The following is a 40,613-nucleotide window of genomic DNA, read 5'->3' on the forward strand; positions in this document are numbered from 1 at the left end:
GGGGCGGTGTGGTGATCGCCCCTTCCCCCCCCCCCCCCACCCCTCCCCCCCCCCCCCCCCCCCCCCCCCCCCCCCCCCCCCCCCCCCCCGGGTCCCACCGGCCAACCTTGATATCAGTCAATTTACTCCCGCGCGTTTAGCCGTAACCTCCACTGCATATTGTGTTTTCAGATAAATAAACATCTATATGTAGTGTTTGGGGGACTAATGCACAGTACGTTGAACAAGCGCGACGGCAGTCTGGCCGCTTTCGATGCCGACAAGATTCGCCAGGCGTTGATCGCCGCCGGCAAGGCCACCGGGGAGTACGCCGAAGCCGAGGCCGAAGGGTTGTTGGTGGCGGTGCTGGCGTACCTGGAGGGCTATTCGAAGCTGCATGTCGAGCAGATCCAGGACCGGGTCGAGCGGGTGTTGATGGACGCCGGGCATTTCCTCTCGCTACGTGCCTATATCGTCTACCGCGAGCAGCATGGGCGCTTGCGCCGCGACCGCAAGACCCTGGTCGAGGTAGCGACCTCGATGAACGAATACCTCAACCGCGAAGACTGGCGGGTACAAGCCAACGCCAACCAGGGATATTCCCTGGGCGGGCTGGTGCTCAATGTCGCCGGCAAGGTTACCGCCAACTACTGGCTCGATGAGGTCTACAGCGAAGCCATCGGCCGTGCCCACCGTGAGGCCGACCTGCATGTACATGACCTGGACATGCTCGCCGGTTACTGCGCCGGCTGGTCGCTGCGCACGCTGTTGCACGAAGGCCTCAACGGTGTGCCGGGACGGGTCGAGGCCGGACCGCCGAAGCACCTGAGCAGCGCCCTGGGGCAGATGGTCAATTTCCTTGGCACGTTGCAGAACGAATGGGCCGGGGCCCAGGCCTTCAGTTCCTTCGACACTTACCTGGCGCCTTACATACGCAAGGACAACCTCAGCTACGAAGACGTACGCCAGGCCATTCAGGAATTCATCTACAACCTCAACGTGCCGTCACGCTGGGGCACGCAAACGCCGTTTACCAACCTGACCTTTGACTGGGTCTGTCCTGAGGACCTGCGCGAGCAGATCCCGGTGATCGGCGGTGAGGAGATGCCCTTTGCCTACGGTGAGCTGCAGGCCGAAATGGACCTGCTCAACCGCGCCTATATCGAAGTGATGCAGGCCGGCGATGCCAAGGGCCGGGTATTCACCTTTCCGATCCCGACCTACAACATCACCCACGATTTCCCCTGGGACAGCGACAACGCCGAGCGCCTGTTCGAGATGACCGCGCGCTACGGCCTGCCGTATTTCCAGAACTTCCTCAACTCCGACATGCTGCCCAACCAGGTGCGGTCGATGTGCTGCCGCTTGCAGCTGGACGTGCGTGAACTGCTCAAGCGCGGCGGTGGTCTGTTCGGTTCGGCAGAGCAGACCGGCTCGCTGGGCGTGGTGACCATCAACTGCGCACGCCTGGGTTATCTGTTCAAAGGCGATATCAGTGGCCTGTTGCAGCGCCTGGATACGCTGATGGAACTGGCCATGGAAAGCCTGGAGGTCAAGCGCAAGGTGATCCAGCACCATATGGACGCCGGCTTGTATCCCTACACCAAGCGCTACCTGGGCACCTTGCGTAATCACTTCTCCACCATTGGCGTTAACGGCCTGCACGAGATGCTGCGCAATTTCAGCGACGACCAGATGGGCCTGCACACCGAGCAGGGGCGGCGCTTTGCCTTGAACCTGCTGGACCATGTGCGGGCCACCCTGGTGCGTTTCCAGGAAGAGAGCGGACACCTTTACAACCTCGAAGCGACACCGGCCGAAGGCACTACGTACCGCTTCGCCAAGGAAGACCTCAAGCGCTATCCCGACATTCTCCAGGCCGGTTGTGCGCAAGCGCCGTACTACACCAATTCGTCGCAGCTGCCGGTGGGCTACACCGATGACCCGTTCGAGGCGCTGGAGCTGCAGGATGAACTGCAGTGCAAGTACACCGGCGGTACGGTTCTGCACCTGTACATGGCCGAACGGATTTCTTCGGCCCAGGCCTGCAAGCAACTGGTGCGCAAGGCCTTGGGGCGCTTCCGTCTGCCTTACCTGACCATCACCCCGACGTTCTCCATCTGCCCGGTGCATGGCTATCTCGATGGCGAACACGAGTTCTGCCCGAAATGCGACGAAGCCCTGTTGCTGGCGCAGCAGGCGGGCACTGTTCACTGATTTCGTTTACCCAACCGCAAGGAGCTTCATCATGACTGCACTGCAAACCCTGCCTGTGGCGCAACGCCAACGCTGCGAAGTCTGGACCCGGGTGATGGGCTATCACCGGCCGGTGTCGGCGTTCAACCCGGGCAAACAGTCCGAGCACCGCGAGCGCCAGCATTTCACCGAGGGCGCGGCAACGGCCGGGCATCCATGAGTCGAACACTACGGGTCGGGGGCATGGTGCCCCTGACCACCCTCGACTATCCGGGCAAACTGGCCTGCGTGTTGTTTTGCCAGGGTTGTGCCTGGCGTTGTCGTTACTGCCATAACCCGCAACTGATACCACCACGCGGTAGCCAGGAACTGCCCTGGAGCCAGGTGCTGGGATTCCTCCAGCGCCGCCAGGGCTTGCTTGACGCGGTGGTATTCAGCGGCGGCGAAGCGACCTTGCAGGACAGCCTGCCCGAGGCCATGGCCGAAGTCCGGCAACTGGGCTTTAGCGTCGGCCTGCACAGTGCCGGGATCAAGCCGCAGGCCTTCGCCCGGGCACTGCCGGGGGCCGACTGGGTCGGTTTCGACGTCAAGGCCCTGGCCGAGGAGTGTGCGCTGATTACCCGGGTCAAGGGTAGCGGGGTGGCCAACTGGCACAGCCTGGATTTGCTGCTGGATAGTGGCGTGGACTATGAGTGCCGGACCACCGTGCATTGGCAACTGATCGACCCGGCACGGCTGTTGACCCTGGCCGGGCGTTTGCGCGAACGTGGGGTTGAACACTTTGTCGTACAGCCGGTGCGCACCGCGCAGATGCTCGATGCCAACCTGGCAAAGGTGTCGGCGCAACCTGCCTTGTCTGCGCTATGGGACACCCTCGGCAGCCTGTTTCCAGTGTTTGAAGTGCGCGGTTAGAACACCGCGCCCTTTAACCGCTAGAGCCAACCCCAGAACTGCAACCACCAGCCATAACCCACCGCCGCGATGCTTGCCAGCAGGCACAGGCTGGCGGCGCTGCGCCGGAGCAGGCCAGCCTCCTGGCGCGCCAGCAGTTTCCAGCCGAGCCAGGCACTCCAGGCCATGGCTGCGATCAAGAGTGCGGCCCTGGCCGGTTGTACCCATTCCAGCAACAGCCCTTCATAACGCAGCAGCTTCACCGTGGTGGCCGACAAGCCGAGAAACAGCCCGGCCCCGCCCAACGGTGTAAGGGTCAGACTCAGGGCGCCATAGAGGTCAGGATTACCCGCCAGGCGTGCTGAAAGTCGCACCAGAAGCAGCAAACCGCCACCCAGGATCAGGGCATAAGCGCTCAAGTACAGGACGATACTGAAACCGTCGAGCCAGCTGAAACTGTCGTTGAGTTGCGGATAATGAGTCAGCAGCCACCAGGGCGCGTTGTCCTGTAAAGGCCAGAGCACATCGTGCTGCACCAGCCACTGCGCCAGTTGTTGCTTGAGGGCGATGAACCAGGGGCTGACGGTCCACTGGAACGCCCCCATGGCCAGGCCGATGACGCCGAACAGCAGCAGGCGGCTATCCCAGGGGGAGGGCGTGCGGATGCCCGCATGGAGGATCTCTTCGTTGCTGGAGCGGGCAATCAGCTGCACGGCGCCCCGTTGCCCGCTGCAGCGGCCACAGGCATGACAGTCGCTGGCGCCCTGCAGGCGGCGGATGTCCAGGAGCGGTGCACAGTTGGGCGGCGGTAGACGTGGAGCGGCGTTGTCCTTCCAGCGCTGTTCATCGACTTGAAAGTGCACCGGCGCGAGGCGGGCGAGCAGGGCAAAGACACCGCTGACCGGGCACAGGTAGCGACACCAGACGCGCTTGCCGCGGGCGAACAGCAAGCCGATGGCAACCGCCGCCAACGTCGAACCGCCAAGAATCAGCAATGCTGCCTGGGCGTAGTCGTAGACGCTGATCAGCTGGCCATAAAGCGTGGTCAGGCAGAACGCCAGGGTGGGCCAGCCACCCCAACGCATCCAGCGCGGTACGCCCATGCCCTTGCCATACTGGCTGGCCCATTCGCTCAGCGATCCTTCCGGGCACAGTACGCCACACCAGAGCCGGCCAAACAGCACGATCGAGAGCAACACGAACGGCCACCAGATACCCCAGAACAGGAACTGCGCGAACAGCGTCAGGTTGTCCAGCATCCGCGCCTGGCTGGCGGGTACCGGCAGCAGGGCCGGCAGCACCAGCAGCAGGGCGTAGAACAGCACGATCATCCACTGCAGGGCTCGAATCGCCCCGGCATGCCGGCGCATGCCGTCACCGAAGCGTTGCAACCAGCGATTGTGCAGACTCAGGCTGGACATGCGGCGCCGCCTGTTCTGCGCTGCAGCAGCCAGTAACCGACGCTCAGCCAGTAGCCACTGAGCACCAGCAAGGTCAGGGCGCTGGGTGTCGCCCGGTAGCCGGCGAAACCGGCGAGAAAAGCGCCCAGGCCCTGGCTGTCGCTGAGCAGCCAGCTGCTGTCCCAGAGTGCGTCGCCGACCAGGGTATAGGCCATTTCCGGCAGGTCCATGGCGAGCAACTGGCCACCGACCCGTTCTGTCGCACTGACCAGCAAAGCTGCTGCGAGCAGCAGCAAGACCGCCTCACTGAGGGCAAAGAAGTGTCGCCATGAAATGAACCGGCGGCTGCCGTGCAACAGGGCGATGGTCAGGGCCGAGAGCAACAGCCCGGCAACGCCGCCGAGGGCAAACTGCAGTAGTTGCGCGCCGTGCAGACGGGCACCGGCGCCGTAGAGAAAGACCACGGTTTCGCTGCCTTCGCGACTTACTGCCAGCATCGCCAGCAGTAACAGGCCGAGGCCGCCCTGGCGCGCCAGTTGCTGGTCGGCGTGGCGCCTCAGGTCATCCTTGAGCGTGCGCGCGTGACGGTGCATCCAGGCGACCATCTGCACCATCAGCACACTGGCTACCAACGCCAGGCCGGCCTGGAACCATTCGCTGGCGTCACCGCTCATGGCATCGCCGGCGAACAGGATCAACAGCGCCAGCACGCCCGAGAGCAGCAAGCCGAGGGCGACACCCGCCCACAGGAACTTGAGCAGGCGCTGGCCGCGCTGCTGCTGGCTGACCCAGGCCTGGAGGATACCGATCACCAGCAGCGCCTCGACGCTTTCGCGCCAGACGATAAACAGTGCTTGATTCATCAAGACTCCCTGCACATCCCGGCTACTGCGCGAGGATGGCGCCCTCGGGCAGTTGCGGATTGAATTCGTCGAAGAACGGGTAGCGGCCGGGTCTGAGCGGGTGAATGACGACAAAGGTCGTCACCCCTGGCGACAGCACTTTCTCCACCCGCAGCGGCGTGCTTTCGAACTCGGCCGGGCCTTCACCCTGGTTTTTCAGGACGATCTTGAAACGTTGGCCAGCCGGCACTTCCAGCACGGCGGGGGTGAAGTGCCCGTCACGCAGGATCAGTTCGTAGCTGGGCAAGGGGGCCGCGGTCAGAGAGGTGACTGCGCCCGCCAGAATCAACCCGGCCAGGCGCTGGTGAATGCGGGCGTTCATTCAATAGCCGCCTTTCTTGCCGATGCCGGCGTAGACGAACTCATAGTGCAGCTCGCAGCGCTCGAACCAGGGCTGCACGCCGGTTTCCTTGTCGGTGTGGCGTCCCAGCGAGCCATGCCCGCCTGGCGGCAGCAGGGTGAAGGTCAACTGGTATTTGCCCGGTCCCTGCAATTTGACGTTGTCGCCGTAGTGCGGACCGTCGTTGGCGACCATGGCATGGAAGTCACCGCTGATAGGAGTGTCGCTGCCTTGCTTTTGCAGGCTGAAGGCAACATGGAGGTAGGGCACGAAACTGCCTTCCTGAAAGCCCTGACGGTTGTCTTCGGTGGCGCGGATATCGGCTTCCAGATGGATATCGGAGTCGGCGGTGGCGCGCATCATGCCGGCGGGTGCCATTTCGATCGGCTGCAGGTACACCGCAGCGACTTCCAGGCCCGGGCACAGTTGCGGTTCGCCGATGGGGTATTCCTTGGCCTGGGCCAGCGGTGTGATCAGGAGCAAGGCGAGTGACAGCGAGAAGGGGGTACGCATGACGACTTCCTGGGTACTGACGAGTGGGAGCCCGAGTCTAGGAAGCTTGTGCGTGAATAATAATGATTATTATCAATTTTCCCGGCAATCCGCCTGGCACCGGCAAATGCTTGGACGATTGTTGATCTGCATCAAGGGCAAAGCCGTAGCGAGGTCATAACGTGGAAGCTCACCCATAGCCTGCCTGGGGAATTTCATGGCCAAGCCCTTTCCCGTCAGCCCGAAACACCCCGAACGTATTTGCTGGGGTTGCGACCGTTACTGCGCGGCGAACGCCCTGGCGTGCGGCAATGGCGCCGACCGCACCATGCATCCGGTGGAAATGTTCGGTGAGGACTGGAATGTGCCGGGGGACTATGGTCTGGGGTTGCCTGACAGCCAGGATAGCGCTCAGAAACAAGGGGCCGCATAAGCGACCCCGCGATTGACCCACCTGGTCAGAACAGATGCTGATGCTTGTCCAGCTGCTGATCGACCAGCCATTTGCCATGGGCAAGTGATACATGCTGGGCCTTTTCAAGGTCTGCCAGGAACGCCATGTTTACCGGCAGCGACAAGCGTCGACTGGTGTGGCCCTCGGGATCGGTAATCAGGCAGCCGCCGGCAAACGGGGTAAGGATGCCGTCATGGGTTTCGATGCTGGCGGTAATGGTGTGATTGCGATGCACGCATTGAAGGGTTTTCATCGTCCTGACCTCGCTGCTGGGGAATCGGTAGCTCGCCGTTTTCAAAAGCTCCTCGTTCAGGTGCTCTTTCGGGTATACCACAGCAGTGGCCCGGGGGGACCCGGGCCGACGAACGTTATGCGCTTGCGATAGACTGCTTAGAACTCGGTAGGCTGGATGATTTCAACCCAGTAATCGTCCGGGTCCTTGATGAACGCCAGGTGCTTCATGCGCCCGTCGCTCAGGCGCTTCTGGAAGGTTACGCCCAGTTGCTCGAAGCGCTCGCAGGCGGCGCGAATATCCGGCACCGAGATGCAGATATGACCGAAGCCGCGTGGATCGGTGTTGCCATTGTGGTAGGCAAACTCAGGATCGTTTTCGCTACCGTGGTTGTGGGTCAGTTCGAGGATGCCCGGAATCGACTTCATCCACTCGGTACGCTTGGCGGCGTCGGCAGGAATCTGCGCCTTGTCGACCAGGGCGAGGAAATACAGGCTGAACTCGGCCTCTGGGAAGTCACGTTTTTCCACCAGGCTGAAACCCAGTACGCGGGTGTAGAAGTCCAGGGACTTGGCAACGTCCTTGACGCGCAGCATGGTGTGGTTGAAGACGAAATTCTGGGTCGCGGCATCCGGTTGCGCGGTGACACCAGGAAGGGTGTCGAGATGGTTCAGGCTCATGGGCACTCCGCTTGAAGAGGCTGGTACACGCAGTACCAGCAAAACAGTCAGGGCAACATGATACGGAACTGAAGGGATTGCGCAAACGAATTGCGCCCCGCCTGGGAAGGGCGGGGCGCAAGAATTAGAAGCCCGCCGAGGCGGGCGTATGGGGCGCTAGTCCGTTAGCAGTCTTCATCCTGAGCGAGTGCATGTGAAAAAAGTGTGAAGAACTTCTTCACGAACGCAACCAGCTGTCGACGGTTTTCGCCCCGTATTGTTCTTTCCAGGCTTTCAGCCCACGGTGGTTACCACCCTTGGTTTCGATGCGCTCGCCGGTATGCGGGTTTTCATACACTTTGACCACCCGTGCACGGCGAGTTTTAGGGGCTGCTACCGCACCTTTGGCCACGGCTTTGGGGTCAAGAATGGAAATGATATCGCGCAGGTTCTTGCCGTAGCTGTTCATCAGGTCGACAAGTTTGCGTTCGAACTCGATTTCGCGCTTGAGGCCGGCATCCTTTTTCAGCGCCTCCAGTTGCGCCATCTGTTCTTGAAGCGCTTTTTCGGCAGCACGAAACTCTGCAAGTCTGGACACTGTCATCACTCCTTTATGTCTGCAGTGGCCCGGCATGCGGAAAAACGAGGACTAACCTCAATTACGCAGCCAGCACTGGGTTGGGAACAACACCACACTAATAAAGAGTGTAGTAGTCCCGAGGCAGCGGGTAAACAAGGGAATTTTAACTTCCCTGTAATGGAACTTTCTTACTTGACCGCGCGTTAATACGAAATAACTAGTCGGGTGCCCGTCGCGTGCCTTAGACAAAGGTCCAATGGCCCGATCTAGAGCGGTTTCGAGATAATTTTAGGTCAGCCTCGAGCTTTATTGGCGCTGCATGCGTTACCGCTGCCTGGAAGGCTGCCGGTTGTTTTTTGTCATTCTTTTGGATTGTGCTTCTGATGTTTGCCCCATTTCCCCCAGCCCCCGGGCGCGGCCTTGCCGGCGTGCTTGCGATGTTGACTGCCGCCTCGACTCAGGCGAGCGGTTTTCTTGAAGACAGCAGTGCCAAAGTCGAAGCACGCAATGTCTATTTCAATCGCGACTTTCGCGATGGTCATGTCAGTTCCAGCCAGGGCGCTTCGAAACGCGAAGAATGGGCACAGGGATTCATTCTCAATGTACAGTCCGGTTATACCCAGGGCCCTGTCGGCTTTGGTGTTGATGCATTGGGCATGCTCGGCATCAAACTCGACTCAAGCCCCGCTGACAGCAACAGCGGCTTGATGCCGTCCAGTGGCCAGGATCCGCGCGAGTCGGTGGATCAGTACGCGAAACTGGGCGTGACCGGGAAAATGCGCTATTCGAAGACCGTCCTCAAGTACGGCTCGATGCTGCCGGACATGCCATTGCTCAAGTACAACGATGGCCGCTTGTTGCCGACAATGTTCCAGGGCGCGATGCTCACCTCCGAGGAAATCAACAACCTCAAGTTCAGCGTTGCCCGTCTGGACAAGTACACCGCTCGTGACTCCACCGATCGCCAGGACATTCGCGTTCACTGCAAGAACAAGCGCTATGCCTGCAATATCACCGCCGATCATTTCGACATGGCCGGTGTCGATTACAAATTCAATGACCGCCTGAGCGCCCAGTATCAGGTGGCCAAGCTGGAGAACATCTACCGCCAGCACTTCCTCGGTGTAGTGGCCAGTCAGCCGCTCAGTGTCGGCAGCCTGTCGGCCGACCTGCGCTTGATCAAGAGTGATGACATCGGCAATGCCCGTGCCGGTGACATCGACCATCGCGCATTCAGCGGCCTGCTCGGCTACAGCCTTGGTGGGCACAAGGTCAGCGCCGGCTGGCAGCGCATGTACGGTGAAAACGCCATGCCGTACCTCGATGGCAGCAACCCGTATCTGGTCAACTACGCCCAGGTCAACGACTTCGCCGCCGCCCAGGAGCGCTCCTGGCAGTTGCGCTATGACTATGATTTCAAGGCGCTTGGCGTGCCTGGCCTGAGCTTCTTTACCCGCTACATCAACGGCGACCATATCAAGGTGCCGGGCAGTCTGGCCGAGGGTAAGGAGTGGGAGCGCGACAGCGAGCTCAAATATCAGGTGCAGAGCGGCACCTTCAAGGATGTCAGCGTGCGCTTGCGCAACTCCACCTACCGCAGCAACTATGAAAAATGGGCGCGGGACATGGATGAAACGCGGGTGATCGTCAGCTACAACTTCTCGATCTGGTAAGCAGTACATTGCCACTGCCCCTCGGTCGGTCGACAATGGCGACTGGCCGAGCCATGGAATGAACTGTGATGAAACAGCTGCTGTTGATCGGAATCGGGCCGGGCAATCCGCGCCAGATCACCCTTGAGGCCGTGGATGCACTCAACCGTGCCCAGGTGTTCTTCGTTCTTGATAAAGGCACGGTCAAGGACGAGCTGCTGCAGTTGCGCAAGGACATCCTTGAGCGTTACATCCAGCACGCGGATTACCGCCTGGTGCAGGTCGAAGACCCGCAACGTGATGGGGCTGCCAGCGACTACGTCGGTGCGGTGCATGACTGGCACCACAAGCGCGCCACGCTCTATGCGCAATTGATCGAAAGCGAACTGGCCGACGGCGAGTGCGGGGCGTTCCTGCTCTGGGGCGAGCCGACCCTGTACGACAGCACCTTGCGCATCCTCGATCTGGTGCAGGCCGGTGGTGTCGGCATCGCGCTTGAAGTCATCCCCGGTATCAGCAGCGTCCAGGCTCTGGCCGCCCGTCACAGAATTCCCCTGAACCGTATTGGTGAGCCGCTGACTGTCTTGCCAGGGCGACGTCTGTGCGAGCAAACGCAGATCGACAACCTGGTGGTGATGCTCGACGGTCAGTGTGCATTCGCCACGCTGGACGATCCCGGGCTGATGATTTACTGGGGCGCCTACCTCGGTACGGCTGACGAGATGCTCATCGCCGGGCCGTTGCACGCGGTGCGCGAACAGATTCTTGCGCAGCGCGAGCAGGCCCGCGCGCGCAAGGGCTGGATCATGGACACTTATCTGCTGCGTCGGCCGCTGTAGCCAGGCGGTTCTTCGCCTCGATCCATTGCGCCATGTACTGCGTGCTTTTGTGCTGGTGGTGGCGCAGCATCGCTCCGGTGAAATTGAACAGACGGTGCTGGTCCAGATCACTCAGGGCGTAGTCGATGCGTTCGACCAGCGCGGCAGCGTGTTGGCGTTGGTCATAGCGGGCCTTGAGCAGCTGTAACCCCTGTTGCTGCGCGTGTTGCCAGCGCGATTGGTCGGTATACAACTGCACCGCAGCTTCGGCCAGCGCTTCGGCGGTGCTGGCCACTGCGCCTGGCCAGGGCAGGGCACCATGCATGGCCTCGGCACCGATCGGTGTGGTCACGCTGGGGGTGCCGCAGAGCATGGCGTCGGTCAGTTTGCCCTTGATCCCGGCACCGAAGCGCAGCGGCGCCAGGCAGATCCGCGCATTGCTCATCACCTCCAGGGCGTCTTCGGCCCAGTTCATGATGTGGAAACCTTCAACCGGTTTGTGCAGCGCCGTGGCCTTAGGCGGCGTGTAGGCTCCGTAGATGTGCAACTGGGCCTGGGGCAGGCGGCGGCGGATCATCGGCCACAGCGTGTTCTTCATCCACAGCACGGCATCCCAGTTGGGCGCGTGGCGGAAGTTGCCGATGCTGAGGAAGTCGGCGCGTTGCTCATAAGGCTTGAACGGCTCTACGGGCACATCGACCATCAGCGGACACCAGTGCAGCAGGTGTTCGGGAACGCCAAAACCATTGATCAGCAGGTCAATCTCGACATCGGAGATCATCAGGCTCAGGTCACTGCGGTAGATGGCCGCCAGTTCGCGCAGGGTCAGGTCGGCGCTGGCCATCTGTCGATACAGCTCGGGGCCGGAGGTGTCGAACAGCGCGCGGAAGTCGTTGGGGTCGAGCCCTTCGATCAGGCGTCGACGCAGCAGTTGCTGGCGGGCGTCACGCAGGCTTTGCAGGTCTGAGGTTTCCAGCACGCGCAAGGCGTTGGGGCAGTGTTTCTCCACGCGCCAGCCGAACTGCTCCTCCATCATGAAGCGGTCGAACAGCACGACATCCGGGGCCAGTTCGCTGACAAAGTGGTCGAAGCTGCTGTCGTTGAGGGTGATCGCCTGTTCGCTGATGCCCAGCTCGGCGAGGTCTGCCTTGTGTTCGCCGACGCTCGCCGGACTACTGAAGGTCACGCGCCAGCCTCGCTGCACGAAGCTTTCGAGGATCTGCATCATGTGCCCGCCAGCGGCCGAGGAGCGCGGTTCGGGCCAGACATAACCGATGACCAGGACGTTGAGTGCGGGCTTGAGCATGAGCGGAAGAGGCCTTGGCAAAAGCGCCTATTCTACAGCAAGAATGCTTTGTACCTTGTCGCGCAATTGATCGATGCTGAACGGCTTGCCGATCAGGTGCATGCCCGCTGGCACCTCGATACTTTCGCCAAAGCCACTGGCAAACAGGATCGGCAGCGCAGGCCGGGCTTCCCGGGCCTCGATCGCCAGTGCCTTGCCATCCATGTCCGGCAGGCCGATATCGGTCATCATCAGGGTCAGTGGTTGCCCAGGATTGCGCAGGATCTGCAAGGCGCTCTCGGCGTCCTTGGCCTCGACGACCGAATAGCCCAGCGCTTCAAGCACTTCGACGATCAGCATGCGCACGATGGCGTCATCCTCAACGACCAGAAGGGGTGGGGCAGGTGAGGGCATGGGGTGGGTCCTGTACAAAAGTCTATTACTACTCTGGAAGTCAGCTGTCGTCAGAAGTTCCCTGCATGTTTTGCATTTGCAGCGATGCAGGGAACGATTGGCGGTTGGACGTCTCAAATGCTGGCTAAATGCCCTGCCGAAATTGGCAAAGCTGTTTAGACTTAGGGTAGAAAGTAGAACAATTACTCGAATAATCCGCCACACTCTTTCGTTTGATCCACTTGCTCGGACCTTTTGAGATGATTCAACCAGCCTCGATAGATCAGCAAAGCTTTCGCAAGTTGCTGAGCCGTAACATCGGCCTGCCTCTGGGGGTCGGTCTGCTCAGCGCCGTGGTGTTCGTGGCGATGATCAGTTATCTGCTGTCGGCTATCCAGTGGTTGCAGCACACCGATCGGGTGATCAACAACGCCAATGAAACGATCAAACTGTCCATCGATATGGAAACCGGCATGCGCGGTTTTCTCATCACCGGAGAGGAACGTTTTCTAGACCCCTATGAGGTGGCCAAGCCACAAGTGTTGTCGGCGCTCAGGGACTTGCAGCAACTGGTGCGGGACAACCCGCAGCAAGTGGACCGGCTGGACCGGATAAAAGCGCTGCAGCAAAACTGGAATACCTTTGCCGGCGAGATGATCAGCCTGCGCCGCCAGGTAGCGGACTATAGCGAGCCGATTCGCAGCGGCCGCGGCAAGCGTATCACTGATGAAATCCGCAAGGAGTTCGACGCCTTTATCGGCATGGAGCAGCAGCTGCGCGTCGCCCGCAGCGAACAAGTCAGCACCCTCACCGTGGTGGCGATTTCTGTCTACCTGGTCTTCATCATCCTGCTCAGTGCACTGCTGGCCTTTCTGGGCCGACGTGACCTGTTGGCGCTGTCAGCGAGCTACACCAGCAGCCTGCAAACCCAGCAGCGCTCGACCCAGCGCCTGGAACAGCAGGCCTGGTTACGTACCGGCCAGACGAAACTGGCCGAAGCGGTGCTTGGCCAGCTGACCTTGCCCATGCTGGGCAACAATATCCTGCGCTTTTTCGCCGGCTACCTCGGCAGTGTAGTGGCGGCGCTCTATGTGCGAGACGAGCATGGTGGCCTGCGGCGGGTCGCGACGTACGGTTTCTCCGCCGAACAGCAAGCCCGCGAGCAAGTGGTCGGCACGCACGAAGGTATCCTCGCTCAGGCAGTCACCCAGGGTCGCCTGTTGCGTCTTGACGATGTGCCCGAGGATTACTTCAAGGTCAGCTCCGGCCTGGGCGAAGGGTTGCCGCGCAGCGTGCTGGTGATGCCGGCCAGTAACGACGGGCAGATCAACGGTGTAGTCGAACTTGGCTTTTTGCGGCCGTTGACTGACCGTGACATCGAGCTCCTCGAGCTTATTGCTGACAACCTTGGCACTTCCATCGAGAGCGCGCGCTACCGCCAGCGCCTGCAGGAAGTGCTGGCCGAAACCCAGCAGCTTAACGAAGAGCTGCAAGTGCAACAGGAAGAACTGAAAACCGCTAACGAAGAGTTGGAGGAGCAGTCGCGGGTACTCAAAGAATCCCAGGCCCACCTTGAAACCCAGCAGGCGGAGCTTGAGCAGACCAACGAGCAGTTGGCCGAACGCACCGAGGCCCTGGCTGAGCAGCGCGATGCGCTGGACCGCAAGAATGGCGAGTTGAACCAGGCCCAGCTGGAACTGGAGGCGCGCGCCGAAGCGCTGCAGCGTTCCAGCAAGTACAAGTCCGAATTCCTTGCCAACATGTCCCATGAGTTGCGCACGCCGCTCAACAGTTCGCTGATTCTGGCCAAATTGTTGGCCGAGAATGCCCAGGAAAACCTCAGCGAAGACCAGGTCAAGTTTGCCGAGTCGATCTACTCGGCAGGCAACGATCTGCTCAACCTGATCAACGACATTCTCGACATCGCCAAGGTCGAGGCCGGCAAGCTAGAAGTACGCCCGGAGACCACTCAGGTGGCGCGCTTGACCGAAGGCCTGCAAGCCCTGTTCGAGCCGTTGGCCAACGACAAGCAGCTGAACTTCAGCGTGGTCATCGAACCCCAGGTGCCCGCTACCCTGTACACCGACCGCCAGCGTCTGGAGCAGATTCTCAAGAATCTGCTGTCCAATGCGGTGAAGTTCACCGAGGCCGGGCAGGTGAGCCTGACGGTTGGCTGCCAGCCGGGTATCGGCATCGTCTTCGCCGTGCGCGACAGCGGCATTGGCATCGCTGCCGACCAGCAACAGAGTGTCTTCGAAGCCTTCCACCAAGCTGATGGCACCACCAACCGACGCTATGGCGGCACTGGCCTTGGCTTGTCGATTTCCCGCGACCTGGCACAGTTGCTGGGTGGTCAGATCACGGTGGACAGCAGCGTTGGCAAGGGCAGCGTGTTCAGCCTGATCCTGCCGGAGCGCTACGAGCCGATCATCAATCAGGCGCCGGCGGTAGTGATCAATCAACCCCATGCATCGCTGGAGCCTGAGCCCCAAGCAGCGGTCAGCGCCGTAGTGGTTGCGCGTAATAAGCCGCCGTTTGCGGATGACCGCGAGCTGGCGCCGTTCAGCAACCGCTGCATTCTGGTGATCGAGGATGAGCCGAATTTCGCCCGTATTCTCTTTGACCTTGCCCATGAGCTGGGTTACAGCTGCCTGGTCGCCCAGGCCGCCGACGAAGGTTTCGAACTGGCCGCCGGGTTCATTCCCGACGCTATCCTGCTGGACATGCGCCTGCCGGATCACTCCGGTCTGACCGTGTTGCAACGGCTCAAGGAGCAGGCCAGCACCCGCCATATTCCGGTGCATATCATTTCCGTTGAAGACCGGGTGGAAGCCGCCATGCATATGGGTGCCGTTGGCTATGCGGTCAAACCGGCCAGCCGCGAGGAACTCAAAGCGGTATTCGCCCGCCTGGAAGCCAAGCTGACGCAGAAGCTCAAGCATATCCTCCTGGTCGAAGACGATGACCTGCAGCGCGAGAGTATCGCCCGGCTGATCGGCGACGATGACATCGAGATCACCGCGGTCGGCATGGCCCAGGAGGCCCTGGACCTGCTGCGCGAGAATATTTACGACTGCATGATCATCGACCTGAAGTTGCCGGACATGCTCGGCAACGAATTGCTCAAGCGCATGTCGGCCGAAGACATCCGCGCCTTCCCGCCGGTGATCGTCTATACCGGGCGCAACCTGACCCGTGATGAAGAAGCCGACCTGCTCAAGTACTCGCGCTCGATCATCATCAAGGGCGCGCGCTCGCCGGAGCGCCTGCTCGATGAAGTGACGCTGTTTTTGCACAAAGTCGAATCGACGCTGTCCCATGAACGTCAGCGCATGCTCAAGACTGCGCGCAGCCGCGACAAAGTCTTTGAAGGGCGAAAACTGCTGTTGGTGGACGACGATGTGCGGAACATTTTCGCCCTGACCAGCGCCCTGGAACACAAGGGGGCGATTGTCGAAATCGCCCGCAATGGACGCGAGGCCATCGAGCGGCTGGAACAAAACCCGGATGTCGATCTGGTGCTGATGGACGTGATGATGCCGGAGATGGATGGCTACGAAGCCACGCGGCTGATCCGCCAGCAGCCGCGTTGGCGCAAGCTGCCGATCATCGCCGTGACCGCCAAGGCCATGAAGGATGACCAGCATCGTTGCCTGGAGGCAGGCGCCAATGACTACCTGGCCAAGCCCATTGACCTTGACCGCCTGTTCTCGCTGATCCGTGTCTGGCTGCCGCAACTGGAGCGAATTTGAGTATTGAACGTAACACCGACATCGAGATACGGCTGCTGATCGAGGCCATCTACCTCAAGTACAGCTATGACTTTCGCGATTATTCCGGCGCCTCGATCAAACGCCGGATTCAGCATGCCTTGCGCCAGTTCGAGTGCAAGACGGTGTCTGCGCTGCAGGAGCGGGTGCTGCACGATCCGGGCATGTTCATGCAGTTGCTGCAGTTCCTGACCATTCCGGTCAGCGAGATGTTTCGTGACCCGGAGCATTTCCTCGCGCTACGCCAGGAGGTAGTGCCGCTACTGCGTACCTGGCCGTCGCTGAAGGTCTGGATCGCCGGTTGCAGTACCGGTGAGGAAGTCTATTCGATGGCGATCCTGCTGCGCGAAGAAGGCCTGCTCGATCGCACTATCATCTATGCCACCGATATCAATCCCAGCTCCCTGGAGAAGGCCAAGCAAGGTATCTACTCGATGCAGAGCATGCGCGAGTATGAACACAACTACCATAAAGCCGGTGGCCGCCGGGACTTCAGCGAGTACTACACCTGCGCCTACGGCAATGCCATCCTCGACAGCAGCCTGCGTGACAACGTGACGTTCGCCGACCACAGCCTGGCGACTGACAGCGTGTTCTCCGAAACTCAGTTGATCTCCTGTCGCAATGTGCTGATCTATTTCAACAAGACCTTGCAGGATCGTGCGTTCGGGCTGTTCCACGAGTCGCTATGTCACCGCGGTTTTCTGGTGCTGGGCAGCAAGGAAACCCTGGATTTTTCCGCCTATGCTGATCAGTTCCAGGCCTTGGTCAAACCCGAACGGATCTACCGTAAATCATGAACGGCATTCAGGCGATCACAGTCGGGGCCTCGGCCGGTGGGGTCAGTGCCTTGCTCAGCCTGTTCCATGCCTTGCCGTTGGATTTCCGGATCCCGATTGTGTGCGTGCTGCATTTGCCCGATAACCGACACAGCCAGCTCGCGCAAGTGTTCAAGCGCAGGCTCGGGCGTCCGGTGTGTGAAGCGCAGGACAAACAGACAGTGGCGCCGGGCATGATCTATTTCGCCGGCCCCGGGTATCACCTGTCGGTGGAGCTGGACCGCAGTTTCTCCTTGAGCCAGGAGGAGCGGGTGCACTTCTCCCGCCCTTCGATCGATATCCTGTTCGAGTCGGCCGCTGATGCCTACGGACCAGCGCTGGTCGGTGTACTGCTGACCGGTGCCAACGAAGATGGCGCCCGTGGCCTTGTCTGTATCAAGCAGGCGGGCGGTCATACTATTGTCCAGGAGCCGCGCGAAGCACATGTCGCCACCATGCCCAACGCAGCGATAGCCCTGCACCGACCTGACTACATATTGCCGCTCTGCGGCATCGGGCAAATGCTCGCCACGCTGGAACTTTCCGAATGCTAAGCCACATCCAAGCCAAGGTGCTGATCGTCGACGACCTGCCAGAAAATTTGCTGGCACTGGAGGCCCTGGTCAAGGGCAGCGACCGTGACGTCCATCAGGCCCACTCCGCCGACCAGGCGTTGTCGCTGCTGCTTGAACATGAGTTCGCCCTGGCCATTCTGGATGTACAGATGCCGGGCATGAACGGCTTCGAACTGGCCGAGCTGATGCGCGGAACGGAAAAGACCAAAAACATCCCGATTGTCTTTGTCAGCGCCGCCGGGCGTGAGATGAACTATGCCTTCAAAGGGTATGAAAGCGGGGCCGTGGACTTCTTGCACAAGCCGTTGGACAACCAGGCGGTGAAAAGCAAAGTCGCGGTGTTCGTCGATCTGTTTCGTCAGCGCAAGGCCCTCGGCCAGCAGTTGGAAGCACTTGAGCGCAGCCGTGCCGAGCAGGAGCAACTGCTTGCGCAGCTGCAGGTCACCCGCACTGAGCTGGAGCACGCCGTACGCATGCGCGACGATTTCATGTCTATTGTCTCCCATGAGCTGCGCACGCCACTCAATGGCCTGATCCTGGAAACCCAACTGCGCAAGTTGCACCTGGCCCGGGACAATGCCGACGCGTTTACCCTGGACAAGATGCGCGCCATGGTCGACCGCGACGAGCGCCAGATCAACAGCTTGATCCGCCTGATCGAAGACATGCTCGATGTGTCGCGGATCCGCACCGGCAAGCTGTCGATCCGGCCGAGCCAGTTCGACCTGACGCGGCTGGTGGGTGGCCTGATCGAAAACTTCGCCGCCCAGGCCGCGGCAGCGCATTCAACCATCGAGTTCAAGGTCGAGGCGTCGTTGATCGGGGTCTGGGATGAGTTTCGCATCGAACAGGTGGTTGCCAACCTGTTGACCAATGCGCTGCGTTACGGGGCAAAACACCCCGTGCAAGTGCGTGCCTTCGAACAGCAACAGTCGGCGTGTATCGAGGTGCGTGACCAGGGCATCGGCATCAGCGCACAAAATCAGCAACGTATTTTTCAGCAGTTCGAGCGGGTGGACTCGAACCAGGGTGCTGCTGGGCTGGGGCTGGGGTTGTACATCTCGGAACAGATTGTTCTGGCCCATGGTGGCAGCATTGAAGTAGAGAGTATCGAGGGGCATGGCGCGACCTTTACGTTGCGTCTGCCATTAACCGAGGCATTGGCAGCGGATACTTCCCGACAGTAGCGATTTTGCAGGCGTTCGCCTGGACGGTTCTTACGCAATCGGAAACCGACTGCTGATTTTCTGCCTCCCCGTTTGAAGGTGTGATGGCTCCCAGGTCAATAACCACAGGGAGTAGGCACATGTCTTTTATCGTGGATCAGGGAGACGTTGGTAGTTCACAGGCCAACAGTCGGCGTTCGAGCGTCACGCTTCACGTTGGGGTTTTCTTTGACGGCACGGGCAATAATCTCAGTAACAGCGAAGCCGCAGCTGACTGTATGGATCCCGTCAAGCTGGCCAGCTCTCCAGCGCTGCGCAAACAATGCGCAAGCTACGGTTATAACGGCCAGGGGAGTGTCCCGGCCGACAGTTATGGCACTGCTAAAAGCAACATTGCCAAGCTGTATGAACTGTATCGGGATCAGGCCGCTGAACGGCTACAAGACGATCAGAAACGCGTGAGCCTGAAAGTATATGCCGAGGGTATCGGCACCCAAGCGGGCAAAAAGGACTCGGATCTCAGCAAACTGACCGGCCGATACGCCTCTGGCGTCATTACCCGGGTGCAACAGGTACCTGCGGCCATCCTTGAGCAATTGGCGCGGTGGTCGCAGATAAATCCGGGGGTGCGGATTCAGCAGGTCGAGCTGGATATCTTCGGTTTCAGTCGGGGGGCCGCGGCGGCCCGACATTTTGCCAACGACATTGGCAGAGGTGCGGCCAGTCTTCTGGCGCAGCGCTGGCCAGCTTCGCTGCTGGCGGAGGGCTTTGACTGGCAGTCGTCGTCATCCCTGGCGATCAACTTCATCGGTCTGTTCGACTCCGTTGCGGCAGTGGTTTCCGTGTTCAATGGCAACTTCAGTCCGGCGAACGCCGATTACGGCGGTATCGAAATGAAGTTACCGCAGACGGCTGCCAAGAAGATCGTGCACCTGGTCGCTCGGGACGAACACCGCAAGAACTTTCCGCTGACGCAGTGTGAGGACGATAGCGTTGTGCCCGGTGCCCACTCTGATGTGGGCGGCGGTTACTTACCTCATGCCTGGGAGCATCTGGTGCTGACTCGCCCGGTCTCCAGCATCGAAGCGCACAATCGGGCGAATGAAAAAAGTCGGGCCTATCTACAGACCCAGGCGCAATTTCTTCGCAACCAGAAAACCTGGCAGCAACTGAACCTTGAGGTCGAACTGTGCTGCCTGGCGGAAGTTTATCAGCCAGCAAAACGGGATACTGCTGCAGAAAAGCGTGTTACCGCATTTGTACGCGGCAAGCGCGAGATGGTGGGTGATCTGGCGCTGGTTTATATGCGTATCATGCACAGGCTGGGTGTCGATCACAGTGTGCCTTTCGAGGCGCTGGATGAGCAACGCATGGCGCTACCGGCGTCCTTGCAGCCAATCGCGGCCAAGTTGATGGCCTATGTATCAGGCTCAACGCCGGCGCTGGCGTTGAGCGAGGAGGACGAGACACTGCTGTGCGGGCGTTATATTCATCTGTCCAGCCATTGGTCCACGCAGGGCACACCCAGGGAAGGGATCGATTCGAAGTACATCAATCGCCCCCATGAAAGTGGACAACGCAGTGTTTATCCCAACGCATAAATGTTCATACCATCGAGCTAAGGCTTTCACCGCGCAAGGTCCGCTCGATCCCGCCCAGTACCATGCTTTCCATCAAGGCCAGACTCTGGGCCTGTGGCAGCTGCGACGCCTGTAGCCAGCTGGGCACACTGTTGAGCAGGTTGGCGATCACATGGGCGGTAGCCACCAGCGCCTGGCCACGCAAGGTCGCCTTGGGCACGATCATGCGCAGCAGGGCGGCTTCGTACTGCTGGCGCAGTTGCCCGATGCGCGCCTGCTGGTCGGGGCTCAGGCAGCACTGGTCACGTTCGGCCAGGCGGAACTGCAAGGGGCGCTCGGCATGCAGCGCCCAGTGTGCGGCGATCACTTCAGTGAGGGTTTGCTGATGTGCGCGCCGCCCCTGGTTGAGGGTAGCCAGCAACTCTTCGTACAACTCTTCGATCAGGTCGTACAGCAGGTCCTGCTTGCTGGGGAAGTGGTGATACAACGACCCAGCAGTCAAACCCAGGTGGCTGGCCAGTTCACGCATGCTGACCTGACCAAAACCCTTCTCGGCGAAGAGCGTCAGGGCCCTGTCACGCCGCTCTTCGAAATTCGTACAGCGCAAAGCGGCGTCCATCGGTTTGCTCCTCAGTAGGTGAAGAATCCACGACCGCTCTTGCGACCCAGGTAGCCGGCGGCAACCATTTCCTTGAGCAGGGGGGCAGGACGGTACTTGCTGTCGTTGTAGCCTTCGTGGAAGGCCTCCATGATCGCCAGCAGGGTATCCAGGCCGATCAGGTCGCCCAGGGCCAGCGGGCCGATCGGCTGGTTGCAGCCAAGGCGCATGCCGGTGTCGATATCCTCGGCGCTGGCCAGGCCTTCCTGCAGCACGAAGATCGCTTCATTGATCATCGGCACCAGGATGCGATTGACCACAAAACCCGGGCGGTTGCCGGCACTGATCGGCGACTTGCCAACCTGCTCGGTCAGGGCCAGGGCCGTGGCGTAGGTCGCATCATTGGTTTGCAGACCGCGAATGATCTCGACCAGGGCCATCATCGGCACCGGGTTGAAGAAGTGCACGCCGATGAAGCGCTGAGGATGGCTGACCGCCGCCCCCAGCTGGGTGATCGACAGCGACGAAGTGTTGGTGGCAATCACGCATTCGGGACTGACGCTGGCGGCGATCTGCTGGAGGATGCGCAGTTTGAGCTCAAGGTTTTCCGTCGCCGCCTCGATCACCAGTTGCGCCTGCTGCAGCAGGGCGTAATCGGTGGTGGTGCGGATACGCGCCACTGCCGCTTCGGCGTCTGCAGCGGCCAGGGTCTGCTTGCTGACCTGGCGCTCCAGGTTCTTGCGCAAGGTGGCCAGGCCGCGCTCCAGCGCGGCGTCGGACACATCGATCAGGGTCACCTGGTAACCGGCCACCGCGCACACCTGGGCAATACCGTTGCCCATGGTGCCAGCGCCAATGACCGCAATGTTTTCAATACTCACCGGCAAAGCTCCTTGAGTCAGACGCGTTCGAAGACAACAGCGATGCCTTGGCCGCCACCGATGCACATGGTGGCCAGCGCGTAGCGGCCTTCAATGCGCTGCAGTTCATGGATGGCCTTGGTGGCGATGATCGCGCCGGTCGCGCCCACCGGGTGGCCGAGGGAAATGCCCGAACCGTTAGGGTTGACCTTCTCAGGGTCGAAGCCCAGTTCCGCGGCCACAGCGCACGCTTGGGCGGCAAAGGCTTCGTTGGATTCGATGACGTCCAGGTCAGCGACTTCCAGACCGGCTTTGGCCAGCGCCTTGCGGGTCGCCGGGACCGGGCCCAGGCCCATCAGCTCAGGCTCGACGCCAGCATGGGCGTAGGCCACCAGGCGAGCCAGCGGCTTGAGACCATGGCGCTTGACGAAGTCGCCGGTGGCCAGCACCAGCGCGCCGGCGCCGTCGTTCAGGCCGCTGGCGTTGCCGGCAGTGACGGTGCCGTCTTTCTTGAACGCGGCTTTCATGCCGCCCAGTTGTTCGGCGGTGACGCTGCCACGCACGTGCTCGTCGACTTCAAAACGTACGGTGCCTTTGCGGCCGGGGATATCGATTGGCACGATCTGGCTGTCGAAACGGCCTTCGGCAATGGCGCGGGCAGCGCGTTGCTGGCTGACCAGGGCCAGTTCATCCTGCATCTGGCGGGTGATGCCATTGCGCTCGGCAACGTTTTCGGCAGTGATGCCCATGTGGAAACCGGCGAACGGGTCATGCAGGGCGCCGAGCATATAGTCCACGCCTTGCAGATCGCCCATGCGCGCACCCCAGCGGGCCTGAGGCAGCAGGTACGGGCCACGGCTCATGGATTCGGCACCGGCGGCGACAACCACCTCGGCATCACCCAGCAGCAGGCTCTGGGCAGCAGAAACAATGGCCTGCAGGCCCGATCCGCACAGGCGGTTGACGTTGAACGCTGGGGTTTCCTTTGGAATACCGGCATTCATCGCGGCTACGCGGGACAGGTAGGCATCACGGGCTTCGGTGGGAATCACGTTGCCCATGACCATGTGGCCAATCTGCTCAGGCTGCACACCGGCGCGCTCGATGGCGGCGCGGGTCACCGCAGTGGCCAGATCCGCCAGAGGCAAGTCCTTGAGGGAACCACCAAATGTGCCGATGGCCGAACGGACGGCGCTGATTACGTAGATTTCCGGGGTATTCATGATCGACTCCAGTATGCGAAAGCATGGCGGGGCGGTGGCAGGCTCTGACAGAATGCACGCCTGGCCAGGTTCAGGTAGTCATCGAGTCTAGGCAAAGCCTTTCGCCGGGCCTATGCCATAACTGTTCACTGAAGCTGGTATTTTTTGCCATACCTTGCGGAATCCGCCATGCGGGAAAACGATACAGTCGCGGTTTACTTCGTCCATAGCATGTTGCACGCCCTGCGCGACCAGCCGCAGCGGGCGCAGGCGTTGTTGCGCGAGGCGGGTATCGATCCGGCGGTGCTCGATACGCCCGGTGTACGGGTCTCGGCCAGCGCCTTTACCCGGCTCTGGCTGATCCTGATCCAGGCCCTGGACGATGAATTCTTCAACCTCGACAGCCATGGCATGCCGATCGGCAGCTTTGCCCTGATCTGTCGTGGCCTGATCCAGGAACCGACCCTGGAAAAAGCCCTGCGCCAGTGCCTGGGCTATTTTGGTCTGTTCTTGCGTGATGTGCGTGCCAGCTTGTCGATCAAAGGCGCACGGGCGGTGATCAGCGTACAGTCGCGTATCGACGATCCGCTGACCCGGGTGTATGCCGACGAGACCTTTCTGGCGTTGGTGATCAGCCTGTTGTGCTGGCTGGGCGGTCAGCGCCTGGTGATCGATCGCACTGCACTGTCGGACCTGCGTCCGGCGCAGGACGACGATCCATTGCTTTGGGGCCCCAATCTGCAATTGGGCGCGGGGGTGAGTGAAATCGAGTTTGCCGCCGACTACCTGCGCCTGCCGGTGATCCAGGACCTGGCGGGGCTGAAGACGTTTCTGCGTAGCGCGCCGCAGTGGCTGGTGATTCGCTATCGCAATCAGAATGGCCAGGTGGCCCAGGTCTACCGTTACCTGCGTGAGCGTGATCAGGGCCAGTGGCCGACACTGGTGGCCATGGCCAAGCGCCAGGGCCTTAGCGCCAGCAGTTTCCGCCGGCAACTGGAGCGCGAAGGCCGCTCGTTCCAGCAGATCAAGGACGAAGTCCGTAGGGCTACGGCCTTCGAGTGCTTGCGCGAAACCGACATGAGTATCGCCGAGATCGCCGAGCGCACTGGGTTCCAGGAACCCAGCGCGTTCCACCGAGCGTTCAAGAAGTGGACAGGTGAAAGCCCGGGCAGTTATCGGTTACGCATGGCTACCCGGCGCTAGCAGCTCCTTGAGCAATGAGCGCAGGTGATCTTGTCCGGCCTGATTCAGGGCGAATACAGGCCGACGTGGTTCACCCACAGGCAGTCCATTGATGGCCAGGCCAGCTTTGACCGTCGCCGGCAGGCCTGCCTTTAGGATGAAGTCCAGCAAGGGCAACTGACGGTAGAACACCGCCTTGGCAGTCTTCAGGTCGTTGGCCACCACGGCTTTGTACAGCTGCTGGTTGAGCTCCGGAATCAGGTTCGCCGCCGCGGTGCACCAACCGCTGGCACCGGCGATGAACGCTTCCAGGGCCAACGGGTTGCAACCGTTGTAGAAAGGCACCTTGCCCTCACCGAGCAGTTGCAGCTTGTGCATGCGCTGGATGTCGCCGGTGCTCTCCTTGACCATGGTCACATTCTCCACTTCGCGGACAATGCGCAGGATCAACTCCACCGACATGTCGGTACCGCTGGTGGCCGGGTTGTTGTAGAGCATGATCGGCAGGTCGATGCTGGCGCCGATCGCCCGGTAGTGCTCGAAGATTTCCGCTTCGCTGAGCTTCCAGTAAGCCGTTGGCAACACCATTACCGCGTCGGCGCCGTGGGCCTGGGCAAAGCGCGCACGGCGGATGGCGCCGGCTGTGGTCAGGTCCGAGACACTGACGATAGTCGGCACCCGGCCAGCAATGTGCGCCAGGCTGAATTCGGTGGCCTGGTCCCACTCCCGATCGCTCAGGTAGGCGCCCTCACCAGTGCTGCCCAGCGGGGCAATGGCATGCACGCCACTGGCGATCAGGCGGTCGATGGACAGGCCCAGGGCAGGCAGGTCAAGTTGCTGGCCGTCGCTGCTGAAGGGGGTAATGGTGTAGCCGATGATGCCGTGGAATTGGGTGGTCATGGAACGTACTCCGCAAGTAAGGCAAAGGGACGAACAATCAGCTCAGGCAGTCGGCATGCACCCGCAGGCACTGCCGCGCATAGTAGTTGAAGGCTGCGCTGTGGCGTTTGGGGCGGGAGATCCAGTCGTGGGCTTCGCGGCCCAAGGCCGGCTCGATCGGTTTCACCTCACCCGCGGCCATGGCCAGCAGCTGCAGCTTGGCCGCACGCTCGATCAACTGGGCGATGACACAGGCTTCCTCGATGCTCGCGCCGGTAGACAGCTGACCGTGGTGAGAGAGGAGGATGGCGCGTTTGTCGCCCAGCGCGGCGCTGATGATTTCGCCTTCTTCGTTGCCCACCGGCACACCGGGCCAGGCTTCGAGAAAGGCACAGTCCTCATACAGCGGGCACAGGTCCATGTGCGAAACCTGCAGCGGCACTTCAAGCATCGACAGGGCGGCGACGTGGGTAGGGTGGGTGTGAATGATGCAGTTCACATCCGGGCGTGCCCGGTACACCCAGCTGTGGAAACGGTTGGCCGGGTTGGGCATGCCCTGGCCTTCGAGCACCTCAAGGTCCTCATTGACCAGCAACAGGTTGCTGGCGGTGATTTCGTCGAAACCCAGTCCCAGTTGTTGGGTGTAGAAGGTGCCAGGTTGTGGTCCGCGGGTGCTGATTTGCCCGGCCAGGCCCGAGTCGTGACCGTTGTCGAAAAGAATTCGACAGGTCAGGGCCAGCTTTTCCCGTGCAGTCCACGTATTATCGGCAAGCGAGCCTTGCATCTGTGTAAGGGCCTGCTTGATCAGTTGGTCCTTGGGCAGTGCCAGAGTCTTGGCCATGGGGATATCCTCGATGGTGTAGAGAAATGTCAGGCTGGCCCGCCCCGGTTACTTGGAAGGTGAAGGGGCGGTTAAGCAAATGACACAAAAAAGGATAAATGACACAATGTGTCATTAGCAAGAAAAAGCTTGCCCGTGGCACTGGGAAAATTGCACCACATGTCTATCCGATTGAAATTGCTGAGAAAAAAACTGGGGATCACCCTGGAAGTGTTGGCCGAAAAATCCGGCATGACCAAGAGTTATCTGTCCAAGGTCGAGCGTGGCCTGAACACGCCGTCGATTGCCGCCGCGCTGAAGCTGGCGCGGGCGCTGAGTGTCAATGTCGAAGAGCTGTTTGCCGAGGATTCATCCGGCCAGGCGCGTTTCAGCCTGGTACGCCGCGGTGAACGCCAGGCCCTTTCCGGCAGCGCCCAGGGGCCGGGCTATGCGGTGCTGGCCAACCATATCGGCAGCCGCAGCCTGCTGCCGTTCATTATCAGTCCACCCTCTGATTTCAGCGATTCAACCTTCAAAGAGCACCTGGGCGAGGAGTTTCTGTTTGTGCACGAGGGCCAGGTGGAAGTGGACTTCATGAATGAACGGGTGATTCTTGAACGTGGTGATGCCTTGTACTTCAATGCGCAGACGCCGCATCGGCTGCGCTCGTTAGGGGATGTGCAGGCGCAATTGCTGGTGGTGGTACATGATGCTGAGGACTGATGTCCATGAGCAGTCACTCTCGATTCTGGCGTGACCCGGCGCTGCCTTTCATCGAGGCGCGCAGCGTCGATGACGGGCGCAAAGTCTGCTATGCGCCGCATGCCCACGAGAATTTCTCAATTGGCGCAATTACCGGCGGCCGTAGCACCTATGTGAGTGGCGATCATCATCAGCAAGTCACGGCGGGTACCGTGGTGTTGATGAACCCGGGCGTGGTGCACACCTGCAACCCGATCGAGGGTGAACCCTGGTCCTATCTGATGCTGTATGTCGATCTGCCCTGGATGCAGGCCTTGGGATTTCAGCCGTTCGAAGTGCTCAGCAGCCAGTCGCAGGCGCTGTATCAGAGTCTCTGCCAGATGCATGCCTTGCTGCTGGATGAGCAGTTCAGCATCGTCAGCAAGCACGCCGCATTGCGTATTTTTTTCAGTGAGCTGATCCAGCAATTGCCCTGCACAAACCCGGTTACGCCTCAGGTCAATCCGCGCTTGTTGGCCGCCGCGGCCTTTATCCGTGAGCACTGCACCCAGCCCCTGCGTCTGCAGGACATTGGCGAAGCAGCCGGACTGTCGACCTCGTACCTGATCCGCGCATTCAAACAGCACTTTGGTCTGACCCCGCACGGCTACCTGATCGACCAACGGGTGCAATATGCCCGGGCGCGCCTGCGCCGTGGCGGGTTGATTGCCGAGGTGGCTCTGGAAGCGGGGTTTGCCGACCAGGCGCACCTGCAACGGGCGTTCAAGCGTCAACTGGCGGCAACGCCGGGGCACTATCGCTCAGCCCACTAGCAAGTACGCCGCGCTGGCCACCAGTAGCGCCGCCAATACACGGTTGAACACGCGTACCCGTTGGGGGTTGCCCAGGTACTGGCTGATGACGCTGCCAGCCCAGGCCCAGCTGGCGATAGACAGGTAACAGATGACAAAGTAGATGCCGGTGAACTGCCAGAGCAGGGCGGTTTCGCCTTCACCGACGTAGGCGCCGACACCGGCCACGCAGGCCAGCCAGGCCTTGGGATTGAGCCACTGCAGGGTTGCCCCGGCGAGCATCGAGGGGGCTGCAGGGGCGCTACTGGTGGTCAACTCGCCGCGGTCGCTGGCCAGCTTCCAGGCCATGTACAGCAAAAATGCCACGCCGCCGGCATGCAGCACCTGGGTCATGGCCGGCCAGTAACGCAGCAGTTCGTGCAGCCCAAGACCGATCAGCACCAGCAGCAGGCTGAAACCCAGGGTTGCGCCGGTGACATGCCGCAGGCTGGCACGCAAGCCATGGCGGGCGCCGCTGCCCAGGGCAACGATGTTGACCGGACCGGGAGAGATGGAAGCGGCCAGCGCGAAGGCCGCCATGGACAGGGTCAGACTCATTAGTGTTCATCCTGTAGTAAAGGTGAACCCAGTCTGCTGGCTTCGCTGGCGCGGGTATTGAAGGAAATTACCCTGTGGGAGCAGGCTTGCCCCGCGATCGGGCGCGTAGCGGCCGTAATTTCTGAGGTTGCGGTATTTCTGTTACACCATGTCGCTTAGATCGCGGGGCAAGCTCGCTCCCACAGTTCGTACAGAATTTGAAATAGTTTTGCGCTATAAGAAAATCCTGCTGCAATTGTAGGATCTCTTCCCCAATTGATCTTAGGTTGATATGACTTCGTTCTCGGAGCCCCCCAGTACCTGGCCGTCCTGGCCATTCTCCCGTCCCCGTGACGTTTCCCCCCAGTTCGCAGCGATGAGTACCTTTGCATGGAATGGCTAGCCGATCCCACGGCGTGGCTGGGCCTTGCCACGCTTATTGTTCTGGAACTGGTGCTGGGTATCGACAACCTGGTGTTCATCGCCATTCTTGCCGACAAACTGCCGCCGCATCAGCGTGACCGTGCGCGGATCATCGGCCTGTCGCTGGCGTTGATCATGCGCCTGGGCTTGCTGGCCAGTATTTCCTGGATGGTGACCCTGACCGCACCTTTGATCGAGGTCTTCGGCAAGAGCTTCTCCGGTCGTGACCTGATCATGCTCTTCGGTGGTGTGTTCCTGTTGTTCAAGGCCACCATGGAGTTGCACGAGCGCCTTGAGGGGCATGTCGCCCAGACTAATGGCAACGCGCGCCATGCCGCATTCTGGCCGATCGTGGCGCAGATTGTGGTGCTTGACGCGGTGTTCTCGCTGGATGCGGTGATCACTGCCGTGGGCATGGTCGAACAGTTGTCGGTGATGATGATCGCGGTGATCTTCTCCATCGGTATCATGATCGTCGCCAGCAAACCGCTGACACGCTTCGTCAACAGTCACCCGACTGTGATCATGTTGTGCTTGGGCTTTTTGATGATGATCGGCTTCAGCCTCACCGCTGAAGGCCTGGGCTTCCATATTCCCAAGGGTTACCTGTATGCGGCGATCGGCTTCTCGATCGTGGTTGAGCTGTTCAACCAGATCGCCCGGGCCCGGCGCAAGCGCAGCTTGCAGCAGCACCGGCCGTTGCGTGAGCGTACAGCCCATGCGGTGTTGCGTCTGTTGGGCGGGCGTCGCATCGAGGCTGACGAGGTAGGAGAGGAGATTGCCGATCTGGTCGAAGGCGGTGAGGAGCATGTGCTGTTCGATCGTCGCGAACGCATCATGATCAGCGGTGTGCTGAATCTTGCCGAGCGTCCGATCAAGACGCTGATGACCGTGCGCGCCAAGGTCGATGCCATCGACCTGGCGCAATCGGCCGAGGAAATCCGTAAGGCACTGATGCATTCCTCTTACTCGCGGTTACCGCTGATCCGTAATGGCCGTATCGAAGAGCCGCTGGGCTTCGTGCACAAGAAGGAGTTGCTCAAGGAACTGCTGGCTGGCAACGAACCGGATCTCGAAAGCCTGGTGCGCGCACCGCTGAACCTGCTGGAGAGTTTCAGCATCCTCAATGCGCTAGAACAGATGCGTAACGAGTCGACCCACATCGCCTTTGTGGTCAACGAGTTCGGCGACTTTACCGGCGTCCTGACCATGACCGACATCCTCGAGTCCATCGCTGGCGAGCTACCCGATGCCAGTGAGGTCGAGGGGCCGGGGATAGTCGAGGATGATCAGGGTTTTGTCGTCAGCGGCGCGCTGAACCTCAGTCAGATCCAGGCACGCATCGGCTTCGCGGCCAAGCCGACCGAGGACTACCAGACCCTCGCCGGCCTGGTGATGAGCCTGCTTGATCGCTTGCCGATGGTCGGTGACAGTCTGCAGTGGAATGGCTGGCAGATGACCGTGGTCGCGGTGGAGGAGCGCCGGGTTCGCGAGGTGCGTCTCAGGCCGAACGACGCTGGTGACGCAGCAGGTGCTTGATGCCTTCAAGGATCAGTACCAGCACTGCCAGCCAGATCGGCAGGTAGGTCAGCCACTGGTCGGGACCGATGGTCTCGCCCAGTAGCAGGGCCACCGCCACCAGCAGCACGGGTTCGACATAGCTGAGCAGGCCGAACAGGCTGAACGCCAGGAGCCGGCTTGCCAGCACGTAGCAGATCAGCGCCATCGCGCTGATCACTCCCAGCAAGGGAATCAGTCCATACAGCGCAGGATGCTCGGCCAGGTCCTGGGTGCTCAACGGGCCCTGAATGACAAAGTACAGTGCGGTCGGCAGCAGCAGGCACATGTCGGCCCACAGGCCGCCCAGGTGATCAGTGCGGCATTTGCGCCGGAGGATGAAATACAGCGGGTAGCCGATGGCGACCAGCATCGTTTCCCAGGCGAAGCTGCCATGCTGGTACAGCTCATGACCGACACCGGTTGCGGCACAGGCCACTGCCACCTTCTGCAGGCGCGACAGGCGTTCGCCATAGACCAGGCGCCCGGTCAGGACCATGGTCAGTGGCAGCAGGAAGTATCCCAGCGACACCTCCAGGCTACGCCCGTGCAGGGGCGCCCAGAGGAACAGCCAGAGCTGCACGCCCATCATAGATGACGTCCCGAACAAACCCAGGAGCAGTACGGGCTTTTCCCGTATGCGCTTGAGCAGGCCGGTAATCAGTGGCCAGTCCTTGCTCAGCAACATGAACAGGGTCAGGCAGGGCAGGGTCAGCAGGGTGCGCCAGCCAAACACTTCCTCGCCGTCCAGCGGGGCCAGGAGCGAGGTGTAGAAATACATCACGGCGAACAAGCAGGACGCCATGACCGATGAAACAATACCTTTGGACACGAGGGCCTCTGTTGCAGGTAAAAGAAGGGCGCTTAGCCACCCTGAGTCAGGACCTGGGTGTCAGTCGTTGACCGCAGACCTTGCGCTTCCAGGGCCTGGATGAAGGCTTCGGCCGACATCGGCCGGGCAAACAGGTAGCCTTGCTGGAAATCGACGTTGTGCCGGGCCAGGTAGTCACGTTGCGCTTCGGTTTCCACCCCTTCGGCAACAATCCCCAGCCCCAGCTTGCTCGACAGCTCGATGATACTGTCGAGGATATGCAGGGACAGCGCATCGCCGCCAATCATCGCCACGAAGCTCTGATCGATCTTCAGGTAGTCGACCTGGAACTGGCGCAGGTAAGCCAGGCTCGACTGCCCTGTACCAAAGTCGTCCAGGGCAATCATTACCCCCAGCTTGTGAAGCCCGGCGAATAACGCATGAGTGACCTCGCTCGGGGCGATAAGCTTGCGCTCGGTCAGTTCCAGGGTCAGTCGCACCCGACCCTTGGGGAAGGCCGCGAGAAATGCCTGACAATCATCGAGCAAGGCCAGGTCCTGGCAGTGATCGGCGGTAATGTTGATGCCGATGTGAAACCCGTCGTCAATGCGCTCGGCATACGGGGCCAACACCTGGGCTGTGCGGGCAAAAAGCTGGCGGGTCATGGGCACGATCTGGCCGCTGTGTTCGGCATAGGGGATGAACAGGTCCGGGCGCACCAGGCCCTCACGCGGGTGTTGCCAGCGCATCAGCACCTCGACACCGGCCCAGCGATAGTCGCCACTGCGCACCACCGGCTGGAAGTACGGGACGAACTCTTCGGCCTCGATGGCGCGCTGCAGTTCGGCGCGTGGTGAACTGGCCCGGCGCAGTTGCCAGTAGCAGGTCGTCGCTGCGATGGCACCGAGCAGTACCAGCAGGCCCAGCATGGCCGGGTACTCGCTGCGCATTTGCTGGCCAACCGTGCCCTCGGTGTAACCGCTGTGAATGGAGAAGGGGTAGCGCGTCGACGCATACTCGGTGGCGGCTACTGGCGATATTGGCGCGGCGCCGGTATGCACGCGCCCGCTGCGGTCTATCCAGTGCTGGCCGACTTGCAGAATCAGATGATTGTCGTTGCCGAGCAGGTACAGGGCGCCGATCAGGTGATCGCCATCAACAGTGGTGATCGCTGCGCGTTCGCCTTCGGCCACCCGGTACACCAGCAGAGGATGTCCGGGGGTGACCGAGTTGCCGTCCATCAGCCACAGGGTGCCCTGAACATAGTCACTGACGTTGACCGGCTCGCTGTAGGGGCCGAACAGTGAATTGCAATACAGCTCGCCGCGATACTCCAGATTGGTGGATCGCACGAAGGCGCGGCGGGTGACCTGATCACGCAGGGCCAGTTTTTCTTCGACGCAAGGCTGACCCGCCAGGGGCAACAACTCCCTGGCCGCGCTGGCGGCATTGTCGAGGATGCGCTCTATCTGATTGCCGACCCTGCGCGCAGTGGCTTCGCTACGGTTGTGCAACTCGCGTTCGGATTGCCACTGCATGATCAGCAGTCCGCAGAGGATGGGCAAGGCACCCACCAGCCAGGGCAATATGGATCGCCAGAGGCGCAGAGGGCGGTGTTTTACCGATAGGGGCATGGCGACTAACCTGAAAAGACAGAGCTGTGCAGAGGATAGCCGTACGTCGGAATTGTGTCTGAACTTAAAGTGCGACAAATTGGATTACGCAATGTAGAATCCTCTTACGCATACAATAATAAGGTTCCTCATCACCGAGGAATCAACCCGCCGAGAATGGGTCCATATGAAGTGTCATGGGTTCAAGCTGATCTATGGTGACTACCTCGCACGCAGTGTGAGGGGCATCTCCTGCGCGCCGCCATCTTCGCTCGACATCGATAGCAAGTAATCACCGTTTTTAGCGCTTTGATGATGAGGTAATGAGCATGGCCGACATTTTTGAAAACCCGATGGGCCTGATGGGCTTCGAATTCATCGAGTTCGCATCGCCAACCCCTGGCGTTCTGGAACCGATCTTCCAGATCATGGGCTTCACCAAGGTGGCGACCCACCGTTCCAAGGATGTGCACCTGTACCGCCAGGGCGACATCAATCTGATCCTCAACAACGAGCCGAAAAGCATCGCTTCGTACTTTGCCGCCGAGCACGGTCCGTCGGTGTGTGGCATGGCCTTCCGCGTGCGTAATGCCCATGAAGCCTACGCCCGTGCGCTCGAGCTGGGCGCTCAGCCGGTGGAAATCGAAACCGGTCCGATGGAGCTGCGCCTGCCGGCGATCAAAGGTATTGGTGGCGCGCCGCTGTACCTGATTGACCGTTACGAAGAAGGCAGTTCGATCTATGACATCGACTTCAACTTCATTGAAGGTGTCGACCGCCACCCGGTCGGTGCCGGCCTGAAGATCATCGATCACCTGACCCACAACGTTTACCGTGGTCGCATGGCCTACTGGGCGGCGTTCTACGAGAAACTGTTCAATTTCCGCGAAATTCGTTACTTCGACATCAAGGGCGAATACACCGGCCTGACGTCCAAGGCCATGACTGCACCAGACGGCATGATCCGTATTCCGTTGAACGAAGAGTCGTCCAAGGGCGCCGGGCAGATCGAAGAGTTCCTCATGCAGTTCAACGGTGAAGGCATTCAGCACGTGGCCTTCCTCACCGATGACCTGCTCAAGAGCTGGGATGCCCTGAAGAAGCTGGGCATGCGCTTCATGACCGCACCGCCGCAGACTTACTACGAGATGCTCGAAGGCCGCCTGCCAGGTCACGGTGAGCCCGTGGACCAACTACAGGCACGGGGCATTTTGCTCGATGGCTCTTCGCAGCCGGACGACAAGCGCCTGCTGTTGCAGATTTTCTCGGAAACCCTGATGGGGCCGGTGTTCTTCGAGTTCATCCAGCGCAAGGGTGACGATGGCTTCGGTGAAGGTAACTTCAAGGCGCTGTTCGAATCCATCGAGCGTGATCAAGTGCGTCGTGGTGTGCTGAACGCCGAGTAATCGGACTTAGTCATAGCAAAAGGCCACTAAGGATATCCTTAATGGCCTTTTGCATTTGTCAGTGGCGGTCATGAGTTGAGCGCGATCGTGCTCTTCTGAACAACCCCCAGTAACCGGCTGCCGACGTGATGATGCCAACCAGCAGCAACGAGGGTAAGGCCGACTGTATCGCTTGGCGAATTGCGCGCCAGGATTCTCCGTCAGAATAGCCGGCATGCACGATGTATCCATGCTTCTCTGAGGTGAGTTGCAGGGTGTTTTCGGCATGGTTGGGCACTCGGTAATACTCGCCGTTGCCTGTTGCCCATACATAATGCTCACCGAACTGCAGGCTCAGCACTACGGAATTCTGGAATCCGAACAACTCTGCTTGCAGAGGTTGGAGATATGCGACTGTGACAGCCGCATAGGCGTCTGTGCGTAGACGGTACATCAGGATGTACGCGCCCGGAGTTGTTCTGACGCTGGGGTAGATGCGCAGGCGGTCGCTGACATAGCTGCCCGGGGAGATCTGGAAATCAGTCGAGCCAAAAAGGCTGCTGCAATATATTGTCTCGCCCTTTTTCAGTGCCACGGAGCGTACGTTCGGTTGTTTGGCCGCTTCTTTGCGCAACTCTGGCAATATTCCTTCGCAGGGCTCGCCTGTAAGGCTTAACGCCTGGCTGGCGGTGACATGCAGGGTGTCGATAACCCTGTCGATGGCGTAGACGGCTTCACGTGCCGTCACCGCAATTGTTTCCTCTTGTTTGCGGTCGACTTGCAGTATCAGTACAAGCAAACCACAGGCGACCGGCGCCAGACCGATCAGAAGGGTTATCAGGAACTCGACCAGGCTTCGCCCGGCGTGGGAGTGGGGAACCATGGTTATAGGCCTCTATGCTGAACCAGGGGATCAGCATAGAGAAGTGAACCTGATGCGCCTGTAGTCCCTATTGTTGGCGGTTGTAGTACTCTTCAGCTTCACGCCAGGTTCAAGCGTCCCTTCGTTCTGCCAGTACCTTAAGAACCAATTTAGCTACCGCTGCTCCGGAGGCTGGATTCTGCCCGGTGATCAATCGACCCTCTTTCTGATCGGCGATGGCAAACTCTTTCCAGGGGTCTTCTGCCTTGCGGTAGATTCCGCCTCGAGCACTCAGTTCGTTCTCGGTCAGATAGGGCACCACTTTGTCCAGTTCGGCCAGTTGTTCTTCAATATTGGAGAAGCCTGTCACTTCACGGTCCCTGACCAGCAGCGTGTTGTCGCTTAGCTTGATGTTGAGCAACCCAACCGCACCATGGCACACCGAAGCGACAATGCCGCCATCCTCGAAAATACGGCGGGCGAGGTCTTGCAGCCCGGCATTGTCCGGAAAGTCCCAGATTACGCCGTGTCCGCCGGCATAGTAGATCGCGTCGTAGTCCTGAGCCGTGACCTGGCCCGGGCTCAGGGTAGTGCCCAGGCGGTTCATGAAGGACTTGTTGTTGTACCACTCCCAGTCTATGTCTGCGGCCATGTTCAGGCTGTGGGGGTCTATGGGTACATAGCCACCCGTTGGGCTAAGGTAATCGACCTTGTAGCCGGCTTTCTCGACGATGTCGACGAAATGCACTGCCTCACCGAGCCAGAGTCCGGTGGCTCGTTTAAGGGTCGGGTATTTGGCTGTGTTGGTCAGGACCACCAGAATCTTCTTGCTCATCACCAGGCTCCCTTCACTGGATCGGACCCGGTCCGCCCGGATCACCAAGGAAAACCCCTACAGCATAGTAGTCGCTGGCCAGGTTGCCATTCCTGGCTGGCGGTATGCTAGCCTTGCTGGAATCCTGAATCTGACATTGGAGTCAACAGCCTCATGAGCAGCACCCCATTGCAACCGGATGAATTCATGCAGGCCGCCATCGACGAGGCGCGCAAAGGACTTGAAGAAGGCGGGATCCCGATCGGTTCGGTGCTGGTGCACCAGAGGCAGATTATCGGTCGCGGGCACAATCGGCGGGTGCAGTCCGGCAGCGCGATTCTGCATGGCGAAATGGATGCGCTGGAGAATGCTGGCCGACAGCCTGCCACGGTTTATGCCGATTCGACGCTGTATACCACCTTGTCACCCTGTGCGATGTGCAGTGGCGCGATCCTGTTGTATGGAATCAAGCGAGTGATTGTCGGTGAAAACCAGACATTCCTGGGGGAAGAGGAGCTGCTCAAGTCCCGCGGTGTGTCGCTGCAGGTGCTTCACGACCACTCGTGCATCACCATGATGAAAGACTTCATCGCGACCAAGCCAGAGCTCTGGGATGAAGATATCGGCCGCTAGGAACGTCCGTCAGCGGTGCTGGCGCGCTGACTGGCCAGACGCTCCAGGAGCAGATAGACCAGCCCCGCCAGCAGCAATGGCAATAGAAAATACACGGCTCGGTAGCCGATCAGCGCCGCCAGCAGGGTACCTTTGCCATAGTGAGCGTGCAGCAAGGTCAGAAAGACTGTTTCCAGCACACCCAGACCTGCCGGAATATGGGTGATGACGCCAGCGATACTGCTGATCATCAGCACTGCCAGGATGGTCGGGTAACCGACCTTGTCCGGAAGCAGGCTGTAGACCACCAAGGCCATCAGCGCCCAGTTAGTGGCCCCCATCAGCAGTTGCAAGAGGGCCATGGGCAAGCTGGGCAGGGTAATTTCATGGTCGCGCAGTTGCCAGGTCCGGCGGCGTGCAAAACGGCAGGCCAGCAGGTAGGTCAGCGCTATTAGTAGCAGCACCAACCCGATCACACGCAGGCCATCGCTACCGATTTCAAACCCTTCGGGAAGGCGTGGAAGCCCACAGAGAAACAGGGTGCCGGCGAGAAAAAAATAGCCTGACCAGTTGGTGAGTAAACCCAGGCTGAGAATCCGCGTGACGGTCGCTACCGATAAACCAAGCCGGGTATACAGCCGATACCGCAGGGCAATAGCTCCGACCCAGGCGCTGAGGTTGAGGTTGAAGGCGTAGCAGACGAACGCCAGGGGCAGTACCTGGCGTGCCGGCAGGTGATGACCGGTATAGCGCCGCCCGATCAGGTCGAAACTGCTGAACAGGGCAAAACTGCAGGCGCTGATCAGCCCCGCCAGCACCAGTGTCTGCCAGCGGTAGGAGGCGAGCGCATGGCGAACCTCCTGCCAGTCGACATTCTTGAGCAAGGTGTATAACAACACCGGGACCAGAATGAAAAAAGCCAGGGTGAGGAGCTTTCGGGCGCGATGCCAGTGTCCAGAGTTCATGTTCATGTGGTCTTGCCTGTGGGCTGCTGCTCGCGCAACAGCGGTTGCAGACGCGGCACATGGGCCGGCAGCCAGCCGACCATGGCCGGGAAGTGGCGGATGAAGTGGAAACTCAGGAAGATAAGCGGCGCCCGCCACCAGTAACCACGAAGCACGCGTTGCAGGCTGACCGGCTTGCAACGGTGTATGCAGAGATCTTGCAGGTGTTCATGCAAGCGCTCGTTGAGCGGTTGGTCATGGATCACCAGGTTGGCCTCAAGGTTCAACGACAGGCTCAGGGGGTCGAGGTTGCTTGAACCCACGGTCGACCACTGGCGGTCGACCAGGGCCACCTTGCCATGCAGCGGTCGCTCGCAGTATTCGAAGATGCGCACACCGTCGCGCAGCAGATAGTTGTAAAGCAGCCGCGAACACAGGCGCACCAACGGCATATCGGGCATACCCTGGAGCACCAGTGTCACCTTCACGCCGCGGCGGGCGGCATTGCGCAAGGTGCGCAGCAGCCGATAGCCGGGAAAGAAATAGGCATTGGCAATGACGATGCGTTCGCGGGCGCCGTCCAGGGCCTTGAGGTAATGACGCTCGATATCGTTGGGATGATCCTGGTTATCGCGAATGCACAGCATCATGCTGGCCTGATCGCTGTCAGCGGCCAGTGGCAGGGCGCGCTGCCACCAGCGACGACTGCGTCGGCGCAAGCGTGCAGTTTCGTCGAGCAGCGCCAGGGTCGCGTCACGCAGGTCGGCGACAATCGGCCCACGTACCTGCACGGCATAATCCTGCTTGGCCATGGGGCCGAAGTCTTCCAGATGGTCGGCGCTGTAGTTGATGCCGCCGACGAAGCCGACTTCACCATCGATCACGATGATTTTGCGGTGCAGGCGGCGAAACAGATTGGTGCGCATGCCCAGGCGTTTGGGGCTCGGGTCAAACGCCTGTAAATGGACGCCGGCGTCACAGAGCGCCTTGACGTAGTCGTGACTCAGGTCGGCAGTACCGAAGCCATCGACCAGCATCTCGATCCGCACCCCGCGCTGCGCTGCGGCGATCAGCAACTGTTGCAACTGGCGGCCGACCTTGTCTTCGAAAATGATGAAGGTTTCCAGGAGGATCTCTTCGCGCGCCTGTTCAATGGCCGCGAACACGCTGGGGAAATAGTCCTCACCATTGATCAGCAACTGAACCTGGTTATCCGTGCGCCACTGTCCGTTCACCAGCGCACCTCCACGGCCAAAGGCAAGTGATCGGACAAATGCGTCCAGGGCTTGCGCGACATCACTTTGGGCGCGTGGGCCCGAGCGTTGCGCAGGTAGATGCGGTCCAGGCACAGCAACGGCCAGCGCGCCGGGAAGCTGCGCGCCGGTCGGCCATAGGCCTGAGTGAATACTTCGTGCAGGCCGCAGTCGCGCAGTTGCGTGTCGGCGCGTCGGCGCCAGTCATTGAAATCGCCCGCGACGATAACCGGGGCCATGGCCGGCAGGCTGTCGAGCAACTGGCACAGCAGCTGGATCTGCTGCTGGCGCTGGCGTTCATCCAGGCCCAGATGGACGCAGATGGCATGCAGTTCGAGCGCTTCGGGCAGCGCCAGCACCGAGTGCAGCAAACCACGCTGTTCCCTGCCTTTGACGCTGATATCGAGATTGTCGTGGCGCAGGATCGGGTACTTGGACAGCAGGGCGTTGCCGTGCTCGCCATCGGGGTAGACCGCATTGCGTCCGTAGGCGAACACCGGCCACAGGCTGTCGGCGAGGAACTCGTACTGCGGCACATCCGACCAGTTGCGGTGGCGCCGGCCATGATGACGGTGGCTGCCGAGCACTTCCTGAAGAAACACCAGGTCCGCGTCCTCACTGCGCACCGCTTCGCGCAGTTCGGGCAGGACATAGTGGCGGTTCAGTGGGCTGAAGCCTTTGTGGGCATTAACCGTCAGTACCCGTAGATGGTCCACTGCGGGTGCATTGGCCAGCCTGTCGGCGGGGAGTGCCGGGTTCACTGCACGTTCGCCATGGGGCAACGAATCGGTCACATCGGGCGTCCTTTGATAGGGCCGGACAGTGTTCGCCTGAGGCGCTTACTGTCGCTGCACTATCACTGGACCACGGCGCGCAGGAGGGGGTTCAACCGTATTGCCCAATGGTCGCTTCTGCGCCTAAAGCCCTTGCTGCACCAACGGATCGTCGGGGTTCAACTGCTCCAGCTGGGCCAATAGCACCTGGACATTCTGCATTTGCCCGGTTTCTTTCCAGTAGTCGATCAACAACACCCTGGCCTTGCGGTTGGCCGGATCCCGGGAAAGCAGCGCTTCGAGCTGCTTTTGCGCGGGCTCCACCTGCTCGAGCTGGTGCAGGCTGGTGGCCAGGGTATAACGGTAGTCATTGTTGTCCGGGTCAAGTTCCAGGGCTCGGGCGAAGGCCAGCAGGGCATATTCGTCCTGGCCATGGCGCAGCAGCCAGCGTCCCAGTTCGTGCTGCAGGAAGGCCGAATCCGGTCGCTGTTGCAAGGCAGTGGCCAGGACCTGGCGCGAAGCATCGGTCTGGCCCTGGCGCTCCAGCAACTGGACCTGCACGGCGAGGGCCTGGAGGTTGTCCGGATCCAGCTGCAGGGTTCTGTCCACGGCGGCAGCGGCTTCCTCGAGGCTGTTCTCGTGCAGATGAAGCTCGGCCAGGTGCAACTGTGCGGCAGGGTCGTCAGTCTGCTGCGCGAGTACCTGCTGATACTGCTCCAGCGTGTGCTGCAATGGGCCGAAGTACAGGCCGATATCGTCTGGCCCCAGGCCCATCAGGGCATCGACCACGGCAAAGCGTACGCTTTGCTCTTCATCTTCGAGCAGGGGGCCGAGCATCAGGCTGCGTTGAGCGCCGGGCAACATTGCCTGGATACTGGCAATCGCCGCGCGGCGGACCAACGGATCGTCGTGCTGCAAGTCGCGGTTGGCCAGCTTCAGCGCCAGCGGCGAGGGGTAATTGGGCAGCTCGGTGTACAGGCCGGCACGGCGGATGGCGGAAAGATCGGTACGCCCCAGTTGCTGGTACAGCACCCTGGCCGCGCCTGGCTGGCCGTTGTGAGCCATGGCCAGGGCCATGGAGTAGGTGTGTTTGAGCGTCGGCGCAGGTGCCGGGCTGTCGTCGCGCCAGAAGTATCCACCAAGACCCAGCACAACGAGCAGGATCAGGCTGATAAAGGTGAATTGGCGCTGTTTCATAAAGCAAAAAGAGACATGGGTGGATCCGGGACTCGCGGCAGGCAAGGGTATCAGCTTGGGACAGTGGAAGGGGCGCGTCAAATGCTCCAGGTAGACCCTGCGCTCACAAAAAAGATTCTTTACGGAATTCCGGGGAGTATGACCGTGGGCCTCGCCTGGATTGGATTACGGCTGTGAGCTTATCCATTCGTTGTGGCGCCGCTGCCGGCCCCTTCCGCCCTTACGGCGGCCTACTTTCCTCTTGGGGAAAGTAGGCAAAGCCGCCTGCTCCTGCATACGGCCCTACGCTGCGCTCCGGGTCCCTTCGCTCCGGTGTCCTCCAGGGGCATCGCGGCCTACGACTTGCTTCGCCAAGTCTACGACTCGCGAACTTCGGCCAAGGCCGAAGGGTGCTGCGCACCAGCCCCCTCCGGACACCTCCACTCAGCCTCCTGAAGTCGACACCTCCACTCAGCCTCCTGAAGTCGCAAAGTTACGGGCGGCGCCTGTGCTGACGGATCTTCGAAACCAGACCCTGGCGGAGCCAGGCTGATGCCATCGCGGGGCAAGCCCGCTCCCACCGGGTTAGCTGGTCTCC

General features: G+C 60.5%; 40 protein-coding genes. 17 read left to right on the plus strand and 23 right to left on the minus strand.

Features of this window, described 5'->3' with window-relative positions:
• Positions 1 to 207 precede the first annotated feature (207 nt).
• From ACO6VD_RS15425 to ACO6VD_RS15435, 3 genes are read left to right on the plus strand one after another with little or no spacing between them, the layout of a single operon-like run.
• A complete protein-coding gene (locus ACO6VD_RS15425) occupies positions 208 to 2,196 on the plus strand; it encodes a ribonucleoside triphosphate reductase (RefSeq protein WP_422420255.1) in 1,989 nt (662 codons plus the stop codon).
• A 31-nt stretch (positions 2,197 to 2,227) separates the two neighbouring features.
• Entirely contained in the window at positions 2,228 to 2,395 is a 168-nt protein-coding gene (gene nrdD, locus ACO6VD_RS15430) for an anaerobic ribonucleoside-triphosphate reductase (RefSeq protein ID WP_400172710.1), read from the plus strand.
• Positions 2,392 to 3,087: an anaerobic ribonucleoside-triphosphate reductase activating protein gene (locus ACO6VD_RS15435; RefSeq protein ID WP_422420257.1), complete on the plus strand. Its 696-nt coding sequence runs from the start codon at positions 2,392 to 2,394 to the stop codon at positions 3,085 to 3,087. Before nrdD ends, ACO6VD_RS15435 begins: the two co-directional genes overlap by 4 nt.
• A 20-nt stretch (positions 3,088 to 3,107) precedes the next feature.
• Here ACO6VD_RS15435 and ACO6VD_RS15440 read toward each other — a convergent pair whose 3' ends face one another.
• The 4 genes from ACO6VD_RS15440 to ACO6VD_RS15455 are packed head-to-tail and all read right to left on the minus strand — an operon-like array spanning position 3,108 to position 6,221.
• Entirely contained in the window at positions 3,108 to 4,487 is a 1,380-nt protein-coding gene (locus ACO6VD_RS15440; RefSeq protein WP_422420258.1) for a 4Fe-4S binding protein, read from the minus strand.
• Positions 4,475 to 5,329 carry an FTR1 family iron permease gene (locus ACO6VD_RS15445; RefSeq protein WP_422420259.1) on the minus strand — a complete coding sequence of 285 codons (855 nt, stop codon included), beginning with the start codon at positions 5,327 to 5,329 and terminating at the stop codon, positions 4,475 to 4,477. The genes ACO6VD_RS15440 and ACO6VD_RS15445 overlap by 13 nt, the downstream gene beginning before the upstream one ends.
• 22 nt (positions 5,330 to 5,351) lie before the next feature.
• Positions 5,352 to 5,690 carry a cupredoxin domain-containing protein gene (locus ACO6VD_RS15450; RefSeq protein WP_422420261.1) on the minus strand — a complete coding sequence of 113 codons (339 nt, stop codon included), beginning with the start codon at positions 5,688 to 5,690 and terminating at the stop codon, positions 5,352 to 5,354.
• Complete coding sequence (locus ACO6VD_RS15455; RefSeq protein WP_422420262.1) at positions 5,691 to 6,221, minus strand: iron transporter; 531 nt, start codon at positions 6,219 to 6,221, stop codon at positions 5,691 to 5,693.
• A 196-nt stretch (positions 6,222 to 6,417) separates the two neighbouring features.
• Between ACO6VD_RS15455 and ACO6VD_RS15460 the strand changes: the two genes are divergently transcribed.
• On the plus strand, positions 6,418 to 6,633 hold the full coding sequence (locus tag ACO6VD_RS15460; RefSeq protein WP_400172716.1) for a DUF3079 domain-containing protein: 216 nt from the start codon (positions 6,418 to 6,420) through the stop codon (positions 6,631 to 6,633).
• A 25-nt stretch (positions 6,634 to 6,658) separates the two neighbouring features.
• Here ACO6VD_RS15460 and ACO6VD_RS15465 read toward each other — a convergent pair whose 3' ends face one another.
• The 3 genes from ACO6VD_RS15465 to ACO6VD_RS15475 form a co-directional block, all read right to left on the minus strand.
• A complete protein-coding gene (locus ACO6VD_RS15465; RefSeq protein WP_422420265.1) occupies positions 6,659 to 6,907 on the minus strand; it encodes a hypothetical protein in 249 nt (82 codons plus the stop codon).
• A 137-nt stretch (positions 6,908 to 7,044) separates the two neighbouring features.
• Positions 7,045 to 7,566 (minus strand): lactoylglutathione lyase, encoded by a 522-nt coding sequence (gene gloA, locus ACO6VD_RS15470; RefSeq protein ID WP_028946105.1) that lies wholly within the window; start codon positions 7,564 to 7,566, stop codon positions 7,045 to 7,047.
• Positions 7,567 to 7,783: 217 nt separating this feature from the next.
• Positions 7,784 to 8,143 (minus strand): histone-like nucleoid-structuring protein, MvaT/MvaU family, encoded by a 360-nt coding sequence (locus ACO6VD_RS15475; protein ID WP_422420267.1) that lies wholly within the window; start codon positions 8,141 to 8,143, stop codon positions 7,784 to 7,786.
• A 365-nt stretch (positions 8,144 to 8,508) separates the two neighbouring features.
• Here ACO6VD_RS15475 and ACO6VD_RS15480 point away from each other — a divergent pair, with 365 nt between their 5' ends.
• Together ACO6VD_RS15480 and cobF are read left to right on the plus strand one after the other, a co-directional pair.
• On the plus strand, positions 8,509 to 9,798 hold the full coding sequence (locus ACO6VD_RS15480; RefSeq protein WP_422420269.1) for an OprD family porin: 1,290 nt from the start codon (positions 8,509 to 8,511) through the stop codon (positions 9,796 to 9,798).
• 68 nt (positions 9,799 to 9,866) lie between these two features.
• Positions 9,867 to 10,616 (plus strand): precorrin-6A synthase (deacetylating), encoded by a 750-nt coding sequence (cobF, locus tag ACO6VD_RS15485; protein ID WP_422420271.1) that lies wholly within the window; start codon positions 9,867 to 9,869, stop codon positions 10,614 to 10,616.
• On the opposite strand, the gene ACO6VD_RS15490 is transcribed toward cobF, so the two are convergent.
• Both ACO6VD_RS15490 and ACO6VD_RS15495 read right to left on the minus strand, forming a co-directional pair.
• On the minus strand, positions 10,582 to 11,901 hold the full coding sequence (locus ACO6VD_RS15490; protein ID WP_422420273.1) for a glycosyltransferase: 1,320 nt from the start codon (positions 11,899 to 11,901) through the stop codon (positions 10,582 to 10,584). The two genes, cobF and ACO6VD_RS15490, sit on opposite strands and share 35 nt — an antisense overlap.
• Before the next feature lie 27 nt (positions 11,902 to 11,928).
• Entirely contained in the window at positions 11,929 to 12,294 is a 366-nt protein-coding gene (locus ACO6VD_RS15495) for a response regulator (protein WP_422420275.1), read from the minus strand.
• 239 nt (positions 12,295 to 12,533) lie between these two features.
• Here ACO6VD_RS15495 and ACO6VD_RS15500 point away from each other — a divergent pair, with 239 nt between their 5' ends.
• The 5 genes from ACO6VD_RS15500 (at position 12,534) to ACO6VD_RS15520 (ending at position 20,203) form a co-directional block, all read left to right on the plus strand.
• Complete coding sequence (locus tag ACO6VD_RS15500; RefSeq protein ID WP_422420277.1) at positions 12,534 to 16,025, plus strand: response regulator; 3,492 nt, start codon at positions 12,534 to 12,536, stop codon at positions 16,023 to 16,025.
• Positions 16,022 to 16,843 (plus strand): CheR family methyltransferase, encoded by an 822-nt coding sequence (locus tag ACO6VD_RS15505; protein WP_422420279.1) that lies wholly within the window; start codon positions 16,022 to 16,024, stop codon positions 16,841 to 16,843. The genes ACO6VD_RS15500 and ACO6VD_RS15505 overlap by 4 nt, the downstream gene beginning before the upstream one ends.
• Complete coding sequence (locus tag ACO6VD_RS15510) at positions 16,840 to 17,415, plus strand: chemotaxis protein CheB (RefSeq protein ID WP_422420280.1); 576 nt, start codon at positions 16,840 to 16,842, stop codon at positions 17,413 to 17,415. Before ACO6VD_RS15505 ends, ACO6VD_RS15510 begins: the two co-directional genes overlap by 4 nt.
• Positions 17,409 to 18,623, plus strand: coding sequence for a hybrid sensor histidine kinase/response regulator (locus ACO6VD_RS15515; protein ID WP_422420281.1), 1,215 nt, complete (start codon positions 17,409 to 17,411; stop codon positions 18,621 to 18,623). The genes ACO6VD_RS15510 and ACO6VD_RS15515 overlap by 7 nt, the downstream gene beginning before the upstream one ends.
• Positions 18,624 to 18,742: 119 nt before the next feature.
• Positions 18,743 to 20,203: a phospholipase effector Tle1 domain-containing protein gene (locus tag ACO6VD_RS15520; RefSeq protein WP_422420282.1), complete on the plus strand. Its 1,461-nt coding sequence runs from the start codon at positions 18,743 to 18,745 to the stop codon at positions 20,201 to 20,203.
• 4 nt (positions 20,204 to 20,207) lie between these two features.
• On the opposite strand, the gene ACO6VD_RS15525 is transcribed toward ACO6VD_RS15520, so the two are convergent.
• From ACO6VD_RS15525 to ACO6VD_RS15535, 3 genes are read right to left on the minus strand one after another with little or no spacing between them, the layout of a single operon-like run.
• On the minus strand, positions 20,208 to 20,801 hold the full coding sequence (locus tag ACO6VD_RS15525; protein WP_422420284.1) for a TetR/AcrR family transcriptional regulator: 594 nt from the start codon (positions 20,799 to 20,801) through the stop codon (positions 20,208 to 20,210).
• A gap of 11 nt (positions 20,802 to 20,812) precedes the next feature.
• Positions 20,813 to 21,661: a 3-hydroxybutyryl-CoA dehydrogenase gene (locus ACO6VD_RS15530; protein WP_422420286.1), complete on the minus strand. Its 849-nt coding sequence runs from the start codon at positions 21,659 to 21,661 to the stop codon at positions 20,813 to 20,815.
• Positions 21,662 to 21,678: 17 nt separating this feature from the next.
• Positions 21,679 to 22,863: an acetyl-CoA C-acyltransferase family protein gene (locus ACO6VD_RS15535; RefSeq protein ID WP_422420288.1), complete on the minus strand. Its 1,185-nt coding sequence runs from the start codon at positions 22,861 to 22,863 to the stop codon at positions 21,679 to 21,681.
• 168 nt (positions 22,864 to 23,031) lie between these two features.
• Between ACO6VD_RS15535 and ACO6VD_RS15540 the strand changes: the two genes are divergently transcribed.
• Positions 23,032 to 24,045, plus strand: a complete 1,014-nt coding sequence (locus tag ACO6VD_RS15540) for an AraC family transcriptional regulator (RefSeq protein ID WP_422420289.1) — start codon at positions 23,032 to 23,034, stop codon at positions 24,043 to 24,045.
• Here the strand turns inward: ACO6VD_RS15540 and ACO6VD_RS15545 are convergent.
• Positions 24,022 to 24,924 (minus strand): dihydrodipicolinate synthase family protein, encoded by a 903-nt coding sequence (locus tag ACO6VD_RS15545; protein ID WP_422420291.1) that lies wholly within the window; start codon positions 24,922 to 24,924, stop codon positions 24,022 to 24,024. The genes ACO6VD_RS15540 and ACO6VD_RS15545 overlap by 24 nt on opposite strands.
• 37 nt (positions 24,925 to 24,961) lie before the next feature.
• The gene (locus ACO6VD_RS15550; RefSeq protein ID WP_422420293.1) at positions 24,962 to 25,744 is read right to left on the minus strand and encodes an aldolase; all 783 of its coding nucleotides are present in this window, start codon (positions 25,742 to 25,744) and stop codon (positions 24,962 to 24,964) included.
• Positions 25,745 to 25,903: 159 nt separating this feature from the next.
• On the opposite strand from ACO6VD_RS15550, the gene ACO6VD_RS15555 reads away from it, so the two are divergent.
• A complete protein-coding gene (locus ACO6VD_RS15555) occupies positions 25,904 to 26,446 on the plus strand; it encodes a helix-turn-helix domain-containing protein (RefSeq protein ID WP_422420295.1) in 543 nt (180 codons plus the stop codon).
• Positions 26,447 to 26,451: 5 nt separating this feature from the next.
• A complete protein-coding gene (locus ACO6VD_RS15560) occupies positions 26,452 to 27,237 on the plus strand; it encodes a helix-turn-helix domain-containing protein (RefSeq protein WP_422420296.1) in 786 nt (261 codons plus the stop codon).
• Here ACO6VD_RS15560 and ACO6VD_RS15565 read toward each other — a convergent pair.
• Positions 27,226 to 27,813 carry a LysE family translocator gene (locus tag ACO6VD_RS15565; RefSeq protein WP_422420297.1) on the minus strand — a complete coding sequence of 196 codons (588 nt, stop codon included), beginning with the start codon at positions 27,811 to 27,813 and terminating at the stop codon, positions 27,226 to 27,228. The genes ACO6VD_RS15560 and ACO6VD_RS15565 overlap by 12 nt on opposite strands.
• Before the next feature lie 369 nt (positions 27,814 to 28,182).
• Here ACO6VD_RS15565 and ACO6VD_RS15570 point away from each other — a divergent pair, with 369 nt between their 5' ends.
• Positions 28,183 to 29,754 (plus strand): TerC family protein, encoded by a 1,572-nt coding sequence (locus ACO6VD_RS15570; RefSeq protein ID WP_400172738.1) that lies wholly within the window; start codon positions 28,183 to 28,185, stop codon positions 29,752 to 29,754.
• Here ACO6VD_RS15570 and rarD read toward each other — a convergent pair.
• Both rarD and ACO6VD_RS15580 read right to left on the minus strand, forming a co-directional pair.
• The gene (gene rarD / locus ACO6VD_RS15575) at positions 29,717 to 30,604 is read right to left on the minus strand and encodes an EamA family transporter RarD (RefSeq protein WP_422420299.1); all 888 of its coding nucleotides are present in this window, start codon (positions 30,602 to 30,604) and stop codon (positions 29,717 to 29,719) included. The genes ACO6VD_RS15570 and rarD overlap by 38 nt on opposite strands.
• Before the next feature lie 32 nt (positions 30,605 to 30,636).
• Positions 30,637 to 32,217, minus strand: coding sequence for an EAL domain-containing protein (locus tag ACO6VD_RS15580; RefSeq protein ID WP_422420301.1), 1,581 nt, complete (start codon positions 32,215 to 32,217; stop codon positions 30,637 to 30,639).
• A gap of 308 nt (positions 32,218 to 32,525) precedes the next feature.
• Here ACO6VD_RS15580 and hppD point away from each other — a divergent pair, with 308 nt between their 5' ends.
• Positions 32,526 to 33,602, plus strand: coding sequence for a 4-hydroxyphenylpyruvate dioxygenase (gene hppD / locus ACO6VD_RS15585; protein ID WP_400172741.1), 1,077 nt, complete (start codon positions 32,526 to 32,528; stop codon positions 33,600 to 33,602).
• Between the two features lie 58 nt (positions 33,603 to 33,660).
• Here hppD and ACO6VD_RS15590 read toward each other — a convergent pair whose 3' ends face one another.
• Positions 33,661 to 34,464 (minus strand): CSS-motif domain-containing protein, encoded by an 804-nt coding sequence (locus tag ACO6VD_RS15590; protein ID WP_422420303.1) that lies wholly within the window; start codon positions 34,462 to 34,464, stop codon positions 33,661 to 33,663.
• A 109-nt stretch (positions 34,465 to 34,573) separates the two neighbouring features.
• Complete coding sequence (locus tag ACO6VD_RS15595) at positions 34,574 to 35,278, minus strand: type 1 glutamine amidotransferase domain-containing protein (RefSeq protein WP_422420305.1); 705 nt, start codon at positions 35,276 to 35,278, stop codon at positions 34,574 to 34,576.
• A 153-nt stretch (positions 35,279 to 35,431) separates the two neighbouring features.
• On the opposite strand from ACO6VD_RS15595, the gene ACO6VD_RS15600 reads away from it, so the two are divergent.
• Positions 35,432 to 35,890, plus strand: a complete 459-nt coding sequence (locus ACO6VD_RS15600; RefSeq protein WP_422420307.1) for a nucleoside deaminase — start codon at positions 35,432 to 35,434, stop codon at positions 35,888 to 35,890.
• Here the strand turns inward: ACO6VD_RS15600 and ACO6VD_RS15605 are convergent.
• The 4 genes from ACO6VD_RS15605 to ACO6VD_RS15620 form a co-directional block, all read right to left on the minus strand.
• Complete coding sequence (locus ACO6VD_RS15605) at positions 35,887 to 36,840, minus strand: lysylphosphatidylglycerol synthase domain-containing protein (protein ID WP_422420309.1); 954 nt, start codon at positions 36,838 to 36,840, stop codon at positions 35,887 to 35,889. The genes ACO6VD_RS15600 and ACO6VD_RS15605 overlap by 4 nt on opposite strands.
• On the minus strand, positions 36,837 to 38,048 hold the full coding sequence (gene clsB / locus ACO6VD_RS15610) for a cardiolipin synthase ClsB (protein WP_422420311.1): 1,212 nt from the start codon (positions 38,046 to 38,048) through the stop codon (positions 36,837 to 36,839). Before clsB ends, ACO6VD_RS15605 begins: the two co-directional genes overlap by 4 nt.
• Positions 38,045 to 38,827: an endonuclease/exonuclease/phosphatase family protein gene (locus ACO6VD_RS15615; RefSeq protein ID WP_422420315.1), complete on the minus strand. Its 783-nt coding sequence runs from the start codon at positions 38,825 to 38,827 to the stop codon at positions 38,045 to 38,047. The genes clsB and ACO6VD_RS15615 overlap by 4 nt, the downstream gene beginning before the upstream one ends.
• Before the next feature lie 156 nt (positions 38,828 to 38,983).
• Positions 38,984 to 40,036, minus strand: coding sequence for a tetratricopeptide repeat protein (locus tag ACO6VD_RS15620; RefSeq protein ID WP_422420313.1), 1,053 nt, complete (start codon positions 40,034 to 40,036; stop codon positions 38,984 to 38,986).
• Between the last annotated feature and the right edge of the window lie 577 nt (positions 40,037 to 40,613).

Source organism: Pseudomonas sp. GZD-222, from assembly GCF_049310525.1.
In the GTDB taxonomy this organism is placed as follows: domain Bacteria; phylum Pseudomonadota; class Gammaproteobacteria; order Pseudomonadales; family Pseudomonadaceae; genus Aquipseudomonas.

What these genes read in the sequence shown, in the direction of transcription:
- ACO6VD_RS15425 (WP_422420255.1), top strand. Translation starts at nt 208, where the DNA reads ATGCACAGTACGTTGAACAAGCGCGACGGCAGTCTGGCCGCTTTCGAT.
- nrdD (WP_400172710.1), top strand. Translation starts at nt 2,228, where the DNA reads ATGACTGCACTGCAAACCCTGCCTGTGGCGCAACGCCAACGCTGCGAA.
- ACO6VD_RS15435 (WP_422420257.1), top strand. Translation starts at nt 2,392, where the DNA reads ATGAGTCGAACACTACGGGTCGGGGGCATGGTGCCCCTGACCACCCTC.
- ACO6VD_RS15440 (WP_422420258.1), bottom strand. Translation starts at nt 4,487, where the DNA reads ATGTCCAGCCTGAGTCTGCACAATCGCTGGTTGCAACGCTTCGGTGAC.
- ACO6VD_RS15445 (WP_422420259.1), bottom strand. Translation starts at nt 5,329, where the DNA reads ATGAATCAAGCACTGTTTATCGTCTGGCGCGAAAGCGTCGAGGCGCTG.
- ACO6VD_RS15450 (WP_422420261.1), bottom strand. Translation starts at nt 5,690, where the DNA reads ATGAACGCCCGCATTCACCAGCGCCTGGCCGGGTTGATTCTGGCGGGC.
- ACO6VD_RS15455 (WP_422420262.1), bottom strand. Translation starts at nt 6,221, where the DNA reads ATGCGTACCCCCTTCTCGCTGTCACTCGCCTTGCTCCTGATCACACCG.
- ACO6VD_RS15460 (WP_400172716.1), top strand. Translation starts at nt 6,418, where the DNA reads ATGGCCAAGCCCTTTCCCGTCAGCCCGAAACACCCCGAACGTATTTGC.
- ACO6VD_RS15465 (WP_422420265.1), bottom strand. Translation starts at nt 6,907, where the DNA reads ATGAAAACCCTTCAATGCGTGCATCGCAATCACACCATTACCGCCAGC.
- gloA (WP_028946105.1), bottom strand. Translation starts at nt 7,566, where the DNA reads ATGAGCCTGAACCATCTCGACACCCTTCCTGGTGTCACCGCGCAACCG.
- ACO6VD_RS15480 (WP_422420269.1), top strand. Translation starts at nt 8,509, where the DNA reads ATGTTTGCCCCATTTCCCCCAGCCCCCGGGCGCGGCCTTGCCGGCGTG.
- cobF (WP_422420271.1), top strand. Translation starts at nt 9,867, where the DNA reads ATGAAACAGCTGCTGTTGATCGGAATCGGGCCGGGCAATCCGCGCCAG.
- ACO6VD_RS15490 (WP_422420273.1), bottom strand. Translation starts at nt 11,901, where the DNA reads ATGCTCAAGCCCGCACTCAACGTCCTGGTCATCGGTTATGTCTGGCCC.
- ACO6VD_RS15495 (WP_422420275.1), bottom strand. Translation starts at nt 12,294, where the DNA reads ATGCCCTCACCTGCCCCACCCCTTCTGGTCGTTGAGGATGACGCCATC.
- ACO6VD_RS15500 (WP_422420277.1), top strand. Translation starts at nt 12,534, where the DNA reads ATGATTCAACCAGCCTCGATAGATCAGCAAAGCTTTCGCAAGTTGCTG.
- ACO6VD_RS15510 (WP_422420280.1), top strand. Translation starts at nt 16,840, where the DNA reads ATGAACGGCATTCAGGCGATCACAGTCGGGGCCTCGGCCGGTGGGGTC.
- ACO6VD_RS15515 (WP_422420281.1), top strand. Translation starts at nt 17,409, where the DNA reads ATGCTAAGCCACATCCAAGCCAAGGTGCTGATCGTCGACGACCTGCCA.
- ACO6VD_RS15520 (WP_422420282.1), top strand. Translation starts at nt 18,743, where the DNA reads ATGTCTTTTATCGTGGATCAGGGAGACGTTGGTAGTTCACAGGCCAAC.
- ACO6VD_RS15525 (WP_422420284.1), bottom strand. Translation starts at nt 20,801, where the DNA reads ATGGACGCCGCTTTGCGCTGTACGAATTTCGAAGAGCGGCGTGACAGG.
- ACO6VD_RS15535 (WP_422420288.1), bottom strand. Translation starts at nt 22,863, where the DNA reads ATGAATACCCCGGAAATCTACGTAATCAGCGCCGTCCGTTCGGCCATC.
- ACO6VD_RS15540 (WP_422420289.1), top strand. Translation starts at nt 23,032, where the DNA reads ATGCGGGAAAACGATACAGTCGCGGTTTACTTCGTCCATAGCATGTTG.
- ACO6VD_RS15545 (WP_422420291.1), bottom strand. Translation starts at nt 24,924, where the DNA reads ATGACCACCCAATTCCACGGCATCATCGGCTACACCATTACCCCCTTC.
- ACO6VD_RS15550 (WP_422420293.1), bottom strand. Translation starts at nt 25,744, where the DNA reads ATGGCCAAGACTCTGGCACTGCCCAAGGACCAACTGATCAAGCAGGCC.
- ACO6VD_RS15555 (WP_422420295.1), top strand. Translation starts at nt 25,904, where the DNA reads ATGTCTATCCGATTGAAATTGCTGAGAAAAAAACTGGGGATCACCCTG.
- ACO6VD_RS15560 (WP_422420296.1), top strand. Translation starts at nt 26,452, where the DNA reads ATGAGCAGTCACTCTCGATTCTGGCGTGACCCGGCGCTGCCTTTCATC.
- ACO6VD_RS15565 (WP_422420297.1), bottom strand. Translation starts at nt 27,813, where the DNA reads ATGAGTCTGACCCTGTCCATGGCGGCCTTCGCGCTGGCCGCTTCCATC.
- ACO6VD_RS15570 (WP_400172738.1), top strand. Translation starts at nt 28,183, where the DNA reads ATGGAATGGCTAGCCGATCCCACGGCGTGGCTGGGCCTTGCCACGCTT.
- ACO6VD_RS15580 (WP_422420301.1), bottom strand. Translation starts at nt 32,217, where the DNA reads ATGCCCCTATCGGTAAAACACCGCCCTCTGCGCCTCTGGCGATCCATA.
- hppD (WP_400172741.1), top strand. Translation starts at nt 32,526, where the DNA reads ATGGCCGACATTTTTGAAAACCCGATGGGCCTGATGGGCTTCGAATTC.
- ACO6VD_RS15590 (WP_422420303.1), bottom strand. Translation starts at nt 34,464, where the DNA reads ATGGTTCCCCACTCCCACGCCGGGCGAAGCCTGGTCGAGTTCCTGATA.
- ACO6VD_RS15595 (WP_422420305.1), bottom strand. Translation starts at nt 35,278, where the DNA reads ATGAGCAAGAAGATTCTGGTGGTCCTGACCAACACAGCCAAATACCCG.
- ACO6VD_RS15600 (WP_422420307.1), top strand. Translation starts at nt 35,432, where the DNA reads ATGAGCAGCACCCCATTGCAACCGGATGAATTCATGCAGGCCGCCATC.
- ACO6VD_RS15605 (WP_422420309.1), bottom strand. Translation starts at nt 36,840, where the DNA reads ATGAACATGAACTCTGGACACTGGCATCGCGCCCGAAAGCTCCTCACC.
- ACO6VD_RS15620 (WP_422420313.1), bottom strand. Translation starts at nt 40,036, where the DNA reads ATGAAACAGCGCCAATTCACCTTTATCAGCCTGATCCTGCTCGTTGTG.